Origin of the sequence: Thermoactinomyces intermedius (genome assembly GCF_013912365.1) — a bacterium.
In the GTDB taxonomy this organism is placed as follows: Bacteria; Bacillota; Bacilli; order Thermoactinomycetales; family Thermoactinomycetaceae; genus Thermoactinomyces; species Thermoactinomyces intermedius.
The window spans coordinates 1-56,327 of record NZ_JACETT010000059.1; the positions used below are offsets into that span (position 1 = coordinate 1).

Annotated in this window: 59 protein-coding genes and 2 riboswitches (1 of these 61 running past the window's edge); of the genes, 36 read left to right on the plus strand and 23 right to left on the minus strand. The window is 49.9% G+C overall.

Translation table 11 applies throughout. From position 1 onward, the window contains the following. The 5 genes from H1R82_RS12635 to H1R82_RS12655 all read right to left on the minus strand — a co-directional run. Window positions 1-464 (minus strand): hypothetical protein (locus H1R82_RS12635; RefSeq protein WP_181821679.1); only part of this gene is annotated, 464 nt, incomplete at its 3' end. 340 nt (window positions 465-804) lie between these two features. Continuing rightward, window positions 805-1,485, minus strand: a complete 681-nt coding sequence (locus H1R82_RS12640; protein WP_181731521.1) for an NTP transferase domain-containing protein — start codon at window positions 1,483-1,485, stop codon at window positions 805-807. Beyond that, complete coding sequence (locus tag H1R82_RS12645) at window positions 1,482-2,471, minus strand: DMT family transporter (protein WP_181731522.1); 990 nt, start codon at window positions 2,469-2,471, stop codon at window positions 1,482-1,484. The genes H1R82_RS12640 and H1R82_RS12645 overlap by 4 nt, the downstream gene beginning before the upstream one ends. Then, a complete protein-coding gene (locus H1R82_RS12650) occupies window positions 2,468-4,333 on the minus strand; it encodes a phosphotransferase (RefSeq protein WP_181731523.1) in 1,866 nt (621 codons plus the stop codon). Before H1R82_RS12650 ends, H1R82_RS12645 begins: the two co-directional genes overlap by 4 nt. Before the next feature lie 292 nt (window positions 4,334-4,625). Then, the gene (locus tag H1R82_RS12655) at window positions 4,626-5,465 is read right to left on the minus strand and encodes a LicD family protein (protein ID WP_181731524.1); all 840 of its coding nucleotides are present in this window, start codon (window positions 5,463-5,465) and stop codon (window positions 4,626-4,628) included. Between the two features lie 189 nt (window positions 5,466-5,654). On the opposite strand from H1R82_RS12655, the gene H1R82_RS12660 reads away from it, so the two are divergent. From H1R82_RS12660 to H1R82_RS12670, 3 genes are all read left to right on the plus strand, one after another. Further along, the gene (locus H1R82_RS12660) at window positions 5,655-5,882 is read left to right on the plus strand and encodes an AbrB/MazE/SpoVT family DNA-binding domain-containing protein (protein ID WP_181731525.1); all 228 of its coding nucleotides are present in this window, start codon (window positions 5,655-5,657) and stop codon (window positions 5,880-5,882) included. Between the two features lie 171 nt (window positions 5,883-6,053). Beyond that, on the plus strand, window positions 6,054-7,304 hold the full coding sequence (locus H1R82_RS12665; RefSeq protein WP_181731526.1) for an alkaline phosphatase: 1,251 nt from the start codon (window positions 6,054-6,056) through the stop codon (window positions 7,302-7,304). A 145-nt stretch (window positions 7,305-7,449) separates the two neighbouring features. Further along, window positions 7,450-8,301, plus strand: a complete 852-nt coding sequence (locus H1R82_RS12670) for a DegV family protein (protein WP_181731527.1) — start codon at window positions 7,450-7,452, stop codon at window positions 8,299-8,301. A 53-nt stretch (window positions 8,302-8,354) separates the two neighbouring features. On the opposite strand, the gene H1R82_RS12675 is transcribed toward H1R82_RS12670, so the two are convergent. Then, the gene (locus H1R82_RS12675; RefSeq protein ID WP_181731528.1) at window positions 8,355-9,368 is read right to left on the minus strand and encodes a S66 family peptidase; all 1,014 of its coding nucleotides are present in this window, start codon (window positions 9,366-9,368) and stop codon (window positions 8,355-8,357) included. A 203-nt stretch (window positions 9,369-9,571) separates the two neighbouring features. Here H1R82_RS12675 and H1R82_RS12680 point away from each other — a divergent pair, with 203 nt between their 5' ends. The 4 genes from H1R82_RS12680 to H1R82_RS12695 all read left to right on the plus strand — a co-directional run bounded on the left by H1R82_RS12680 (window position 9,572) and on the right by H1R82_RS12695 (window position 13,349). Then, window positions 9,572-10,414: an ABC transporter ATP-binding protein gene (locus H1R82_RS12680; protein WP_181731529.1), complete on the plus strand. Its 843-nt coding sequence runs from the start codon at window positions 9,572-9,574 to the stop codon at window positions 10,412-10,414. Continuing rightward, window positions 10,368-11,273, plus strand: coding sequence for an iron-hydroxamate ABC transporter substrate-binding protein (locus H1R82_RS12685; RefSeq protein WP_181731530.1), 906 nt, complete (start codon window positions 10,368-10,370; stop codon window positions 11,271-11,273). Before H1R82_RS12680 ends, H1R82_RS12685 begins: the two co-directional genes overlap by 47 nt. Before the next feature lie 64 nt (window positions 11,274-11,337). Further along, on the plus strand, window positions 11,338-12,345 hold the full coding sequence (locus H1R82_RS12690) for a FecCD family ABC transporter permease (protein ID WP_181731531.1): 1,008 nt from the start codon (window positions 11,338-11,340) through the stop codon (window positions 12,343-12,345). Further along, window positions 12,345-13,349, plus strand: a complete 1,005-nt coding sequence (locus tag H1R82_RS12695) for a FecCD family ABC transporter permease (protein WP_181731626.1) — start codon at window positions 12,345-12,347, stop codon at window positions 13,347-13,349. The genes H1R82_RS12690 and H1R82_RS12695 overlap by 1 nt, the downstream gene beginning before the upstream one ends. Window positions 13,350-13,575: 226 nt before the next feature. On the opposite strand, the gene H1R82_RS12700 is transcribed toward H1R82_RS12695, so the two are convergent. After that, window positions 13,576-14,706 carry an NAD(P)/FAD-dependent oxidoreductase gene (locus H1R82_RS12700; RefSeq protein ID WP_181731532.1) on the minus strand — a complete coding sequence of 377 codons (1,131 nt, stop codon included), beginning with the start codon at window positions 14,704-14,706 and terminating at the stop codon, window positions 13,576-13,578. A 287-nt stretch (window positions 14,707-14,993) separates the two neighbouring features. On the opposite strand from H1R82_RS12700, the gene H1R82_RS12705 reads away from it, so the two are divergent. Both H1R82_RS12705 and H1R82_RS12710 read left to right on the plus strand, forming a co-directional pair. Next, the gene (locus H1R82_RS12705) at window positions 14,994-15,602 is read left to right on the plus strand and encodes a nitroreductase family protein (protein ID WP_181731533.1); all 609 of its coding nucleotides are present in this window, start codon (window positions 14,994-14,996) and stop codon (window positions 15,600-15,602) included. A gap of 205 nt (window positions 15,603-15,807) precedes the next feature. After that, the gene (locus H1R82_RS12710; RefSeq protein ID WP_181731534.1) at window positions 15,808-16,392 is read left to right on the plus strand and encodes an N-acetylmuramoyl-L-alanine amidase family protein; all 585 of its coding nucleotides are present in this window, start codon (window positions 15,808-15,810) and stop codon (window positions 16,390-16,392) included. Window positions 16,393-16,451: 59 nt separating this feature from the next. On the opposite strand, the gene H1R82_RS12715 is transcribed toward H1R82_RS12710, so the two are convergent. Both H1R82_RS12715 and H1R82_RS12720 read right to left on the minus strand, forming a co-directional pair. After that, window positions 16,452-16,889, minus strand: a complete 438-nt coding sequence (locus tag H1R82_RS12715; RefSeq protein ID WP_181731535.1) for a peptidylprolyl isomerase — start codon at window positions 16,887-16,889, stop codon at window positions 16,452-16,454. Window positions 16,890-16,952: 63 nt separating this feature from the next. Continuing rightward, a complete protein-coding gene (locus H1R82_RS12720; RefSeq protein ID WP_181731536.1) occupies window positions 16,953-17,222 on the minus strand; it encodes a hypothetical protein in 270 nt (89 codons plus the stop codon). Between the two features lie 212 nt (window positions 17,223-17,434). Here H1R82_RS12720 and H1R82_RS12725 point away from each other — a divergent pair, with 212 nt between their 5' ends. Both H1R82_RS12725 and H1R82_RS12730 read left to right on the plus strand, forming a co-directional pair. Continuing rightward, window positions 17,435-17,878 (plus strand): CidA/LrgA family holin-like protein, encoded by a 444-nt coding sequence (locus H1R82_RS12725; RefSeq protein ID WP_181731537.1) that lies wholly within the window; start codon window positions 17,435-17,437, stop codon window positions 17,876-17,878. Then, window positions 17,802-18,491, plus strand: coding sequence for an LrgB family protein (locus H1R82_RS12730; RefSeq protein ID WP_181731538.1), 690 nt, complete (start codon window positions 17,802-17,804; stop codon window positions 18,489-18,491). The genes H1R82_RS12725 and H1R82_RS12730 overlap by 77 nt, the downstream gene beginning before the upstream one ends. Before the next feature lie 36 nt (window positions 18,492-18,527). Here the strand turns inward: H1R82_RS12730 and H1R82_RS12735 are convergent, their stop codons facing one another. Further along, entirely contained in the window at window positions 18,528-19,751 is a 1,224-nt protein-coding gene (locus H1R82_RS12735) for an MFS transporter (RefSeq protein WP_232333927.1), read from the minus strand. Window positions 19,752-19,885: 134 nt separating this feature from the next. Here H1R82_RS12735 and H1R82_RS12740 point away from each other — a divergent pair, with 134 nt between their 5' ends. From H1R82_RS12740 to H1R82_RS12770, 7 genes are all read left to right on the plus strand, one after another. Then, a complete protein-coding gene (locus H1R82_RS12740; protein ID WP_181731539.1) occupies window positions 19,886-20,764 on the plus strand; it encodes a LysR family transcriptional regulator in 879 nt (292 codons plus the stop codon). Window positions 20,765-20,938: 174 nt separating this feature from the next. After that, entirely contained in the window at window positions 20,939-21,916 is a 978-nt protein-coding gene (locus H1R82_RS12745) for a DUF3048 domain-containing protein (protein ID WP_181731540.1), read from the plus strand. 82 nt (window positions 21,917-21,998) lie between these two features. Continuing rightward, window positions 21,999-22,319 (plus strand): YerC/YecD family TrpR-related protein, encoded by a 321-nt coding sequence (locus tag H1R82_RS12750; RefSeq protein ID WP_181731541.1) that lies wholly within the window; start codon window positions 21,999-22,001, stop codon window positions 22,317-22,319. A gap of 118 nt (window positions 22,320-22,437) precedes the next feature. Beyond that, window positions 22,438-23,148, plus strand: a complete 711-nt coding sequence (pcrB, locus tag H1R82_RS12755) for a heptaprenylglyceryl phosphate synthase (protein WP_181731542.1) — start codon at window positions 22,438-22,440, stop codon at window positions 23,146-23,148. Window positions 23,149-23,152: 4 nt separating this feature from the next. Then, window positions 23,153-25,336, plus strand: coding sequence for a DNA helicase PcrA (pcrA, locus tag H1R82_RS12760; protein WP_181731543.1), 2,184 nt, complete (start codon window positions 23,153-23,155; stop codon window positions 25,334-25,336). A 22-nt stretch (window positions 25,337-25,358) separates the two neighbouring features. Further along, on the plus strand, window positions 25,359-27,383 hold the full coding sequence (gene ligA, locus H1R82_RS12765) for an NAD-dependent DNA ligase LigA (RefSeq protein ID WP_181731544.1): 2,025 nt from the start codon (window positions 25,359-25,361) through the stop codon (window positions 27,381-27,383). Window positions 27,384-27,516: 133 nt separating this feature from the next. Then, window positions 27,517-29,208, plus strand: coding sequence for a transglutaminase domain-containing protein (locus H1R82_RS12770; protein ID WP_181731545.1), 1,692 nt, complete (start codon window positions 27,517-27,519; stop codon window positions 29,206-29,208). A gap of 43 nt (window positions 29,209-29,251) precedes the next feature. On the opposite strand, the gene H1R82_RS12775 is transcribed toward H1R82_RS12770, so the two are convergent. From H1R82_RS12775 to H1R82_RS12790, 4 genes are read right to left on the minus strand one after another with little or no spacing between them, the layout of a single operon-like run. Further along, the gene (locus H1R82_RS12775; RefSeq protein ID WP_181731546.1) at window positions 29,252-30,001 is read right to left on the minus strand and encodes an ABC transporter ATP-binding protein; all 750 of its coding nucleotides are present in this window, start codon (window positions 29,999-30,001) and stop codon (window positions 29,252-29,254) included. Further along, a complete protein-coding gene (locus H1R82_RS12780; protein ID WP_232333928.1) occupies window positions 29,998-30,762 on the minus strand; it encodes an ABC transporter permease in 765 nt (254 codons plus the stop codon). Before H1R82_RS12780 ends, H1R82_RS12775 begins: the two co-directional genes overlap by 4 nt. After that, on the minus strand, window positions 30,749-31,048 hold the full coding sequence (locus H1R82_RS12785) for a thiamine-binding protein (protein WP_181731548.1): 300 nt from the start codon (window positions 31,046-31,048) through the stop codon (window positions 30,749-30,751). The genes H1R82_RS12780 and H1R82_RS12785 overlap by 14 nt, the downstream gene beginning before the upstream one ends. A 1-nt stretch (window position 31,049) precedes the next feature. Further along, window positions 31,050-32,039, minus strand: coding sequence for an ABC transporter substrate-binding protein (locus H1R82_RS12790; RefSeq protein WP_181731549.1), 990 nt, complete (start codon window positions 32,037-32,039; stop codon window positions 31,050-31,052). Window positions 32,040-32,117: 78 nt separating this feature from the next. Beyond that, window positions 32,118-32,228, minus strand: a riboswitch (TPP riboswitch). A 152-nt stretch (window positions 32,229-32,380) separates the two neighbouring features. On the opposite strand from H1R82_RS12790, the gene H1R82_RS12795 reads away from it, so the two are divergent. The 3 genes from H1R82_RS12795 (at window position 32,381) to H1R82_RS12805 (ending at window position 36,177) form a co-directional block, all read left to right on the plus strand. After that, the gene (locus H1R82_RS12795; RefSeq protein ID WP_181731550.1) at window positions 32,381-33,295 is read left to right on the plus strand and encodes an RluA family pseudouridine synthase; all 915 of its coding nucleotides are present in this window, start codon (window positions 32,381-32,383) and stop codon (window positions 33,293-33,295) included. A gap of 205 nt (window positions 33,296-33,500) precedes the next feature. Then, a complete protein-coding gene (locus tag H1R82_RS12800) occupies window positions 33,501-35,105 on the plus strand; it encodes an esterase/lipase family protein (RefSeq protein WP_181731551.1) in 1,605 nt (534 codons plus the stop codon). Window positions 35,106-35,415: 310 nt separating this feature from the next. Further along, a complete protein-coding gene (locus H1R82_RS12805; RefSeq protein WP_181731552.1) occupies window positions 35,416-36,177 on the plus strand; it encodes an SDR family oxidoreductase in 762 nt (253 codons plus the stop codon). Window positions 36,178-36,293: 116 nt separating this feature from the next. Here the strand turns inward: H1R82_RS12805 and H1R82_RS12810 are convergent, their stop codons facing one another. Next, window positions 36,294-36,455: a hypothetical protein gene (locus tag H1R82_RS12810; protein WP_181731553.1), complete on the minus strand. Its 162-nt coding sequence runs from the start codon at window positions 36,453-36,455 to the stop codon at window positions 36,294-36,296. 148 nt (window positions 36,456-36,603) lie between these two features. Here H1R82_RS12810 and H1R82_RS12815 point away from each other — a divergent pair, with 148 nt between their 5' ends. From H1R82_RS12815 to H1R82_RS12825, 3 genes are all read left to right on the plus strand, one after another. Continuing rightward, a complete protein-coding gene (locus tag H1R82_RS12815; RefSeq protein WP_181731554.1) occupies window positions 36,604-39,162 on the plus strand; it encodes a transglycosylase domain-containing protein in 2,559 nt (852 codons plus the stop codon). A gap of 90 nt (window positions 39,163-39,252) precedes the next feature. Beyond that, a complete protein-coding gene (locus tag H1R82_RS12820) occupies window positions 39,253-40,296 on the plus strand; it encodes a YkvI family membrane protein (RefSeq protein ID WP_181731555.1) in 1,044 nt (347 codons plus the stop codon). Between the two features lie 31 nt (window positions 40,297-40,327). Beyond that, window positions 40,328-40,885, plus strand: a complete 558-nt coding sequence (locus H1R82_RS12825) for a glycerol-3-phosphate acyltransferase (protein WP_181731556.1) — start codon at window positions 40,328-40,330, stop codon at window positions 40,883-40,885. A 6-nt stretch (window positions 40,886-40,891) separates the two neighbouring features. On the opposite strand, the gene H1R82_RS12830 is transcribed toward H1R82_RS12825, so the two are convergent. After that, entirely contained in the window at window positions 40,892-41,686 is a 795-nt protein-coding gene (locus H1R82_RS12830; protein WP_309544835.1) for a DUF2797 domain-containing protein, read from the minus strand. Between the two features lie 143 nt (window positions 41,687-41,829). Here H1R82_RS12830 and H1R82_RS12835 point away from each other — a divergent pair, with 143 nt between their 5' ends. After that, window positions 41,830-42,021 carry a hypothetical protein gene (locus H1R82_RS12835; RefSeq protein ID WP_181731557.1) on the plus strand — a complete coding sequence of 64 codons (192 nt, stop codon included), beginning with the start codon at window positions 41,830-41,832 and terminating at the stop codon, window positions 42,019-42,021. A gap of 20 nt (window positions 42,022-42,041) precedes the next feature. Next, window positions 42,042-42,917: an SDH family Clp fold serine proteinase gene (locus H1R82_RS12840; RefSeq protein WP_181731558.1), complete on the plus strand. Its 876-nt coding sequence runs from the start codon at window positions 42,042-42,044 to the stop codon at window positions 42,915-42,917. A gap of 249 nt (window positions 42,918-43,166) precedes the next feature. Here H1R82_RS12840 and H1R82_RS12845 read toward each other — a convergent pair whose 3' ends face one another. Both H1R82_RS12845 and H1R82_RS12850 read right to left on the minus strand, forming a co-directional pair. Further along, a complete protein-coding gene (locus H1R82_RS12845) occupies window positions 43,167-43,487 on the minus strand; it encodes a metal-sensitive transcriptional regulator (protein WP_181731559.1) in 321 nt (106 codons plus the stop codon). A 39-nt stretch (window positions 43,488-43,526) separates the two neighbouring features. After that, a complete protein-coding gene (locus H1R82_RS12850; RefSeq protein WP_181731560.1) occupies window positions 43,527-44,381 on the minus strand; it encodes an alpha/beta hydrolase family protein in 855 nt (284 codons plus the stop codon). Window positions 44,382-44,455: 74 nt separating this feature from the next. After that, window positions 44,456-44,647: riboswitch (cobalamin riboswitch) on the plus strand. Between the two features lie 137 nt (window positions 44,648-44,784). Here H1R82_RS12850 and H1R82_RS12855 point away from each other — a divergent pair. The 8 genes from H1R82_RS12855 to H1R82_RS12890 all read left to right on the plus strand — a co-directional run bounded on the left by H1R82_RS12855 (window position 44,785) and on the right by H1R82_RS12890 (window position 50,220). Then, the gene (locus H1R82_RS12855) at window positions 44,785-45,741 is read left to right on the plus strand and encodes an ABC transporter substrate-binding protein (RefSeq protein ID WP_181731561.1); all 957 of its coding nucleotides are present in this window, start codon (window positions 44,785-44,787) and stop codon (window positions 45,739-45,741) included. Next, window positions 45,738-46,763: a FecCD family ABC transporter permease gene (locus H1R82_RS12860; RefSeq protein WP_181731562.1), complete on the plus strand. Its 1,026-nt coding sequence runs from the start codon at window positions 45,738-45,740 to the stop codon at window positions 46,761-46,763. Before H1R82_RS12855 ends, H1R82_RS12860 begins: the two co-directional genes overlap by 4 nt. Window positions 46,764-46,776: 13 nt before the next feature. Further along, on the plus strand, window positions 46,777-47,577 hold the full coding sequence (locus tag H1R82_RS12865; RefSeq protein ID WP_181731563.1) for a heme ABC transporter ATP-binding protein: 801 nt from the start codon (window positions 46,777-46,779) through the stop codon (window positions 47,575-47,577). After that, entirely contained in the window at window positions 47,574-48,131 is a 558-nt protein-coding gene (locus tag H1R82_RS12870; RefSeq protein WP_181731564.1) for a cob(I)yrinic acid a,c-diamide adenosyltransferase, read from the plus strand. Before H1R82_RS12865 ends, H1R82_RS12870 begins: the two co-directional genes overlap by 4 nt. A 51-nt stretch (window positions 48,132-48,182) precedes the next feature. Further along, a complete protein-coding gene (locus tag H1R82_RS12875) occupies window positions 48,183-48,539 on the plus strand; it encodes an arsenate reductase family protein (RefSeq protein ID WP_181731565.1) in 357 nt (118 codons plus the stop codon). A gap of 96 nt (window positions 48,540-48,635) precedes the next feature. Next, entirely contained in the window at window positions 48,636-49,082 is a 447-nt protein-coding gene (locus H1R82_RS12880) for a TlpA family protein disulfide reductase (protein ID WP_232333929.1), read from the plus strand. 16 nt (window positions 49,083-49,098) lie between these two features. Then, window positions 49,099-49,488 (plus strand): glycine cleavage system protein GcvH, encoded by a 390-nt coding sequence (gcvH, locus tag H1R82_RS12885; protein WP_049720543.1) that lies wholly within the window; start codon window positions 49,099-49,101, stop codon window positions 49,486-49,488. 306 nt (window positions 49,489-49,794) lie between these two features. Beyond that, a complete protein-coding gene (locus tag H1R82_RS12890; RefSeq protein ID WP_037992978.1) occupies window positions 49,795-50,220 on the plus strand; it encodes a hypothetical protein in 426 nt (141 codons plus the stop codon). 28 nt (window positions 50,221-50,248) lie between these two features. Here the strand turns inward: H1R82_RS12890 and udk are convergent, their stop codons facing one another. The 3 genes from udk to H1R82_RS12905 all read right to left on the minus strand — a co-directional run bounded on the left by udk (window position 50,249) and on the right by H1R82_RS12905 (window position 52,953). Further along, window positions 50,249-50,929, minus strand: coding sequence for a uridine kinase (udk, locus tag H1R82_RS12895; RefSeq protein ID WP_181731566.1), 681 nt, complete (start codon window positions 50,927-50,929; stop codon window positions 50,249-50,251). A 128-nt stretch (window positions 50,930-51,057) separates the two neighbouring features. Beyond that, window positions 51,058-52,635, minus strand: coding sequence for a phosphoenolpyruvate carboxykinase (ATP) (gene pckA / locus H1R82_RS12900; protein WP_181731567.1), 1,578 nt, complete (start codon window positions 52,633-52,635; stop codon window positions 51,058-51,060). A 180-nt stretch (window positions 52,636-52,815) separates the two neighbouring features. Then, a complete protein-coding gene (locus H1R82_RS12905; RefSeq protein ID WP_181731568.1) occupies window positions 52,816-52,953 on the minus strand; it encodes a hypothetical protein in 138 nt (45 codons plus the stop codon). Window positions 52,954-53,305: 352 nt separating this feature from the next. Between H1R82_RS12905 and H1R82_RS12910 the strand changes: the two genes are divergently transcribed. Then, the gene (locus H1R82_RS12910) at window positions 53,306-53,680 is read left to right on the plus strand and encodes a S1 RNA-binding domain-containing protein (protein WP_181731569.1); all 375 of its coding nucleotides are present in this window, start codon (window positions 53,306-53,308) and stop codon (window positions 53,678-53,680) included. A gap of 89 nt (window positions 53,681-53,769) precedes the next feature. Here the strand turns inward: H1R82_RS12910 and mnmM are convergent, their stop codons facing one another. Both mnmM and mnmL read right to left on the minus strand, forming a co-directional pair. Next, window positions 53,770-54,342 (minus strand): tRNA 5-(aminomethyl)-2-thiouridylate-methyltransferase MnmM, encoded by a 573-nt coding sequence (gene mnmM / locus H1R82_RS12915; protein WP_181731570.1) that lies wholly within the window; start codon window positions 54,340-54,342, stop codon window positions 53,770-53,772. After that, complete coding sequence (gene mnmL / locus H1R82_RS12920) at window positions 54,339-55,334, minus strand: tRNA modification radical SAM protein MnmL/YtqA (RefSeq protein WP_181731571.1); 996 nt, start codon at window positions 55,332-55,334, stop codon at window positions 54,339-54,341. Before mnmL ends, mnmM begins: the two co-directional genes overlap by 4 nt. 128 nt (window positions 55,335-55,462) lie before the next feature. Here mnmL and H1R82_RS12925 point away from each other — a divergent pair, with 128 nt between their 5' ends. Next, window positions 55,463-56,327, plus strand: partial view of a Cof-type HAD-IIB family hydrolase gene (locus H1R82_RS12925; protein ID WP_181731572.1) — the 5' portion only. It continues 5 nt past the right edge of the window; only the first 865 of its 870 coding nucleotides appear in the window; the start codon lies at window positions 55,463-55,465; the stop codon falls past the right edge of the window.

Consider the following 56,327-nt stretch of genomic DNA (forward strand, 5'->3'; position numbering starts at 1 on the left):
ATCCCTAACGGGGTGGCAAAGATGCACAAGACAATGCCCAAAATCAAGACGCCGGCAAACGCTATGTATTCCTTAAATTTGACGATCCAGTCCCAAACTGCAGACAGTGTATCAATTACGACTTCTGCTATTTTGGAGCAAATTTCAGTAAACCAATCCCAAAAGGCAGCCGCTTTCTCTTTGGTCCATTCCCATGCTCCTGAAATTTTGTCCCCGAACCAATCCGCAGCTTCTGACAATGGTTCGGTTATGGAATCAAGTAGTCCTTTCTTTTCTTCAACCGGAGGGGACGATACCGGCTGTTCTTTTTGTACGGGAGTTTTTTGTTCAAATTGATTGAAATCATCATTGATTTCAGGAACTTGGATCCCTCCGTCGGCATGGACAATGTCATTTCCCCAGATGCTAAATCCTGCAAAGATAAAAAGCAGGATAAGTATAAGTTGAAAAAATTGTTTTCCCATACGTTCAGTTACGGGTTCCCGTAACTCGGTTTCCTCCTTTCTTATTCATAATAAGCTATAAAACAATTATAATTATAAAAATATTATAAATCTGCTGCATGTAAAATTTTAAAAAAAATTTAACGATTGGAGGCTTTGTGTTTTTTAGCCAGGAAAAATTGCATGACATGGTTATATTGGAAAGGGTTAAGAGGAAGAAACGGAGGCGGGGGATCCTCCGGGAGGGGATTAAATACAACAAATGAAAATGGTGTTTTGGGGGTGGGGGATGAGCCGGTGAAAAGATGGGGAAGGGATTTCTGCAGGGGGAATGTCGGGTTCTTGGGTTGAACCCGGCTTTTTAAAATCCTTCCCGGTGCAGACGCTTTAAGTCTTCCAGGCTGTCGATTTCATGGGTGTCCCAAGCATCGATTTCTTGCAAACGGACATTCAAATCCCGGATGTTTTCTTTGACGATGTGATCCCAGTATTTGTTTTGGAAATCTCCGTTTGCGACGGTTTCTTCCAGTTTTTTGACCAGTTTCCGGCCGTCTGTTTCGCTCCAATAGGAGACGCCGCACAGGATGTAATCATTTCCTTGTTCCTCGATGGTGATGTTTTGGATCCGGTTTTGCGAATCCGTGTGAAGGACCCATTCGTTGACAAACGGTTTTTTGGCGCTGAAGTATAACGAGGTGGACGGCTTGTCCAAAAGAAAATTGCGGCGCAGATAGTTGTCGGCGTCAATGACATAAGCGCCGGGCAAGTATTCCCGGGCCAGGTACATGGAATAGAGGTTGTTGTACCGGTCATAGTGCGGGTTGTGGATCAGCGTGACGGCAAATTTCTTCTTTAAATAAGTAAATTTTTCGTGCAGGTATCCCGTCACCACCGCGATATCCCGGACACCGGTTTCCCTTAAAAAACGGATTTGCCTTTCCAACAGCGGTTCATCGTTTACGGTGATGAGGGATTTCGGGGTGGTCAAGGTGAGCGGGCGAAGCCGGGTCCCCATTCCTGCTGCCAGCAAAATGGCTTTCATCGTTTCACCTCCTTCATGGTCCGGTTCCGGAATTTTTTCAAAAAGTGCGTGAGATTCAGTTCATCTTTTTCAGCCACCGTCAGCACGGAACCCAGGATGATCATGAGGCTGTAACCAATCATTTTCAAAGAGAGGGGTTCGCTGAAAAACAGAAAGCCGAAGAAGATGGCCCAGCCGGAATAAGAGATGTTCAGTCCCATGGCCTTGGCGGGACCGATGGCCCGGATGGCTTTGTAATAAAACAGGTAGGAGACCGATCCGGCCAAAGCAACGAGAGCGAGAAAGAACAGTTCCTTTTTGGCCATGACATCGGCGGCAAAGTGCCAACCGCCAAAGAACGGAAGAATGACGGTGCAGTAGGTGACCGTTGAAACCAGTTGGCGCAGCAGGATGGATTGCTCCGGGGAAATTTGGACTTTTTTCATTCCATAAGCAACCAGGACGCATTCCAATCCCCAGCAGATAATGCACAGAAGGACATACAAAAATCCGAGCCGGGACGGAACGGAAGCATCCTCTGTTCCCGAGGAGCCGAGCAGGATGATGAACAAAATGCTGATGAAAAGCCCAAACCAGTTTTTGGGGCGCAGACGGTCTTTCAAAAGCAGAAAAGAGAAGAAGGCCCCGACGGCCGGATAAACCGCGGAGAACGAAGCGGCATAGGAGGAACCGAGGCGGTGGATGGAAAGCACATAAAAGGTCATTCCAAGCGGGCCGCCAAGGATCGAGCCCAGAATGACATACCATCCGCCGGTTGTTTTGATGTTTGCGAGTGCTTTCTTCAGTTCCCCCTTCAGGGACAAATATCCGGCGATCCACAAGCCCGATGCAGCGTCATGCAAAAAAGTCCCCACCAGCGGGGCGAGGAACAATGCCTGCCCGGAGGAGGCGAACAGATCGCGGGAGAGGATCGCTCCGATGAATACCGTGTCCAACGCCCACATGATCCCCGATAAGAGTCCGAAAGCTGCACCGGCCCGTTTCATGCAGACACCTTCTTTGACAAGAAGAACTCGATGTTGGCAATGGCCCGGTTGTAGCGCATGATGCCGTAATCCCCGAAGTTGTCCCCTTTGGCTTCTTTGTAGATGGTCCACAAACTCCAGATGTAATCTTGAAAAATCTTGTGCATCAGCATGCGCATCCGGATTTTTTCGGTGATCTCTCCGGAGAAGTAATAGGACAAGAAGAGATCTTCCTCCCGTCGGGTCAGCGAAGATTCCAACGAGTAGGCCGCCAAATCCCAGACCGGATCATTCAACCCGGCATATTCCCAGTCGATCAGGTAAAGCCGGTTGTCCCCGCTTTTGATGAAGTTGTCCGGCAAGGTGTCATTATGGCACGGGACGAGCGGAACCCGCATGGCGTCAAACATCAATTTGATCTTCAACACTTCTTCTTTCAATTTGCGGAAGTTCGGATAAAAATAGCCTCCGTTCACCTCGTCGACCAGCCGCTCATACTTGGTTTTGACCTGCCCGATGTCAAATTTGTTTTTCATCGGTGCTTTTGAGGTGTGGAGCTTTTTCAAAAGGTTGGCCACCAGCCGCATGTTTTCTTCGCGCCGGGCCATCTTGGGAGTGAGCGTTTCCGCATCCGGAATCATCTCGGAAATTTTTACGCCGTTTTTTTCATCAAAGTAAAGGGTTTTGGCGTTGATTCCGAGCTCGCCGGCCAGCATGGCGTTTTCCTTTTCGAGGTGGCGGTCGATCATTTGGTCCGTTCCGGCGCCCGGAATGCGAAGAACATATTCTTTTCCGCCGGCCACGCTGATTTTGTAGTTTTTGTTCGTCATGCCGCCCAACGGGACAGCCCCGGTGATGTCATCTTCCGGAATCCCGATGGCAGATGAAACCGTATCTTTTAATTGATGGATGAAATAGGTTTCTTCTTTCCGTTTCAATCGCGGGTGCACCAGATTCAAAATGCGGATGTAATGCTCCTTCGTGTCGATGTCGGACCAGATCAAATCATTGATTTTCAAATAACCGATTTTGTACTGGCGGGAAACATCCAACAGCAGGTATTCATAATCGAGATAGGGATTCTGGTTGTTTTTGTATTCTTCCAGCATCAGTTGATAGACATCATACGAGATTTTGTTGATGCCCACCATTTCGCCGTCAATCCGGTTCAATTGGTGAAGATCTTTGGAAATTTTGAAGATACTCTGGTTGCGGAGTTCCACATAGGCCTCGTTGCCTTGCCCGCTTTCGGTTGCAATCAGCATGCAGTCGCGTTGTTCATTGTGAATCAGCTGTTTGAAGGCTTGTTCCTCCGCCAGAATATCGTGATCGAGAACGATGAAATCCCCGGAAACGGCATATTTGGCACAAGCCAGAGAGGACATCGACCCGGTCCATTGGTAGCGCGGGTTATCCACGAACACGATTCCCTCTTGATCAGTTAACGATTGGAAGGCTTCCTTTTGGTATCCGGTGACGATGATGATTTTTTCGATCCCGTGCTTTCTCAAAATGTCAATGTTGCGTTGTAACAGCGTGGTGCCGTTCAGCGGCAAGAGACTTACCGGAAGATTGAATTCATCGTTTTCGCCGGCGGCCAAAATGACGGCTTCTTTCACTTTGGTTGTTTTCCCGCCGTGAAGATCCACTTTTTTGTTTTGGTAAGAAGCATACCGGTTTTTCAAAAGGCGGATGCCTTCTTTGGTGAGGTAGTATTGGGTGCTGCGTCCATGTTTCCGTGTGTCGATCAGGCCTTTTTCCATCAAATCGCGGATCAGATAATTGACTTTGCCGGCGGAAAAATGGCAGAGTTGCCCGATCGATTTTTGATTCACCTGCACATGTTTGTTGATGGTTTCAAGCACTTTGAGTTGATCTTCCATGGACATCCCTCCTGCTTGAATGGTGTGATAAATCGGTTGTGGCGGAGTGTGGCAGACCGGGATGAAAACGTATGGACAAGATGAACCGAGAAACATATTCAATTTTTGAATGTATTTATTTTAACATAACTCTCTTTTTTTGAGAAATTAATGTGGCGTGAAATGGGAGATTTCCAGGGAGCGGCTGTTAAAAGGATTTTATTCAGAGTTCATAAAGCGTGAAAAAAAGAGGGAAGCTTTCGTCGGTGAAAGCCATCCCTCTTTTTTGGTCAAAAAATGAATGAATCAACCCTCATAATTGTAATTCGGTGAAGGTGTGTTTGGGCTTTTGCTTTTCTTCGGGAGGCAATTCCATGTAATGATCCCCGTAAAGCGTCCGCAAATAGCGGTCCCGGTCTTTGATGGCCAGGAAAGAGTGCCCCTCGAACCGGATTTCTTCGAGGTCTTGAAAAATCCTGAAGGGCAAAATCATGGAATCTTTAATCTCGGTGGGAACCAGGATGGAATTGTCTCCGTAAGTATATTCAAATTTTGAATGGTGATTGTATTTGGTTTTGATGCGGGTTTCCCATCGGTTGAGCCGTTGGACGCCCAGCGCCTTGCCAAGCGGCCGGAGCAGACGGCTCACGATTTTTCTCGTGAGGTTGTGGCTTTTCTTTTGGAATTTCAGTGTGACCGAATATCGGGTAAAGTAGATGAAAGTGAGACAGATCCGGTCGATGGTGCGGAGAATCCGGCTGTCGGGGATGCGGTCGATGGGGAAGATATCAATGAAAACGCCCCGTTTGATATCCGATTGGGAGGTAGTGTGCTCGACAAGGCGGGTGCGCGTGTCCACAATTTTGATAAAGTTGTGCGGATAATCGCGGTCTGTTTCATAGTGTTGGATGAACAGATAATCCGGCAAGTGTCTTTGGCCTTCCTTCAAGAAGCGTTCGTAATCTTCCCGGAGCATCGCCACATCCGCGTCATCATCCCATGGGATAAACCCGCCGTGACGAACGGCCCCCAACAGGGTTCCGGATGAAAGAGTATAGGAGAGGCCCATTTTTCTTGCCGCCTTGTCAAATTCCAACAAAATCTCAAGTTGTTTTTTCTGCAGTTGTCGGATTGTTTCTGGTGAGAGTTTCACTTGCAACCACCTCAACCCTTAATTGTAGCACAGAACTCCGTTTTTGGAATTCATCAGGCGGAAGGGGAAGGATTCCGGTTTTGAAAAACGGGAAGAGTTTATTAAGATAATATTGGGGTTCAATGAATGGAAACAAAGTGAATGGTTGATCGTTTGGGATCGGTTTACGATAAAGACAAGGAGGAATCTATGAATCAGAAGAAGAAAGGACCGGTTGGGAAATACGCCGGAACCGCCAAGGTCGGAACCAAAGGCCAAATCGTGATTCCCAAGGAGATCCGGGACATGTTTGACATCCAACCGGGCGAAACCCTGCTTTTGTTTGCGGACGTTGAAAGAGGGATTGCCGTCATGAAATCCGATGCATTCAAAGATGTGTTTGAGACGGTACCGCAATGGCCGAAAAAAGATGAGTGAAAGTCTGATGCAGGCACCTCGAGAACGAGGTGCTTTTTTGTTTTGAATAGTAAATTTACCGGCTGTTAAAAAGGGATTCATCCTATTTATATATAAATATTTTAGAATATAAATGAATTTTTTGGATAGTGTGTAAACATAAAACGACTTCTTTGGAAAGGATGGTTTACCATGAACAAACGCGGTTGGTTAGGGGCGGCTTTGGCAGTGGTTGTCACGGTTTCTGCCGTCTCCTTTTCCCAAGTCTGGGCCGGGCAGGAGGAAGTGGCCAGAAAGCAGAAGCCGCAGCCGAAGAACGTCATTTTGATGGTCGGTGACGGGATGGGCAGGGCCCAGCGGGATGCCATCCGGCTGTCCAGTGTCGGTCTGCACGGAAAAACGGCCATGGATGACATGCCGTATACAGGCTTTGTTCACACCAATTCCGCAGACCCCGAAGAGTTTGTGACCGACTCGGCAGCGGCGGCGACGGCGATGGCCACCGGCGTAAAAACCTACAATGGCGCCATCGGTGTTGACCTGGATCAGAAGCCGGTGGAAACGGTATTGGAAACGGCCAAAAAACGGGGAAAAGCGACGGGGCTGGTGACCACCGCCCAAGTCACGGATGCAACCCCGGCGGCTTTCGGTTCCCATGTGAAAGACCGGGATGAACAGAGTCAAATCGCCCGGCAGTTTTTGGAGAAAAGCCGTCCTGACGTGATCTTGGGCGGAGGAGAAGATTACTGGTATCCGGAAGGCAACCCCGGCCGGCATCCGGACCATCCGGCGGAAGACCCTTCTGAAGAGAGCAAAGGAAGCGAAGGAAATCTGGTGGAACGGGCCAAAAATCTGGGATACCAGTATGTCGCGAACCGGGAAGAGTTGCAAAAAGCAAACGGTTCCAAAATTCTCGGCTTGTTTGCCAACGAAGAGATGTTCCAATATGATACCGAGGCCGGGGACCGCTATAATCCGGCGGTTTCTTTGACCGAGATGACGGATAAAGCCCTTCAAACGCTGTCCAAAAACAAAAACGGATTTTTCCTGCTGGTGGAAGAAGAAGGAATTGATGCCATGTGCCATGTGAACAATGCCGAACTGGCCATCGAAGCCGGCAAGGAGTTTGACAAAGCGGTGGCGCATGTCAAAGAATTTGCCAAAAAACGCGGGGATACCCTGGTCATTGTCGTCGGTGACCATGAAACCGGCGGATTTACGATTGAAGGATTGGATGACTCCGACGAGTCGGGGGGCGTTTCCGGTGAAGACGGACCTTTTGCGGTAGCCGGTTCCGATCAGCGGTTTATGGTGGATTGGACAACCGGAGAGCATTCGGCGGTAAGCATTCCTTTAACCGCCATGGGGCCGGGAGCCGGGTTGTTGCAGGGGGCTTATGAGAACACCCGCATCCATGATGTGATCGTGAAGTTGATGAAATAGAAAGCTTTACTAAGGAAGCGCCTTCCGTCCAGGAGGCGCTTTGGTTTTTGACAAGAAAAAAAAGGGTATTATAAAATCGTTTTGACTGAATGGTCAGGTGAGAAACCGGTTTGAACGGTTCAGACAGCAAAGAGTGGTGATGAAAATGATTAAGATCACGGCAGACAGTACTTGTGACCTGTCTCCTGAAATCTTAAACGCGATGGATATCACGCTGGTGCCCTTGAATGTTTTGATTGATGACAAGTCTTACCGGGACGGGGTGGACATTACGCCGGCCGAGATTTTCCGGTATGTGGGCGAGGAAGGGAAAACCTGCAAAACGGCAGCGGTGAACACCTATGAGTATGAGAAGGTTTTTGCCGAGCTTTCCCCCAAATATGAAGCCGTCATCCATTTTTCCCTCAGTGCTGAATTTTCCTCGACTTATCAAAATGCGGTGTTGGCGGCAGAGAACTTTTCCAATGTCCATGTGATCGACACACGCAATCTTTCCACGGGAAGCGGCCATCTCGTTTATGATGCGGCGCTCATGGCCAAGGGAGGGTTAAAAGCGGAGGAGATCTGCGAAAAAATAAAGGAGACCATTCCCAAAGTGGATGCCAGCTTTGTGATTGACCGCCTCGATTATCTGAGAAAAGGCGGACGCTGTTCGGGAGTGGAAGCGTTGGGGGCGGCCTTGCTCCGGATCAAGCCGAGCATTGAAGTGATCAACGGGCGGATGGAAGTCGGGAAGAAATACCGGGGCAACTTTGACCGCTGCTTGGAGCGCTATGTCAAAGACAAATTATCAGGTAAACAAGAGGACATCGATCGGAGCCGGATCTTTATCACGCATTCCAGGTGTTCGGAAGAAACCGTGGCCAAAGTCAAGGAAGCCGTCCGCCGTTATGCCGATTTTGATGAGATCATCGTCACCGAGGCCGGTTGCACCATCTCAAGCCATTGCGGTCCCAATACACTGGGGATTTTATTCAAACGGAAAAGCAAAAAATAATCGGTTGATCAAAGGAAAACCTGCCCTCACACGGGCAGGTTTGTTAGAACCGGTCATATGAAATGTTGCCGGATGCATCCTTTTCCGTTTTCGGTTTCCACTTCGGCAAAGGCTCCGTTGATGAAGGTCATCTGCGGCGGAACATGGCCGCAATCGATATCGTAAATGACCGGGATTTGAAGTTCCCCGGCAAGCTCTTGGTAAACATCTTCCACAGTGTAGTCTTGGACCGGGTGATTGGCTTGGCTGCGCCCGAACAGGATCCCCGAGCATGCGTCAAACCAACCGGCCAATTTCATCTGCATGAGGGACCTTCTCAAATCCACTGTTGTCAATTCGCAATTTTCCAGATACCACACCACCGGTTCTCCATCCAGATAGGTTTTTCTGAATTTTTCCACGTCTCCGTAAGGCGTGCCGGCCAAATGCCGGATGGTGTCAATGCATCCGCCAAGCAACCGGCCTTTGATGATTTCTTTTTGGTTGGAGAGGGTTTTCCAGCAAGTCGGTTCCGTCAGATGAAAAACGCAGGGTGTCGGGCGGTCGTGCTGCCATTTCTTTTGATAATATGCGGAAGAACGCTGCAGGACGGAATTTCCCTTTCCCGTGGCCAACACGTTTTTCCACATGGCGGTGGTGTCATCCCAATATTCCCCCCGCAAATCCACAAAATTGGGGCCGTGAGCCGTGGCGATCCCGGTATTTAAGGTGATGGCCAACAACAACGTGCTGGTATCGGAATAGCCCATTACCCATTTGTTCTTGATTTTTTGAAAGTCGACATGTTCGAGCATCTCAATCAAAAGTTCCCCGCCCCATGGCGGGATAATGATGTGGATCGCATCGTTTTGCATCATTTGATGGAATTCCCCGGCCCTGATCCGGGCAGGGGCCGATTTTGCTTTATGCTGGGTCCGGACGGTTTCCCCGCAACGGACCTGAAATCCTTTTTCTTCCATCCGCCGGCATGAAAGTTCAAACATGGCATGCAATTCCCGCGGCACACCGGATGAAGGCGCAGTGACCCCGATGGTTGCCCCTTCGGTCCACGAAGGATATTGAATCACCGGATTTCCCCCTTTTTTTGGTTTTTGGAAAGCCTATGTATGTTTTAAGGGAGCGGTGCGCTGAATCCTGCTTACAGGAAAGAACTGTTCTAGGAAAAGGCAGCTTTTTTATTGACGCTAATAAGAAAACGATTTATAGTATTATTGGACTTTAAATTGATAATCATTATCAATGATAAATTACAGATGTTGGGGGCATCAGGATGGGGCGCCTTTATACCGAACATTTGCAGGTTGGATATGGGGAGAAAGCGATTGTCCGGGATTTGACGATTCAAATTCCCGACCATCAAATCACGGTGATCATCGGGCCGAACGGATGCGGAAAATCGACCTTTTTAAAAGCAATGTCACGCATCATCGCATATCAGTCGGGGTCGGTGATCCTGGACGGGAAAAGCATTGCGCAGGAAGACACCAAAAGTTTAGCCAGAAAAATGGCAATTCTTCCCCAAAATCCGGAAAGCGCGGCCGGGCTCACGGCCGGGGAACTGGTTTCTTACGGGAGATATCCTTACCAAAAAGGGTTTGGACGCCTGAGCAAAAAGGACATCGAGGTAATTGACTGGGCACTCAAAGTCACCGGTACAGAACAATTTAAATATCACCCGGTGGATGCTTTATCCGGCGGACAGAGACAACGGGTTTGGATTGCTTTGGCCATTGCGCAGGAAACCGATATCATCTTCCTCGACGAACCCACCACTTATTTGGATCTGGCCCATCAGCTCGAGGTTTTGGAGCTTTTGCAAAAGCTCAATAAAGAGGAAGGGCGCACGATTGTCATGGTCCTGCATGATTTGAATCAGGCGGCCCGTTTTGCGGATTATCTCGTGGCGATGAAAGACGGGAAAATCATAAAAAGCGGGACCGGCGAAGAGGTCATCACCCGGGATGTGCTGAGGGAAGTTTTCCATATTGATGCGGAAATCGGAAAAGATCCGCGCACCGGTAAACCGATGTGCTTGACATATAATCTGATTAAAGGAGAAGACGCTTATGAAGAAAATATGGCCGTTGCTGCTCGGACTGGCACTGTTTCTTAGCGGGTGCGGAGGTTCGGCGGACGAGAGTGCAACAAACGGTTCATCCAAAACCGTGACTTACCAATCTGAAAACGGGCCCGTCGAGGTTCCGGAACATCCCAAACGCATCGTGGTGCTTTCGCAATTTGCCGGGAACGTGATGGCGCTTGGCGGCAATATTGTCGGGGTGGATTCCTGGGCGAAAGACAATCCCCGTTTCAAAGACAAGCTGAAAAATGCGGAAGTGGTCAGCGATGAAGATTTGGAGAAAATCATCGAGTTGAATCCGGACCTGATTATTGGTGTTTCCACAACGAAAAACGTGGATAAACTGAAACAAATCGCTCCCACCGTGACCTATACCTATGGAAAATTGGACTACCTGACACAGCATCTTGAAATTGGGAAGCTTCTCAACAAAGAAGAGGAAGCCCGCAAATGGATTGACCAATTCAAAGCGGAAGCCAAGAAAACCGGAGAGGAAATCAAAGCCAAAATCGGCGAAGATGCAACGGTTTCCGTGATCGAGAACTTTGATAAACAACTGTATGTTTTCGGGGATAACTGGGGACGGGGAACGGAGATCCTTTATCAGGAAATGGGCCTGAAAATGCCCCCAAAAGTAAAAGAGAAAGCGTTGGGACCGGGTTATTATGCCATCTCGCCCGAAGTTTTGCGTGATTTTGCCGGGGATTATGTGATTTTCAGCAAATACAAAGATGCGGACACATCGTTTGAGAAAACCGAAACTTACCAAAACATCCCGGCGGTGAAAAATCACCGCGTGTTTGAAGTCGATGCGAGAGGTTTCTTCTTCAATGATCCCCTGACTTTGGAATATCAGCTTGATTTCTTTAAAAAATCCTTTTTAAACCAGTAACATGCGGGGAAGAGGGGCCCTTGGACAGGGTGCCTCTTCCTGATGATAGAAAGATGAGATCAACATGTTGAAAAACAAGAGTTCTTTTCCGTTTGTTTTGAAATTGACGGCCGGGTTGGCCATTCTTTTTCTCTCTTTTGTCATCGCCATGGTGATGGGTGCGGCTGATACCAGTCTCAGGGAAGTGTGGCTGGCGATCACCGGCGGTGAAAAATCGGAGACGATCACGATGATCCGGGAGATCCGTTTGCCTCGTGAAGTGGCGGCCGTTTTTGTCGGAGCGGCACTATCGGTGGCCGGCGCCGTCATGCAGGGGTTGACCCGAAATCCGCTGGCCGATCCCGGGTTGCTGGGCCTGACGGCCGGAGCCAATGCGTCATTGGCTTTCCTGCTGGCTTTTCACTCCTCTGCCGGATACTTTGTCCTCACGATGGCTTGTTTTGTCGGAGCTTTTGCGGGGGTGTGTCTGGTGTTCGGCATCAGTGCGGTGAAAAAAGGCGGTTTTTCGCCTTTTAAAATCGTGTTGGCGGGAGCGGCGGTGACGGCCTTTTTGCAAGGGATTGCGGAAGCCATCGGATTGTATTTCAAAATTTCCAAAGATGTGTCGATGTGGACGGCCGGCGGATTGATCGGAACTTCCTGGGAACAGCTGAAAGTGATCATTCCGTTTATTGCCGCCGGCATTTTGATTGCTCTTTATCTCTCCCGGCAGTTGACCATCCTCAGTTTGAATGAGGAGGTGGCCGTCGGATTGGGGCAAAAGACCCGGCAGATCAAAGCGGTATTGTTCATGGTGGTCACCATCCTTGCCGGAGCCGCGGTGGCGATTGCCGGCAACATGGCTTTTATCGGCTTGATGGTTCCTCACATCGTCAGGGCGGTGGTGGGCACGGATTACCGCTTTGTTCTTCCCATGTCCGCCGTGTTCGGGGCTGCTTTCATGCTTCTGGCCGATACGCTGGGCCGGACGATCCATGCCCCGTTTGAGACACCGGTGTCGGCCATTGTTTACATACTGGGACTGCCCTTCTTTCTGTTGATCGTGCGCAAAGGAGGGAGAACTGTTTTATGATCCATCCTTCCGTGTTAAAGAAACAAAAAATCATCATCGGGATCTTGCTTGTCCTGACGGGGATCACCATGGTCCTCAGCTTGGGGCTTGGCCGTTCCTCGGTCTCTTACGACCGGATTTTGCCGATTCTCTTGGGGGATGGGACATTTAAAGAAGAATTTGTCTTCTATTCGATTCGCCTGCCGCGGATCGTGGTGACCCTCCTTTCCGGAATGGCTTTGGCTGTGTCCGGAGCCATTTTACAGGGAATTACGCGCAATGATCTGGCCGACCCCGGCATCATCGGCATCAATTCCGGAGCCGGGATCGGGGTGGCCGTCTTTTTTCTGTTTTTCCCGGTGGAGGCCGGATCGTTTATCTATCTGCTGCCGGTCGTGGCTTTTTTATCCGGCATGTTGACCGCCATCCTTCTTTATGTGTTTTCTTATCAAAAAGGGACGGGGCTCCAGCTGGCCCGTTTGATTTTGACGGGTGTGGGATTTTACATGGCTTTTTCCGGGGCGATGCTGGTCATTATTTCCTCGGCTGAGCGCGAAAAAGTGGATTTTATTGCGCGATGGCTCAACGGCAATATTTGGGGGGACGATTGGCCGTTTATCTGGGCGCTCCTCCCCTGGCTGTTGGTGTTTATCCCGTTTACCTTTTACAAAGCCAATCAATTAAATCTGTTGAGTTTTAATGATTCGGTTGCCATCGGAGTCGGTTTGCCCCTGCAAAAAGAAAGGATGTTCCTGCTTTTTGCGGCTGTGGCGCTTGCGGCTTCCGCCGTATCCGTCACCGGCGGGATTGCTTTTATCGGCTTGATGGCTCCCCATTTGGCAAAAGCCTTGATCGGACCGAGAAATCAGCTGTTTTTGCCGATCGCCCTGTTGATCGGTGGTTGGCTGCTTTTGTCGGCCGATACCATCGGACGCAATCTTTTGGAACCGGACGGCATTCCGGCCGGAATCGTGGCATCGCTGATCGGAGCGCCTTATTTTGTTTACTTGTTGCTCCGGAAATAGAAAAGCGTTTTTTCCGTTGGCCTTATCCTGCGGGCCCGTGAGAGAAACCGTGCTTTTGTTCCAACAGGGATGAAAGCGCGGTTTTTTTGAAGGGAAATTTCAGCTTCAGGCCGGATAATGGAAATGATTTGGAGAGAAAGGCGGTGACCCGACTGATGAAACAATTGGCGGGGATCAAAATATTGGTTGTGGATGAAGGGGCGGATGCCGTTCAGGAGCACCGGAATCAAGGTTCCAGTGCTCCTTTGACATCATACAGGGACAGATCGATGTCCAATTCCAATCCCAACGCCAGTTTGGCCAGTTGGTTTCCGATAAAAGGCCCCATCGTCAGTCCTGAGGCTCCCAGTCCATTGGCCAGCAGGATGCCGTCCCATCCGGGAAGCGGGCCGATGACCGGAAGGAACCCGGGGGTATAGGGCCGGAAGCCGACTCTGGTTTCCAGCAAGGTGCTGTGTTCCAGTCCGGGGGCGACGTCCAACGCTTTTTGAATCACTTCGAACAAGCCGCCGGCAGTGACCCGGGTGTCAAAGTGATCCAAATCATTTTCGTGGGTTGCCCCGACGATGATCCGATGATCCTCCAATGTCAGCATGTACTGATCATTGGGCGGCATGATGACCGGCCAATGGTTGGTGGGCGTGTCAGGCAATTGCAAATGGACGATTTGCCCTTTTTGGAAAGTGCCCAAAAAATTTACCCCCAGCGGGGCAAGCAATGATTTTGCCCATGCTCCCGCGCAGACAATCACGATATCTGCCGGAATCACCTCTTTGTCATCCACCCTGACGCCCGTCACCTTTTTTCCCTGATGCAAGAGCGAGGCGCTTCCCTGGATGAACGATGCGCCGTTTTTTTGTGACGCACGGAGCAGGGTGTCGCGGAGGGCACGGCCATCCACGCGGGCCGCCCCTTCCACATGCAGGGAAAAAAAATGGCTGGCAAGCGGGGGAAACAGTTCCCGTGTCTTTTGGGGCGGCAACGGGGTGAGCTTGCCGATTTCCGGTGCCTCCTGCCGGCGTTTTTCGGCCCGCTCTTCCACTTTGGCGAGCCTGTTGGTATCCGTATGAATGCGAAGCGCACCGACTTTTTTATAACCGGTTTGTTTTTCCCCGTCTTTTTCCAACCGGGCGATCAGTTGCGAATAAAAGCGGGCTCCTTTTTTCGCCAGTTGATACCAGGCTTTGTTCCGCCTCTGTGACAACCAGGGACAAATGATTCCGGCGGCGGCGTCGGTGGCTTGTCCCGGATCTTTGCGGTCGATGATCGTAACCTTCACATCGGCACTCAGTTTGGTCAATTGGTACGCAGTGGAGGCGCCTGAAATTCCGCCTCCGATGACAATCACTTTTTTCATGGTCAACCCTTCTTTTTCAGGATTCGTTTTTCATTATACCGGTTTGGGGAAACAAACTTGAGCCTGGGAGAGGAACCGGGTCATCCAAAACGGCCCGATTCCTGTTTTTCTGCCGCATCCATCAGGGAGCGGATGGACATGATATGATTGGTTGGGGGTGACCGGGATTTGGATGCAAACAGTCGGTTGTCAAGTTGTTTATCTTGACATATACTTTTTTGATATATGAAGTAATATGAAAGTATATTTTTCTGTCTGATTTCTATTTAATTAATCGGGGTGATTGGATGTCAACAAAAACCATGGATGCGATTGAAGTGATGAAAGCGCGTTCCACGGTTCGCAAATATGATCCGGATGCAAACATTCCGGAAGCGGAATTGAGTGAACTTCTGGAGATTGCCACCCAGGCTCCTTCTGCCTGGAACTTGCAACATTGGCGCTTTCTCGTCATCACATCTAAAGAGATGAAGGAAAAACTGTTGCCCATTGCATACAATCAAGAGCAAGTGGTGGAAGCGGCAGCCACCGTGGCCGTGTTGGGAGACCTGCAAGCGAATGAAACGGCCAGAATCGTCTATAAGGATGCTAGAAAAGACATTTACGATTTAATGATCCGCCAGGTGGACGGAGCTTATCAAAATGAACGGTTCGCCCGGGATGAAGCTTTTTTGAATGCCGGTTTTGCCGCCATGCAGCTGATGTTGGCAGCCAAAGCCAAAGGGTATGACACTTGTCCGATCGGAGGATTTGACCGGGAAAAATTTGTGGAGGAATTCCGGGTTCCCGATCGTTATGCGCCTGTTATGCTGATCACGATCGGCAAAGCGGCGGCTCCGGCCCGGCCGACGACCCGTTTGCCTTTGGATCAGGTCGTGGTGAAGGAAAGCTTTTAAACCGTATTTCATGCATAACTGAAAACCGGAACGCGGGAGGGGTTCGGAAGCAGGCCGGCCCCTCCCGTTTTTTGTTGCAAAAGAGGCACGAACCGCATCCGGTGTTTTGTTTTTGTTCATATCCTTTTTGGAATCCGTGTTTTTAAAGAAGCGATGTGGGGAAAAAGTATGAACATGGAGCATTGACTTACGTGAGGTGAGAATCATGCTGGTGTGCCTTGACCCGGGACACGGGGGAGAGGATTTGGGGTCGGTGGGTTATTCTCTGGCCGAAAAAGATGTCTGCTTGGAAATTGCTTTTCGCGTTCGCCGCAAGTTGTTAAATTATGAAGGTGTGTCCGTGACCATGACCCGGTCTGTGGATACCGACGTGAGTGCCCGGGAAAGGATTGAGTGGGCGAATCGTCAGAATGCGGACTTATTTTTAAGCATCCATACCAATGCTTCCCCCGATCCCACCATGTCCGGGTTTGCCTCCTATGTGAGCGTGATTGCAGGATTGGAAGAGAGAAAAATCCAGTGCTGGCTTCATAATCAGCTGACGGGCTTTTTAAGAAAATACGGCGTGATGGACTTGGGAAAGAAAAATGACACAGAGACGGCGGAAGGAAGAATCCAGGAATTGCGCGGGGTGAACATGCCTGCGATCACGGTGGCTTCGTTGTTTATCACCCACATGCGGGAAAATCATCTTCTTTCAGACGCCCGGTTTTTGGATCAATACGCGGAAACCATTACGGAAGGAATCGCCCGGATCCACCGGTGCCAAAAGAAAGAAAAAATCTGGTGAACGTGAGCGGGGCATAAAAAAACTGCCGGCCTTGATTAAAAGGCCGACAGTTTTTTTATTTATTCTTCCCAGACTTTGACTTCTTTCATGACCGTTCCGGGCTGCATGTTCAGCACATGCTCCATTCCTTTGGTCACCATGCCGAAAACGGTGTGCACCCCGTCCAAATGCGGCTGGGGTTCATGGACAATGAAAAATTGGCAAGATCCGGTGTCTTTCCCGCGATGCGCCATCGATACGGCTCCGGTCACATGACGGTGCGGATTGTTTTCCGTTTCGCAAGGAATGGTGTATCCGGCATCACCGTTTCCCAGCCCGTTGGGGCAACCTCCCTGGCTGACAAATCCCGGAATCACCCGGTGAAAGTTGAGCCCGTTGTAAAAGCCCTCATTGGCCAGTTTGCGAAAGTTATTGACCGTGATGGGAGCTTCATCCGGGAAAAATTCGATCTCGATGATTCCTCCGTTTTCCAGCAAAATTTCGCCTTTGACTGTCATTGGATTCACTCCTCATTGATGGACGTATTTATTTTACCTCGTTTTCGCAAGGAAAAGAAGCGGTCATTTTTTGTTTTTTGCTTCTTCGGCCAAACGGGCTCCTTCGTTTTTGATGACTCTTTCCACTTCCGACATTTGCTTGACGGGATCGGGCATGCGCCGGATTTTTCTCAAGTCGGGTTCCAGAAACTGCACTTTTCCCCCTTGCCCGGTATGGACATAACGCGCAACGCTGACGAGCAGTTCTTCATCTCCGTTTTTAATGACATAACGAATCACGTAAAACGGGTGTTGTTGTTCTTCCACCCCGCGTATTTCCACTGGATAAGCCATCGAATTCCCCCTGATTTTGAGGTTTCCTTTATTGTACCAATGATGAAAAAAATGTACAGTGAAATAAGTCACCGTCCGAAAGGTCCCTTGGGCAATGAGAACGGGAAGCGTATTGCGGGTCCGGGTTATTTGTGTGATAGTAAAGATAGAAGATTGTCTCCTTGTTATATAACAATCTCGCCAAAAGAATACACGGAAAGAAGGGTTCATCCATGTTTGCGCAGATGTTAAAAACCGTCTTGCAAATCGGCGGGATTTATCTTTTTTATGAGACGGGCGTGTGGATCCAGCAAAAGTTCCATGTCCCGATTCCGGGCAGTATGATCGGATTGTTTCTTTTGTTCATCTGTTTGTCCACCGGCATGGTCCGGATCTATTGGCTGCAATCAGGGGCGGATGCATTGCTTTCCTGGTTGCCGCTTTTGTTTCTGCCCTCTGTCATCGGGGTGATCGAATATGCCGGTTTTTTGAAACAACACGGGTTGCAAGCCATGGCCGTGGTTTTCATCAGTACGGTGCTGGTCATGTGTTTATCCGGATGGCTGGCACAATGGCTTGCCATGCGAAAGGAGGGTGTGGATGAACGAATGGATCAGCGGGGGAATATCCGTCGGTGTCACACTCGCGGTGTTCATCGCGATGAAACGTCTGTATAAACGCTTCCCGTCGCCGTTTTTGCTGCCGCTTTTGACTTCGGCAGCGGTTCTGATCAGCTTTTTGCTTTTATTCCATATTCCTTATGATGCCTATATGACCGGCGGACGGTGGCTGGACGGGTTTCTGGGGCCGGCGGTGGTGGCGATGGCGGTTCCGCTGTATCGCCACCGACAGATTGTGAAACGTTATCTTGCTCCGATACTGATCAGTGTGATTTCCGGTTGTTTCACCGCAGTGTTGAGCGGATACTTTTTGGCGGAGGCATTCGGGGTGAACCGCCGCCTTCTTTACACGTTGTTGCCAAAATCCGTGACCACGCCGGTGGCCATGGACCTGGCCGAACTTTTGGGAGGCATCCCCTCTCTGGCCGCCTTGTTTGTGATTGTGGCCGGACTGGTCGGGGCGGTGTCGGGCCCGTATTTGATGAAATGGTGCAAGATCACCCATTACCTGGGCAAAGGCATCGGATTGGGCAGTGCTTCCCATGCGATTGGAACATCCAAAGCGCTGGAGATCGGGGATAAGGAAGGAACCGCCAGTTTGGTGGCCATGACCCTGTGTGCCATTTTGACTTCTGTCTTGATTCCCCTCCTGCTTTGGTTTTTGCATTAAAAACAGGAACCCACGCAGGTTCCTGTTTTTCCGTTTTCAACCGGATGTGAGGCGGATGGAATTTTCCTTGTGCGAAAGACGAATCGCCCGGGTTAACGCAAGGGTCAGCAATATGGTTGCGATCAAGAGGACGGAGACCATGAGAATCACCCCGTACCAACCAAAGTGGGTCAAAAAGAACCCTCCGATCCATCCCAAAAGGCTGGAGCCGGTGTAATAAAACAACAGGTACAAAGAAGAAGCGTACACTTTGATCGGGGGTTCTGCGATCACCCCGACCCATCCGCTGGCCAGGCTGTGTCCGGCGAAAAAACCGGCTGCAAACAAGATCAAGCCGGCCATCAACAAAAAGAGATTTCCGGTGCAGGTTAACAAGGCGCCGGCCAATGCCATGACCACCCCGCTGATCAAGAGGGAGGAGCGCGAGTGGTTTTCCGTCAGTTTCCCAAAGAAATACGAACTCCACGACCCGGAAAGTTGAAAAATAAATAAAAAGCCAATCGCCGTTTGGCTCAATTGGAACGGAGGATTGGACAAAGGAAAAGCGATGTAGTTAAACAATGTGATGTAGGCGCCGAGCAGCAAAAAGGCCATAGCGTAAATGCACAACAGATTTTTGTTTTTCATTCCGCCGATCATGCCCGAAATCCAGTTGGGAAAAGAAAGTTGTTCTTTTTTGAAATGTTTGGATTCGGGAAGCAATACGAAAAACAGCGCGCTGCACAAAAAACTGAAAATCCCCAGCGCAAGGGCGCCTGCGTGCCAGGAATAAAAGTCGGCAAAAACACTGACCCATATTCTCCCGAAGAAACCGCCAATGGCATTGCCGCTCACATAAATCCCCATGATGCGCCCGATGTGTTTCGGCGAGATTTCTTCATTCAGATAAGTGATGGCAACGGATGGAAACCCGCTCATCGCCAGTCCCTGGAAAACCCGCAAAAAAACCAGGGCTTTGAAATCAGAAGTGAATGACGTGGCGATTCCCGCCAAGGATGCCAACAACAAAGACACTCCCATGATTTTTTTCCGGCCCCAGGCATTGGAAAAAACCGTGAGAATCAACATTCCGACGGCCAGCGAAAAGGTGGCCAGAGAAATTGACAAACTGGCAAGAGACGGGGAGATGCCCATTTGGGATGCAAACGTATTGATCAATGTTTGCGGATAATACAGCTGGGCAAAAGTCACCATGCTCCCCAACAGCATGCAAACAAATATCCGGTAATATTCACTGCTGCCGGATTCAACATGTTTCATGAAGCACCTCTCCTCAATGTGTAGCTGTTGCTTTGTTTTTTAGTGTACTTCCGGCAGGGTGATGTGTCTATTGCATTATATTTATTTAAATGATAATTTTTTGCTATCAACAAAGAGAAAGAGGTTGTTGCAGAATGGAATGGCAGCAGCTGGAATACTTTTGTCAAGTAGCCAAAACCGAGCACTTCCGGAAAGCGGCAAACCGGCTGGGCATTTCCCAACCGGCTCTCAGCCGTTCCATGGCCAAACTGGAAGAAGAGTTGGGGGTACCGCTGTTTGACCGGGTCGGCCGTTCTGTCAAGTTGAATGCCTTCGGCCGGGTTTTTTTGAAACGGGTGGAAAATGCGCTCAATGAAATCTCCGTCGGGGTTCAGGAGATGGAACAATTGAAAAACCCGGATACCGGGAAGGTTTCGGTGGCCTTTCTCCGCACATTGGGCGTCACGGTTTTGCCGGAGTTGATCCACAGCTTTAACCGGAAATATCCCCGGGTGGAAATTCAACTGATCCAAAGCACCATTTTAAGAAGTGTGGAGCTGTTGAAGGCCAGGGAGGTTGATTTGTGCCTGATCAGTTCGTACGCGTTTCCGCCTTGCATTCAGTGGCACCCGCTGATGGAACAGGAATTGTTTTTGTATGTTCCGGCGAACCACCGGCTGGCTGCAAGAGATTTCGTGGATTTGAAGGAGATTGGCGGCGAAAGCTTCGTCGGTTTTCGGGAAGGATTGGAGATGAGGGAACGGATCAACCATTTTTGCCGGAAAGCCGGGTTCACCCCGGTCATGAAATTTGAAGGCGAAGATGTATCAACATTGGCGGGGCTGGTTTCAGCCGGATTGGGCGTGACGTTGATCCCGGAATATCGGGGCATCAGCGAGTCCAAGATTAAAAAGATTTCTGTCCGGAATCCAAGATGTTACCGGAAGATCGGATTGACTTGGTTGAAAGGCAATCCGTTATCCCCTTCCGCTGAGCGGTTTCGTTCCCATGTGATTGAATGGTTCGCAACCTGAGGCGCGGCCGGATTTTAAACAGCCGGTTCTCATTTTTACGTACGGAAGCCTGGCTGTTTACCCATCGCCGTGCTTTGTCTTGTTGCATACCCTGTCAGCAGGTTTTCTGAACAGGAAGGGATGAAGCCGTTTGAAAACGAAGAATTCAATATCGATTTCAAGTGGAGGGATTTGGTGAAAAGAAATTTCGGAATTGTGAGTCTTTTGCTTGCTGTCTTGCTGGTTGCCTGTCAGCCTGATTCCGCCCCCGTTACCCGGCCGGAAAAGCCGGAAAGTTTGATGAGCCCCATCACCGGCACTCCCGTTGAGAAAGAGGAACCCAAACCCGTGATCATGGCCATGATCAATAACCATCCCGCGGCCCGTCCGCAATCCGGGCTGCAATTGGCGGATGTGGTGGTGGAGATTTTGGCGGAAGGAGAGATCACCCGGTTCGCAGCTTTTTATTACAACCGGTTGAACGGTGTGATCGGTCCGGTCCGGAGTGTCCGGGATTATTATCTGGAGCTGGCGGACGGAGCCGGTGCGGTGGTGGCGCATGCCGGCGGTTCCCCGTCCGCGTTGAACCGGATCCGTGAGGAGAAAAAGCCGGCGATCGACGGGGTCCATCAAGACGAAAAACATTTTTTCCGCGTCGATTTTCGCAAACCGCCGCATAACCTGTATGCCCGGTTGGAAGAATTGAGCCGGGTTGCAAAGCAACGGGATTATCCCGATTACAGCGGAAAACCGGCTTACCAGTTTTCCGGTGAAGCGGTCACCCGCGGGGGAAAGGCCGCCGGGAAGGTCCGCCTCATTTACCATAAATTGTACGAAGCCGGGTATCAATATGATCCGGCCAAGCAACAATATGTCCGCTACACCGAAGGCGAGATGCAAACCGACCGGGAAACCGGGGAACCGATTACCATGCAAAATGTGCTCGTGATTTTTGCCAAACACAAGGTGTTGGATTATGTGGGGCACCGGTCGGTGGATATCACGGGACAGGGAAAAGGTTATTTGCTGCAGCAGGGGAAGGCGGTCCCGATTGAATGGAAATACCGGGACGGATGGATCGTTCCTTACCGGGACGGAAAAGAATGCACGTTGCTGCCCGGGAAAACATGGGTCAATGTTTTGCCGGAGACCGGAGAGGTTCTTCTCCAATAACCTCTCATTTTCTGCTATACTTATCAGAGGCAGAACTTTAAAGGGCGAAAGGACTTCCTTCTACCTCAGGGAGGAATGATGAATGCAACTCAATAAACTGAACAAAAAAGAAGTGGATCAACTTTTTCAGGCGATCTTGCAACTCGAAACCATTGATGAGTGTTACCGCTTTTTTGAAGATTTATGTACTGTCGGGGAGATCAAGTCACTGGCGCAACGGTTGGAAGTGGCCCGGATGCTCGAAGATGGTTGCACTTATAACCAGATTGAAACCGAAACGGGCGCCAGCACGGCAACGATATCCCGTGTCAAACGCTGTCTCCACTATGGTACCGACGGTTATTTGCTCGCCTTGGAACGTTTAAAAGAAGCGAAGGAAGAAAAATCCCCTGAAAAACGATAATACGGATGATTTTTCGCTGAAAGGCTGTGTTTTCCTGTACGGATCACAGCCTTTGTTTTCTTTTCATTTTCTTTGCAGTGTATAATAGGGATTGTAGGTTTCGGGCGGGGGGAAAAGTATGATAAAAAAAGCGAAGAAATGGAGACATGTCTTTAAATTGGACCCCAACCGGCGGCTTTCTGATCTGGCACTGGAAAAGATTTGCCAATCCGGAACCGATGCGATTATTGTTGGGGGAACGGATGGAATCACGTTTCAAAACACATGGCAATTGCTTGAACGGATACAGAAATATCAAGTGCCTTGTGTGCAGGAAATTTCGACGATGAAGGCGATTGTACCCGGATTTGACGGTTATCTCATTCCATCGGTGTTAAACACCGATCAAGCCAAGTGGATTCATGGGGCGCACTTGGAGGCCATCCGGCGTTACGGGAGCAGCATTCCCTGGGAGCAGGTTCTTTTGCTCGGATATGTCATTTTAAATCCCGAGGCCAAGGTGAGCCGCTTGACACAGGCCAAAGCCGACCTGACCGAAGAAGAAGCGGCCGGCTATGCCGATTTGGTGGAAAATCTGTTCCGGTGGCCGGTGCTTTATGTCGAATACAGCGGGACCTTTGGCGAAGAGAAAAAGGTGCGGGCCATCCGCCGGAAATTAAAGCGAACCCGGTTGTTTTACGGGGGAGGCATCACCAATGAAGAGCAGGCGAAAACCATGGCCCGGTGGGCCGATACCGTTGTCGTGGGCAATGTGGTTTACACCAATGTGGAAAAAGCGGTTCAAACCGTGACATGGGTCAAAGAAACAAAGTTGCAGGAGAAAGGGTGAGCTGATGCTTAACCAGTTGTCGACGGAGACGTTGCTTGAGGGCTTGAACCCGATGCAACAAAAGGCAGTGGAAACCACCGAAGGCCCCGTTCTGATCGTGGCCGGGGCCGGAAGCGGGAAAACCCGGGTCTTGACACACCGCGTGGCTTATCTTCTCAGTGAAAAACAGGTTCACCCCTGGAATATTTTGGCGATCACCTTTACCAACAAAGCGGCACGCGAAATGAAAGAACGCATCGTCTCTTTGGTGGGACCCCGGGCGGAAGAGATCTGGATCTCCACCTTCCATGCGATGTGCGTGCGCATTTTGCGGCGGGATATTGACCAGCTGGGAATGTCACGCAACTTCACGATTTTGGACACCTCGGACCAATTGAGCGTGATTAAACAAGTTTTAAAGGAAGAAAATCTGGATCCCAAGAAGTTTGAGCCGCGTTCCCTTTTGAATCAAATCAGCCATGCGAAGAATCAATTGGCCGGGCCGGCAGAAATGAAACAGGGGGCGCGCAACTTTTTCGAACAGGTGGCGGCGGATGTTTACGAAAAATACCAGGAGAAATTGCGGGCCAATCAATCCCTGGATTTTGACGATTTGTTGATGGAAACCGTCCGGCTTTTTCAGTCGCGACCCGAGGTGAAAGAGTATTACCAGCGCAAATTCAAGTACATTCATGTGGATGAGTATCAGGATACCAACCATGCCCAATATGTGCTGGTTCAAATGCTGGCCGAACATCACCGAAATATTTGCGTGGTCGGCGATTCGGACCAATCGATTTACCGCTTCCGGGGAGCGGATATCCGAAACATTCTCCATTTTGAACAGGATTATCCGGATGCGGTGCAAATCAAGCTGGAGCAAAATTACCGTTCCACCAAAAACATCCTCCAAGCCGCCAATCATCTCATTGCCCACAATACCGAACGGAAACCCAAAGAATTGTGGACGGCCAATGAGGAAGGAAGCAAGATTCAATTGTTTGAAGCCAGTACCGAGCAGGAAGAAGCCTTCTATATTGCCGAAACCATTTCAAACGGCATCAAAGAAGGAAAACGGTATTCCGATTACGCCGTGTTGTACCGGACCAATGCGCAATCACGGGTGATCGAGGAAGTGATGATGAAATCCAACATTCCTTACACCGTGGTTGGCGGCATCAAGTTCTACGAACGAAAAGAGATTAAAGATTTGTTGGCGTATTTGCGGCTGATTGTCAATCCCCACGATGATCTGAGCCTTTCCCGCATCATCAATGTGCCCCGTCGCGGTGTCGGAGCGGCTTCGCTGGAGAAAATCCAAAATTACGCGGCACAAAACGGCATCTCCATGTTTGAAGCGCTGTTGGAGATGGAGCACATCGGACTGTCCAAACGGACCCTGAAGCCGTTGGAAACCTTTGTCGGATTTGTGCGCGAGCTTCATGCCATGATCGAATATCTGTCTGCCGTGGAAATGACGGAAGAAGTGTTGCAACGAAGCGGCTACAGGGAAGAATTGAAAAAAGAGAAGACCATCGAAGCGGCGAGCCGGCTGGAAAACATTGATGAATTTTTATCGGTCGCCCAAGAGTTCGAGAAAAGAAATGAAGACAAAACATTGATCAGCTTTTTGACGGATTTGGCTTTGATTTCGGATGTGGACCAGTTGGATGAAGAGGAGGAAAAAAACGCGGAATCCGTGGCGTTGATGACATTGCACAGCGCCAAAGGGCTCGAGTTTCCGCATGTCTTTTTGGTCGGCCTGGAAGAAGGGATTTTCCCGCACATGCGTTCACTGGATGACGAGTCGGAAATGGAAGAAGAAAGGCGGCTGGCCTATGTGGGGTTGACCCGTGCGGAGAAAGTGCTTCACCTGACACGGGCCCGGACGCGGACGATTTTTGGACAAACCAGTTCCAATCTGCCTTCCCGGTTTTTGAGGGAAATTCCGGCAGAGTTGTTTGAAGAAGCCGGACAGAAAAAGGAAACGCCAACGCCAAGCCGGGGCATCAGGAAAGTTTCGCGGCCGGTTCCCAATCCGGAACGCAACTGGCAGGTCGGAGACAAAGCCGTCCACAAAAAATGGGGGGTCGGCACGGTCGTCAAAGTGCAGGGGGAAGGCGAAGACATGGAGTTGAACATTGCATTTCCCGCTCCGGTCGGGGTGAAAAAATTATTGGCCAAATATGCTCCCATCACGAAAGAATGATGAACAGGAGGATGAAGTTGGATTGAAGCTGGAAGAGGCAAAGAAACGCGTGCTGGAATTGCATGATGAAATCAATGAACATAACCACCGGTATTATGTTTTGGATGATCCGGCCATTTCCGATGCCGAGTATGACCGGTTGATGCGCGAGCTCATGGCATTGGAAGAGAAATTTCCCGAACTGAAAACCCCGGATTCCCCCACCCAGCGGGTTGGCGGAGAACCGCTTCCTTTTTTTGAAAAAGTCGAGCACACCACCCCGATGCTCAGTCTGGGGAATGCTTTTGACGAGCAGGATTTGCGCGATTTTGACGAACGTGTGAGAAAAGCGGCCGGCCGCGAAAACGTCCGTTATGTTTGCGAGTTGAAAATCGACGGGTTGGCGGTTTCCGTCCAATATGAAGACGGCCGTTTTGTACTGGGATCCACCCGGGGAGACGGCATCACCGGGGAAGATATCACTCAAAACTTAAAAACGATCCGGTCCCTGCCTTTGCGCATCAACGAACCGCTTTCCATCGAAGTGCGCGGGGAAGCGTACATGCCGCGGCGGGCTTTTGAACGCTTGAACCGGGAACGGGCCGAAAACGGGGAACCTTTGTTTGCCAACCCGCGCAATGCGGCGGCCGGTTCGCTTCGCCAGCTGGATCCCAAATTGGCGGCCCGGCGGACGCTGGATTTGTTTGTTTATGAGATCGGACAGTTGGAAGGCCATACCGTCCAAACACACACCGAAGGGCTTCAATTTTTGGAGGCGTTGGGATTTAAGGTGAATCCGGCCCGGCAGACGGTGGAATCCGTGGAGGAAATGCTGGCTTTCATTGATAAATGGGGAAAGAACCGCCCGGATCTTCCTTACGAGATTGACGGCATTGTGATCAAAGTCGATGACCTGGCGTTAAGAAAACAGATGGGGACCACCGCCAAAAGCCCCCGTTGGGCCATTGCCTATAAATTCCCGGCGGAAGAAGCCGTCACCCGTCTTTTGGACATCACCCTGAATGTCGGACGGACCGGCGTGGTGACCCCGACGGCCGTTTTGGAACCGGTCAGCCTGGCCGGAACCACCGTCCAACGGGCTTCTTTGCATAACGAAGATTTGATCCGGGAAAAAGATATCCGGATCCATGATTATGTGGTGGTGAAAAAAGCAGGAGACATTATTCCGGAAGTGGTGGGCGTTCTCACCGAAAAACGCACCGGTGAAGAAAAGGCGTTTTCCATGCCGGAACGCTGTCCGGAGTGTGACAGCGGGTTGGTCCGCCTTGAAGGCGAAGTGGCGCTTCGCTGCATCAATCCCAAATGCCCGGCGCAGACGCGGGAAGGCATCATTCATTTCGTTTCGCGGGGTGCGATGAATATCGAAGGGCTGGGTGAAAAAGTGGTGACCCAGCTGTTTAATCACGGCTTGGTGCGAAGCGTGGCGGATCTTTATTACCTGAAAAAAGAAGATTTGTTACAGCTGGAGAGAATGGGGGAAAAATCGGTCCAAAACTTGTTGGACGCGATTGAAGAAAGCAAAAAGAATTCGCTGGAACGGTTGTTGTTCGGACTGGGGATCCGCTTTGTCGGAGCCAAAGGGGCCAAAATTCTGGCGCAACACTTCAAGCACATGGATGCCCTGATGGAGGCGGGTGTGGAAGATTTGCTCGCCTTGGATGAGATCGGACCGAAAATGGCCGACAGTGTGGTCACCTACATGGAAAAACCCGAAGTCCGGGAAACGATCAGCCGTTTGAAAGAAGCCGGCGTGAATATGGAGTACAAAGGGCCGGGGGCGGATGGAGAAAAAGCCGTTTCCGCATCACCGCTGGCCGGAAAGACGGTCGTCATCACGGGAACATTGCAGAGGATGTCCCGCAAAGAGGCCACGGAACTGCTCGAATCGTTGGGGGCCAATGTCACGGGAAGCGTCAGCAAGAAGACCGATTTGTTGGTCGCCGGCGAAAAAGCGGGCTCCAAACTGGACAAAGCGAAAAAATTGGATGTGACGATTTGGGATGAAGAAACGTTGTTGAGCCATTTGCCGGAAGAAGTGCGGGTATAAAAAAGGCCGGGGTCTTTGAGACCCCGGCTTTTTTGCTTTTTTGGTTTAAACCGGCGGCGAAAAAGAAGGGTTTTTCACAATGCAAAAGAAAATGGAATAGCAAAGGAAAAAATTGTGAAAGGCCGGAGAAGGTATGAGTTGGAAGTGGTTTTCGGCAGGTTGTGCGTTGTTGACGGCTTGTCTGCTCGGAGTGGCCGCATATCAGGAAAAAGAGGCATGGGACCGGACATGGAGCCGGGGATCGGAAAAACTGGTGTTCAGCAAACAGGCCAATCCGGGTTTGGAAGTTCAAGGCGGAGAAAAAATCCGGTTGGAGGATTATGCCCAAAAACTGAATGCCAAACTGGATCAGCCTCAATGGGAACCGGTGCAGGCCGAATCCGTTTTTACGGTTTCCGGAAGCATCGGGAAGACAGAAAACCTGGCAGTTCCGTACCTGTGGGTGCACATCGAGTATCAGGGAAAGCCCAAACCGGGATTGCCCAAAACACACGATGAATACATTCCCGTGGAAAACGGGCGGTTCAGGAAAAATCTCCGGCTGTTTCAGGGGAAAGGGGATTATCGCGTTTATCTCCGGCTTCCGGACCGGGAAGAAAAAGAATACTTTTATTTGATGGCGGCTTTTACCGTCCGCAATGCTTCCGACACATTGGCACGGGATGTGGCATACAGCATGCAAGCCCGGGAAGCGGGACTGAAGCTCTCTTCCCCGCTGTCAGGGTATGTCCGGTCGGATGAGGACGTCCGGATCCGCGGAGAGGTCAAAAAATCCGTGAAAAAACTGCTGGTGCAATTGAAAAAAGGAAATCATTCCTGGGAACGGGTCATCCGGGTGACCGACGGGAAGTTTGAGGAGCGAATCCCTTTGCTGTTCGGGCAGGGGGTGCATCAGCTGAAGGTGTTGGTTCCCGACCGGGAAAAATGGGGGTTGTTTCGGGAAGGAGCCACGCTGTATGTTGATCACACGAAAAACATCGAGCGTGAACCGGTTGCCTATACCGAACTTTATGCCCAAAGGGGCATCCAATTGGAAACGCCGGTGGCCAGCGGCGATACGGCCGGTTTGTCCTACCGCATTGCCGGACGGATTGATGCGACGGCACCTTATGCAAAAGAGACCACCCATCTGATTGTCAAAACCAAAAAAGAGGGAGAAGAGGCAACCTATTTTCTGCCGGTGAATGATTTCCGCTTTGATGACCGGATATGGCTCCGGTTTGGCCCCGGAAAATATGAGGTGAACCTGTATGTTCCGGAAATCACAACGGAGAAACGGGATTATTTCCGTTTTTTTAAAGTGGCCCGGTTTGAGGTGAACAGTTCGGCAAAGCAGGATCTCCGGTATTTGCTTCCGTCCAGGGGCATCGAATCCGACAGTGCGGAGATTCAAAACCGGTCCAGGCAACTGGTGAACGGAGCTTCCACACCGAGGGAAAAGGCAAAGGCCATCTATGATTATGTTGCCAAAAACATGATGTACGACATGGAAAAGTATCGGAAAAATGAATTCCAATGGTCGGACAGCGCGATCAAGTCGTTGCGCACAAAAAAAGGCATTTGCCAGGATTATGTGTTTTTGACGATTGCGCTTTTAAGAGCTGCCGGTTTGCCGGCCCGTTTTGTGGAAGGAAAAGCGGGGGGCCAACGCCATGCCTGGGTGGAAGTCCGGGTAAACGGGCGCTGGCTGGTGATGGATCCGACATGGGGTTCCGGGTACATAACGAAAGAGGGAACGTTTCAAAAAAGATACGATTCGCGTTATTTTGATCCTCCTTCTTCCTTGTTGGACAAAACGCACCGCCGCACGGGCATTGTTTATTGACAAAAAAAGGGAACGGACGCGCATGCCGTTCCCCGTCGTTTATTTAATCCGTTCCCGACGCATCCGGCAACAACCAGTCTTCCAGCTGTTTCCGGAGGGATTCCCATGTTTTATCTCCCCGGAGGGAAAAACGGTTTTCCCTGGGGAATGGGACCTTCAACTCTTGATACACCTGCATCGGGCGTTTCGTCAAAACATAGATACGATCAGAAAGGAGCAACGCCTCTTCAATGCTGTGTGTGATGAAAAGGACGGTGCGCCGTTCTTTTTTCAACAAAGCATCAAGCCATTTTTGCATGTGGGTTCGCGTCAGGGCATCCAATGCGCCGAAAGGTTCGTCCAAAAGCAGCCAGTCCTTTCCGCTGGCCAAGGTGCGCAAAAATGCCACCCGTTGTTGCATTCCCCCGCTCAGTTCATGGGGATACAGCGATTCCGCCCCGCTCAAGCCCGCGTTTTCCAAATACCGGCGGATTTGCTCCGGTTTCATTTTTTGATGGTTCAATTCACCGGGAAGAGCGATGTTTTCCGACACGGTCCGCCACGGGAAGAGGGACGGCTGTTGCGGCATGTAAGCGAAGTTGCCGCGTTTGCCGACGATGGACTGCCCGTTCCAAGTGATTTTACCTTCCGCCGGTTTTTCCAAGCCTCCGATCAGATGGAACAAGGTGCTTTTTCCGCTCCCGGACGGCCCGATCAAGGAAACGAATTCCTGTTCTTCGACCCGTAAGGAAAGGCCGGCGATGACCGGTCCGTTGCCATAAGAAAACGTGATGTTTTTCACTTCCAAAGTCATCGGGAAGCCCTCCTTTGATTCCCTTTGCACACCGTTACCGCCCGCTCAAAGAGCGTGATCAAAGCGAAAAAGAAAAGGCTTAATCCGGCGACCAACAAAATGGTCACAAAGACACGGTCGGTGCGGAAAGTGGACGAAGCCAGCTGCATCATCACCCCGATCCCGTTTTCCGCTCCCAGCCATTCGGCGATGACCGCTCCCATCACGCTGTAGGTGGCCGATAATTTCAAACCGGAAAAAAAGGCCGGCAAAGCCGACGGGCATTCACATTTGAAAAAAATTTGCATCCGGGAAGCGCCGGCCATTTTCAAATAGGTCAGAAGGGTGCGATCCGTTTCAGCCAATCCGCCCAACAGCGAGACGGTGACAGGGAAGAAACAGATCAAGGCAACCACCAGAATTTTTGGAAAGACGCCAAACCCGAACCACATCACAAGCAATGGCGCCAACGCAATCATCGGGATATTTTGCGACAAGATGATCAGCGGATAAACCATCCGGCGCAGGGTTGAAAATAAATGAAGCACGCCGGCGGTCAAAATGCCGATGACTGTCCCTGCGAAAAGGCCGCTGATGGCAATGCTCGCAGTTGCCCAAACGGGAGCGGGCAATTGCCGGGCCGATGTGAGAAATTCTTTGCCGATTGCCGAAGGGGACGGAAGCACCCAAGGTTCAATGTGAAACAGGGAAACCGACATTTCCCATAAGAACAACAGAAAAAGAACGAAACAGACAGGCATGCACCGTTTAACGATGTTCATCATATTTTTTCGTCAACTCGCTTATCGAAATACCGTCCGGCTGGTACAAAATTTTCACTTGGGCCAGGACGCTGCCGCAACCCATTTTCACCATTTCTTCATGGACTTTCTCAACGATTTTCAGTAGTTCGGGTAATTCCCCTTCCATGGTGGTTTCCAGAGGGCCGACGCGGTAACGGATTCCGGATTGATCGATCAGTTCAATCGCCCGGTCCACATAAGGAATCACATTTTCCCCGCGGGGGGTTCGCGGCAGGATTTGAAGGCTGACCAGTGCTTGGGCCAATTCAGTTTCCTCCTTCCGGCAAAAATTCATTGGTAAAGGCTTCTTTTGGTACGAATTTACCTTCCAAAAGGTGATGATCGCTCAGCCATTTGGCATAGCCTGCCCAGACTTCTTCTTTTTGCCATCCCCAAACTTTGGCATCATCCTTATAACGGGGGCTGATCCACGCCTGGCTTTTTTTCACCAGTTCGGGATTTAATTCCGGCACTTCCCGGATCAGAATGTCAGCCGCTTGATCAGGATGGTCCATGGCAAACTGGTAACCTTTGCTGACGGCTTTCATAAAGGATTGAACGGTTTCTTTGTTTTGGCTGATTTGTTTTTCGCTGGTGATGAGAACCGGGGTGTAGTAGTCCAGAGCATGGTCATAATCTTTCAGGTAGACCATGTTCAGCTTTTCGCCGCGCAATTCGGCTTCAATGCCGGTCCATCCGTAATAAATCCACATAAAGTCGATGTTTTGTTTGGACGCTTGGAAAAAGTCGACGTTTCCGGTGTTGATGATTTTGACTTTGTTTGCATCGGCCTGATCTTTTTCCATCAAAGAAGTCAGCATCTGTTTTTCAACCGGCGAACCGAAGCCGCCGTAGACTTTGCCTTCAAAATCTTTCGGTCGTTGAATCTGTTTGTCACGGAGAGAGGCAAAGCCGGAAGTGTTATGTTGCAACACGGCCGCGATGGAAACGATCGGAATCCCTTGGGTCCGGGCATGGGTGACGTTTTCTTGAAAACTGACGCCAAAATCGGCCTGCCCGGAAGCGACCATTTGCTCTGCGCCGCTGTTGCCGGGTTGGATGATTTGAACATCAAGCCCTTGTTCTTTGAAATAGCCCTTTACTTTTGCCACGTACAGTCCGGTGTGATTGGTGTTCGGGGTCCAGTCGAGCACGATTTTGACCGTTTGTTTGGAAGGGGCCCCGGTTCCGGAACATGCCGAAAGTAACAAGGCGAACAAGGTGAAAAGTGCCGTGAGCACCAGACGTTGTTTCATGTTTTTTTACTCCTTCCTGGTTGCATGCAAAGGGGAAGACACAAAAAAGCACCCCTGATGAAGGGATGCTTGTTCTTGTCTGAAACCATGCGCAATCCCTACGCCGGCATAATCCGGATCAGGTTGTGAGGGTCAGTGTATCGGTACACTTTCTCAGCCGGCCAATCTCCGGCTCCCCTTTGCAGGTATTTTTTGTGGTTTTGGCATCATTATAACGAATGGATGAAATCATTGTCTATTATATATGATTACAATTATTTACAAAAGGGATTCTTTCTCGTGGGTTTTACCCGTGCTATACTAGAAACGTTTGGAATCATCATGTCTTTTTGAGGTGTTTCATGAAGAACCAGATTCAATTCACCCATGTCGTTTCCGGAGAAGAAGACGGGAAAATGCTGAAACAAATTCTCCGCAACAAGTACCGTTTTTCCAAAAGAATGATGACCCGCCTGAAAAGGAACCGGTTGGTCACGGTCAACGGCAAAGAGCGGTATTTTACGAGCCGGGTCACGGAAGGGGACCGGATTGAAATCCGCTATATGGAAGAGGAATCGGAAACCGTGCTCCCCCAACCCGTTCCTTTTGACATTGTCGAAGAAGATGAAGATTTGATCGTGATTGACAAGCCGCCCGGTCTGGTGGTCCACCCCACGCGCGGCTATAAGGAAGGCACTTTGGCCAACGGGTTGATTTACCATTGGGAACAAAGAGGGGAACGAAGAAAGTTCCGGCCGGTGACCCGGCTGGACCGCGACACATCCGGACTGATGGTGGTGGCCAAACATGCATACACGCATGCTTTTTTGGCGGCCCAAATGGAAAAAAAACATTATGAACGAAGCTATCATGCCGTTGTCCACGGGCAGGTGGAAACTGACAGCGGCACCATCGACAAGCCCATTCAAATGTTGCCGGAGGAAAAAGGGGGACGCGTCGTTTCTGAGGAAGGCGTCCGGGCCGTCACCCACTTTCAGGTCGTCAAGCGCTTCCGGGAAGCCACCTTGTTGCGTTTGTGGTTGGAAACCGGCCGCACGCATCAGATCCGGATTCATTTGGCATCCATCGGGCATCCCATCATTGGCGATCCCTTGTACGGGACCGGGGATGACCAACATCTGATCGGGCGGCAAGCCTTGCACGCTTCTTACCTCCGTTTGCTTCATCCCCGGTGGCATGAATGGAAAGAATGGGAGTCCCCGCTTCCGGAGGATATCCGGCAACTGCTCGAAACATTGAAAGCCGGAGCGTGTTGAAGCATGCAGACTTGGCAGGGACCAAGCCGGGTCTGCATCTTGTTAAATTTTCAAATATTCAAAATTTTATTTGTGGAATTTTATAGAATACGATATAATCAATATTGAAAAATGGTTTGCAAGATCTCATGTTCTCTTGGAAAGGCAACGGTTTCAGAAAATAAATGTCGCAATCTTCTGTATAATAAAAAAGGAGGAGATTGTGTTGCGCCGGCCTTGGTGTTTTCTGCTTTGTCTGTTGTTGGCCTTCAGCATGTTTTTGCCCGCCGGATGGGTCGGGGCCGAAAGTGAGGAAATTCCCCCTCCCCAACCGATGGGAAATGTGATCAGCAATCAGTTGCCCCCTCCTTCTGAAGACACCACCCCCGGAACCTGGTTTTTGGGAGCCACCCCGCCAAATGCCGACCCGAACAAGCTTCCCGTCGTCTTTGTCCAAGGAATGAACGGAAAAGCTCAAAACTGGTGGAGTGAGACCAATTACCACGGGTTGAATGACATGTATGAAACCGCATACAACCACGGTTACCGGACCGCTTTTGTCCAATTGTATGATGCCGGCGGAAAGCCGTCCAGCCAGTGGGATAACGGGGAATTGCTGGCCCGGATGTTGAAGGAAATTTATGATCATTTCGGACAAAAGGTGAATATTGTCGCTCACAGCAAAGGCGGTCCCGACACGCAGGCGGCCTTGATTCATTATGGCGCGTATCCGTATGTTTCCAAAGTGGTCACCTTGGGCTCCCCGCATCACGGTTCGCATCTGGCGGATTTGGCACACAGTTCCTGGGCCGGGTGGCTGGCAGAGTTGCTGGGACAGCGGTCGGATGCGACTTATTCCTTGCAAACGGGCGAAATGGCAAAGTATCGCGAACAAACCGACAGTCATCCCGATGCAGATAAAAACGTTTATTACACCGCCGCGGGCACCAATTGGGGACCCGGTTTGTCGGCCTTGTGGTTTGGCGGGTTCTACTTGTCTTCCCATGGAGACAATGACGGGTTGGTGAATGTCTGGAGTACCGAACTTCCTTACGGAAACCATCTGTTTACCAAGGATGTGGATCATGATGCCATCCGGACCGGAACCGTCGCCTTTGCGGAAATCGATTCCGTGCTTTGCTCCGGTCAGGTGGTGCAAACCCGGGCGGATGTTCCCCGGATGACGGAAGAAAGCGCCGACCATTTTGTCAGAGGGGGGCCGTTGACGGCAGGAACGCAAGCGGAAGAAACGATTCCGGTGGATGCCGGTTCGCAAGAAATCCTTTTTACCGTGCTTACCAAATCCCCTGAAGTGGAAGTCCGGTTGACCTCGCCATCGGGTAAAGTTTACACCGAAACCAGCAGCGTATTTTCCCAAGCAACGGATGAAACCTTCTTTCAAGGGGCGGCCGTGCAGATGTTTCATTTGAAAGGAAACCAGGTGGAAAGCGGAAACTGGACGATACAAATGAACAGTCCGCAAACCGATGCTTATCTCTTGATCACCACCTATTCCGGAACGGATACCCTTTCGTTCGCCCTTCCGGCCAAAGCCGCTTCCGGCCGTATCCCTTTACAGATGAATTGGAAAAACCCGGATTTGAAACAACTGCAAGCATCCATCCAAGTGATTTCCCCGCGGGGGGAGAAAATGCATACCGAAAACATCACCGTCGGACAAATCCGGAAAAATGTACCGGATCTGACTGACCGTATCGGGTTGAAAGAGCCGGGCACCTACAATGTCACCATCGATCTTCAGGGAACCAAAGCCGACGGAACGCCTTTTGCACGCACCATCATCCGGTCGGTTTACATCGGGCATCCGTGAGCGGACGGGTGGTGGCCGCGTCTGTAAGCCGGCATCCGGAGAATTTTGGCGGCGTCAGCAGGGAATGTTTTAAAACAAACCGCGCAAGACAGCGGGCAATGTATCCAATTGTTGCCTGCTGTCTTTTTTGTATGAACCGGTTTTCCGGCCGGGAGAAACGGGCAATTTTCGGAGGGGACTCAAAACGCCATGTATTACAGCCATGTATTATAATAAGAGACAAAATTTGCGACCGGGGTGACCGGGGATGCTATCATAATTTCCAAATGGCCGGACATAAAAATGTTTTGAATAAGGAGATGAATGATTCATGGCGCAAAAAGAAAAGCCGGTAGCCTGGGTTGTCGGCGGCCCCAAAGGCCTGGGCGTGATGGTGGCCAAAGGGTTGGCTGAGGATGGTTACCGGATTGTGATCAATTATCGACAAAGTCGGAGTGCGGCGCAAAAATTGAAAACAGAGATCGAAAAAAATGGAGGAGAAGCGATCATTCTCCAAGGCGATATCAGCAACAAAGAGGATATCCGGCGCATGGTCGGTAAGGTCCGTGAAGATTTGGGAAGAATCGATGCCCTTGTCTGCACAGCCGGACCGTTTATTTTCAAGAAAACGCCCGTGATCGATTTTACGGATGAACATTGGCGTGACATGATCGACGGCAATTTATCCGGCGTTTTTTATCTGGTGCGGGAAGTGATTCCGATGATGCGCAGGCAGGGAGGAGGGCGGATCATTACCTTCGGGTATCCGGAAGCGGATAAAGTGTTCGGCTGGACCGGTTACGGGCCCTATGCCGCCGCAAAAACGGGATTGGCGGTGTTGACGCAAACGCTGGCCCGTGAGGAAGCGGCCCATCAAATTACCGTCAATATGATTCTGCCCGGGGATATTCGCGATCCTTATAAAGAAGCACCTATTTGCGAAGCGAGGGGGAAGGAAGATCAACGCACCCCGGTCGGAAGGCCGGGCACCGGGGAGGATGTGGCACGTGTGGTCCGTTTTTTGGTCCATCCCGATTCCGATTTTATCACCGGTGCCATGATTCCAGTGACTGGGGGTTTCATCAACACGTGATATTATGTAGAATGAGCATAAGATTCGTGTAATATTGCTGTAATATTTTTTAAAAATGACAAACCATTTTGCAGGCTCTTACGTTATAATGGGTAAGTATTCGAGAGAACAAAGATTTACTTCTTTTGGAGAAACCAACTCCAAGCAAACCAACAGCCGGCACTGACCAGTCCGCCGATCAGACCGGTGATTCCTGCAACTTTCCATAAATAGAAAGTAAGGAAAAGGCTGATGATCCCGGTCAACCGACTGGAAAAAACCGCAGCTTTTTTGTGCATGACGCTCACCACCTTTTCGTTTATCATAGCACAAAAGCGGATGTGCAGGAATTGGTCAGTCTTATTGTCAAATTATCTATTGGTTTTCGTGCTTTTTTAAAGGTGGAAGCATGGATTGGATAGAACAATGGTTTCGGGAGGGTAATCGATGGATGATTTTCGCAGGGTGAGCATGAAAAGTGGTTATAGCCCGATGCCCCCGCGCTCACGCAGTGAACGAGTGGGTCCCCGTTCGCGTTCCCGTTCAGGTGGCGGCGGCGGACGCAAACCGCCCAAAACCGGGTGGAAGAGATTTCTTTCTTGGAAATGGCTTGTATTGGTATTGGTGACATCTTTGCTCCTGATGGTGGGCGGATGTTCAGCCATTATGTTAAGCGAAGGCACTTATGATTTGAAAAAAATCCAAAAAGAAAATATGCCATTTAGTTCCAAGCTGTATGATGCCAATGATGAAGTGATTGCCACCATTGGTACAAAACAGCGTGAGTGGGCGGATATTGAACAGTTAAAAGCAAAAAACCCGATGCTGGTCGACGCTTTTGTCAAAACGGAAGACCGTCGTTTCTATAAACATATCGGGGTTGACTTTGAAGGTTTGTCCCGGGCTGTGGTCAAAAACATCATCGCCATGGGTGCGGCCGAAGGGGCAAGTACCATCACCCAACAGGTTTGTAAAAACATTATCTTGGAAAATGCCGAAAAGACCATGACCCGGAAGATCAAGGAACTGGGTTGTGCGCTGAATCTGGAAAAGAGATACAGCAAAGATGATATTTTGGAAGCTTATTTGAACTTTATCGGGTTCGGTGGTCGGGTAGCCGGTGTGCGTCTGGCTTCCAAGGTGTATTTCGGCAAGGATCCGGTTAAAGAAAAACTGGAGCCGCAAGAAGTGGCCATGCTGGCCGGAATGCCCAAAGCGCCCAACAAGTATAATCCGCTGAAACATCCGGAAAAAGCCATCGAGCGCCGGAACGTCGTCTTGACGATGGTCATGCCGTTGGATGACGTGATGGAGCCGATGATTTCGGAAGAAGAGGCCAAAAGGCTGGCACAAAAGCCACTGGATACTTGTAAAGAGTGTGAACAAGAATATCTGAAACAAAACGAGTTTGATGCTTATAAAGATTTGGTCATTGATGAATTGGAAGAAATATACGGCTTGAATGAAGAAGATTTGGAACAACTGGGACTCAATATTTATACCGGTTTGAATTTGAAAGCCCAAAAAGCGGTGGAAGAGGCCCTGAAAGATGATTCGCTGTTTACCAATAATGAAGGAGAATCCTTGAAGGGGGCCGACGCCGGGATTACCATTATTGATCCCAAAACGGGGCTGATCCGGGCCGTGGGAGGAGGCCGTGAATACAAACCGGGATACCGGAACCGGGCGGTGGCCGATCCAGTGCAACCGGGATCGACGATCAAACCGTTGACCGTTTATTCCCCGGCGATTCAGGATCTTGGTTATAATGAATATTTCACGGTTGAAGACAAAAAGGTGGACTTTGCCGGCGACTGGAATCCGAGCAACTACTCGGGAGGTCCCAAGGGCGAGGTCAGCATGAAATACATGGTGGCCAACTCGCTGAACTTGTCGACGATTCACTTGCTGAGAGAAGTCGGACTGGAACGGGCCTATAATTACGGGCAAAAACTGGGCCTGGATTTGCAACCGGCGGATAAAGGATATGCACCGCTTGCTCTGGGAGGTTTGAACAAAGGGGTTACTTCCAAGCAAATGGCGCAAGCGTACTCCGTCTTCCCGAATAAAGGTTCTTACAAGCAGGCGTACACCATCCGGAAAGTGGTGCAAGGTGACAAAGAGTTGGAGCCCAAAAAAGAAAAAGATGAAAAAGAAACCAAAGTCTTTGATGAAAAGACCGCTTATTGGATGACCCGCATGTTGAAGAATGTCATTACCGAAGGTTCCGGTAAAAAAGCCGCCTTGCATAACGACTGGGATGTTGCCGGAAAAACCGGTACGATCCAAGGCGGGCAAGCCGGATGGTTTGTCGGGTACACCCCCAATATGGTGATGGCCGTCAACGTGTTCTATCCCCAAGGCGGACAGGACAACCCATACCTGACCGGGGGAAGCGCACCGGCGAAAATCTTCGGTTATGTGATGAACAAAGCACTGGAAGGGGAGAAACCTCAGAAATTCCAGTTTAACGCACCTGAACCGCAACCGCCGTTTGAGTTGAAACAACCTCAATTAAGTGCGTCACAACAAAGTGACGGTATTCTCTTGAAGTGGGGTGCCCAGGGAGACCGCGTCAAATTCCAAGTATGGCGTGCAGAAGAAGGGCAAGACTTCCAGATGATTAAAGAATTGCCCGGAACCGTGGGAGAATATAAAGATCCCGTGCAACCGCCGCAAGGAGGAAACTTCCTGGATAATATCTTCGGCGGAGGAGGGCAACCTGCCTCCAAAACCTACCGCTATAAAGTGGTGGCCATTGACACGGAGAAAAACGAACAAAAAGAATCCGGTGTCGTTTCCGTTACGCTGGCCCCGAAAGGGGGAGAAAAACCGGATGATGGGGAGAAACCGGAAGATCCGAATAATCCGGGCAATGGAGACGACAATAATAACTTCCCGTTCCCCGGACCCGGCAACGGCGATGACCAGGGAGATAACGGAAATAACGGAAATAACGGTGACAATGGCAACAAAGATGACAACAAAGGGGGATGGCCCTGGTAATCCAAAGACCAGCCAAGTTTTTGGCTGGTCTTTTCTTATGCCTGTGATCATAAACTAGTCCTGACAGTCGGACAAAGGAGTTAGGGTTGTATGTGGTCACTGAGGCGATGGAGTTTGGTTCTCCGGATCAGTTTTGTCTATGCGGGAACCGCGGTGGGGGCCGGATTTGCTTCCGGACAGGAAATCATGCAGTTTTTTACTTCTCATGGGAAAGACAGCATTTGGGCAGTCCTGTTTGCCGTCGGGATGTTTTCGTGGCTGGGGGTTCGCATGCTTCTTTTGGGAAGCCGGTTGGGCACCCCTTCTTATGAAGATTTCAACTGTTATTTGTTTGGCGAATATTGGGGGAAATGGATGAGCCGGTTGATCAGTCTCATGTTATTCGGCATCACAACCGCCATGTTGTCCGGCTCGGGAGCTTTGTTTGAAGAACAACTTGGCTTGTCTTTTCATCTGGGGGTCCTGGCGACGATCTTCATTGCATATGTCGTGATTTTAAGGGGAATGGACGGCATCTTGTCGGTCAATTCCCTGGTCGTTCCCATGATGCTTCTGTTTATCGGAATGGTTGCGCTTCATACCTGGAAGACAGCGGATTGGTCTTCTTATATGCCCTTTCCATTGGGGCCGTCCCGCTATCATTGGCTGGTGCCGTCCCTCATTTACGTGGCTTATAATTTGTCGTTGATGCAGGCGGTCTTGATTCCGTTGGGGGCCAAAGTGGCCGATGAGCCTGTGGTGATGGCGGGAGGGCTGTTGGGCGGCTTGGGATTGGGGTTGATGCTTTTTGCCAGCAACCTCGCCATGCAGATATATTGGACGGATGTGTCTCATCTGAAGATTCCCATGGCTTTTGTCATCAGCCGTTTGGGTGCCGGGCTCAAATACTTTTTTTTGTTGGTGATGTGGGCGGAGATTTTGACAACTCTCATCGGTAATGTATACGGGTTGACGGTCAGTTTGAAACCATGGATTCCGTACCGTCCGGCGACCGTGATGGCCGTGATCTTTGGATTGGGCTATTTGTTTTCCTTGTTCGGTTTTCCGGTGTTGATCGGGTTTTTGTACCCTTTTTTCGGTTATGCCGGGCTGATGACCCTGATCCGGTTGGCACTTTGCCGTTTGCCGGCATAAATTGTTAAAAAACGGGGAAGGAGGGGACGGCATGCATTTTGTGTATATCGTGGCCGGCGCTTATCTGATGGGGGCTTTGCCGCTTCATCTCTGGGCTTTGGGAAAGCATCCGTTCCGGTCCCGATTGCAGCCGCGCGAATATTTTTTAATGATTGTGATCGACTTGGTAAAAGGAATGGCGGCCACCCTTTTCGGCATGGCTTTGGGAGGTTGGCCGGGAGCGTGTCTGGCGGCGGTCTTGGTTGTCGCCGGCAGCATGTATTCTGTGTTTTTGGGTTTTCAAGGGAATTACGGATTGACCGTCGCCGCGGGAGCATTGCTGATTTTGAGCCCTGTGCTGGTTTTGGTGGGAATCATTATTTATTTTTTCAGTTTGCTGTTTACCCGTTATCTGTTTTTGTCCACACTGCTTACGACTATGGCGATGATTGTTCTCGGATTGATTCTGGTGACCCATTTTTATGCCTGGCTGGTCATTTTGGTTTTGGGAAGCCTCATTCTCTTTAGGATGAAGCCGAATTGGCGGCACATCCGCCGGAATTTGGAACCGCCGTACCGGTTTAAAAAGTTCTTTCGCCGGATACATTAAAAATGCTCAAAGCGAAATGGAAATTTTGTATCCGGCATGTTTGCGCACCTGAAACACTCCGGTGTCAAAGATTAAGTATTGTGCTTTGATGCCGATCAATGTTCCGCGGAAAGCCGGTTGTTTTTTAAAGTTCAGGGAAGTGATTTTATCGGGAACTTGAAGCTGGGGATAAGTGAATTCATGAATTTCCGTCTCAGGAAGAATGTAAGGCTGGAATCGTTCCGGCAGTTTTTTGATCAGTTCTTTCCGGGTTTCATACAAATCCGCATCGTTGATTTCATTTTTCAGCATTTTGCGCCAGTTGGTTTTGTCCGTGATGAATTGGGAAAGGAAGATTTCCGCTTCGCCGGCGTCTTTGCGTGTGGCCACTTCCAAAATGGGCAATGCCTGTACCGCCCCTTGATCGATCCAGCGGTTGAACCGGTTGCTTTTTCGCGTGATGCCGACTTTGATATCGCTGGATAAAGCGAGGTAAACAATATGGGGGCACATGCAATGTTGCTCACCGAAGGCGTTGTCCCGGCAAGTTCCCTGCTGGAAATGGCACAATTCCGGCTTGACGATGCAAAGGTCATTGATCGGGAGTTTTTTAAAACAAGGAAAGCATGAGCTGTTGTTGCCGTAAAATTTTTTGGTTTTCCGACCGCAATACCGGCATCTTAACTCATCAAGAAATCGGATTTCCATTTCCCTGCCCAAATAATCGTTCAAAGGGATGACTTGGTCATCCACTTTCAGCTCATATTGTACAGGCCGGGAAGGGCGATGCTTCAGCGGCTCTAAAAATCCGGTGCATTTCACTGTAAAACTCCTTATCTTTATGGAATCGACTTAATATATTAGTATAGCAAACGGGAAAGTGCCCAACAATGAAAAGTCGGGAGAATCACCGTGATCTTTCGGAAAGGGAATGCATATAGTATACTAAAAAAAGGAGCTTGCGAATGAGACAAGGAGGGAAGCAAGCGATGTTTGACACACTCCTTCTAGCCAAAGAGAAATTGTTGCGCGAAAACAACCGGAACGATTTTGATTGCTTTGCCAAATCGGTGCAAAAGCTGAAAAGGGATATGGAGGCATTGGGGATCAAGCCGACGAAAGAAAAGTTGTACGGGCGACCCTATCAAAGCCAATAATGAAAAGAGAAGGAGATTCCATGGATCACCAACACTTTCCGAAGCAAAGTCCTCTTTACCACGCTGTCCATCGCGACCGGTACGAACGGCAGGCATTGATGAGGGAATTGGAAAAGAAGACGGGACGCCGCATTTTGGTGTACATGGCGAACCTGACACATCCGGACAGTGCCATTACCCGGGAAGATATTGCTCCGTTTTATGAGATTGTTTCTTCTTTGGAGGACCAGTGTGATGTGGATTTGATCATCGAAAGCCCCGGAGGCGATCCGAATGCGGCGGAAACATTGGTGCACACGCTGTTTTCCAAAACCAGGCATCTTCGGGTGATTGTCCCGCAGGCAGCCAAGAGTGCGGCCACCTTGATCAGCCTGGCTGCGGATGAAATCGTGATGAGCGACACATCGGAACTGGGTCCGATCGATCCTCAGGTATCGATTCCGACCGTGCTCGGTTATCAATACCGGCCCGCTCAAGCGTTCCTGAACGGACTCGAATTGATTAAAAAAGAGCATGCGAATGGACAACCTTTAAATGCAGCCTACCTCCCTTTTTTGCAGGGCGTGGATGCGGCATTGATCGACTTCTGCCATAAATCGATTGAACATTCAAAACGTTTGGCCGTCAAGTGGTTGAGCCGGTCCATGCATAAAAACAATCCGCTGAAGGCCAAGCGGATTGCCGAGACGTTGATCAACATCGACAAATATCCGAATCACGGTTCAGTCATCGGGTATGAGGAGGCCAAAGCGATCGGGTTGAAAGTGGTGTACCTGCCGGCCGGGGATGAATTCTGGCAGGGGATGTGGCGGCTTTACACGCGTTACTTGGTGTATATGCGTGAGAAAACCGCCGTGAAGCTGTTTGAAAGTCATGATGTCTCCATCATGGTTTAAAATTTTATTTTTTTCATTTTTTGTTGAAACTTTTCCGAAGCATGATCCGTTATAATAGACAGAGAAGCAAACAGACGCAGCACAAAGATGCAACAATGGATGGAGCAGGGAAACCAACTTTCCTTTCCGATTGTAAATGGATGATCTCATGTTCTCACGCGTCACTGATGGCAAGTAGAAATCCAAAACGTTTGACCCCCTTAAGCAGACAGGTTGGCGGGATCCGCCAACCTGTCTGCATTTTCACGCTTATTTCATCAACTTATTCATGGTGACAAGCAGTTCGTCAATCACTTCCATTTCCCCTTCTTGGAGACGTTCCACCACACAACTTCTCAAATGGCCTTCCAGAAGAATTTTGCCCACACTGTTTAAAGCCGATTGGATCGCTGCAATCTGATTTAACACATCATCACAGTAAGTATCATTGTCGATCATTTTTTTGACGCCACGAATTTGTCCTTCAATGCGGTTGAGCCGGGAAATCAGATTGTTTTTCACTTTGTCGGGGTGGTGGCTTTTCCGGGGTGCCCCCGCCGGGCAATCCGAAGACGGTTTCTGCGTTTGCATACCATTCACCTGCTTTTTACAATGATGCACTTGCTATCATTATACCTGTTCAGGAGACAAATGCTTCAGAAAAAAAGAGGAGGTGGCTTGAATTGCTTCTTCCAGCTGAGGAGTCATTTTTTCAAAAGGATGGACCGCACCCATGGTGTGATTGGCCCCTTCGATGAGACAGAGAGAGGCCTTGTCTGCCAAATCAGCCATTTCTTGTGCTCCTTCCAAGAAGCCGGGGAGATCTTCGGTTCCTTGCACGATGAGCAGAGGAATATGCAGGTCGGAAAGCCGTTTTTTGATGTCAAACCGTTCCCGGTTCTGCCGGATGTCCTCGATGACTTCCCGGCGGACGGGCAAAAGTTGTCCGGTGCGTGCATTGGATACATAGCCGATACCCTTGCGCTCGATGTCGTCCATCACTTCGGGAGCAAAGAAGTCGGCCCGGTGAATGCTGTTCCAAACGGCAACCGCTTTGATCCGGTCCGGGTGATCCAAGGCATGGATCAGGCTGTTGCCTCCTCCGCGGCTGTGGCCGAAAAGTCCGATTCGTCCCGGATCGATGGCATCCGCATGCGGAAAGTCCCCTTCGCGGACCTTTTGGATCAAAAAGGCCAAATCTTCCTGTTCCCGGCTGAAGGTGTTCAATGAAAATTTCTCCAACTCCGTAAAGTTTTCCAAATCCTCGCCGATTCCATTCATGGAAAAGTTAAACGTGACGGCAACAAAGCCGGTTTCTGCCAGTTTTTCGGCCAATACGGGGAAAAACCCCCAATCCTTGAATCCTTTGAAACCGTGGCAAATGAAAAGGACCGGCGAGGGTGATTGCAGTTTCGGCAAGCGGACATCTCCGCGGATGACACGATTTTCTTTTCCCAAATCGAAAGAAAAAGATTTTTTAAGCAAAGTGTTGTCTCTCCCTTCCGCTGCAGGTCTGAAAATTGAAACCCGTTTTCCTTTCTTTTATAATGATAACGAACGAAGTGAATAGAAGAAAAGGTCTTTCTCCGACAGGAGAAAGGTAATAGGGAAGACCGGTTGGAATCCGGCGCGGCCCCGCCACTGTATTTGGGGAGGACGGCTCTTGATGCCACTGTTTTCGCAAGAAAACGGGAAGGCGAGCCTGACGATGACCCATAAGCCAGGAGACCTGCCTTTTCTGTTTACTTACGTTCTCCTTCGGGGGTGAGGAGAGACGTATGCACTTGGCCCGTTGTGTGTCTCATGCCGGGCTGGTGTTTTGCATGCATGTAACTCCTGTGCCCCGTCAGCACGGGTTTTTTTATTGGCAACAGAGAGGGGTTCAAACATGAAACAATGCAAGTGGAGAGTTTTTTCCCTGGGGATCGCACTTTTGGTCCTGATCGGCGGAATCGCCGGCTGTTCTCCGCAAAACCAGGATGATTCGGCCGTGCAATACGGGCCGATGCAAGACAGAAGCGTCCATTATCCGCTGACCCTGAAAGATCAGACAGGCAATCAGGTTCAGATTGAAAAAGAGCCGAAGCGTATCGTATCCCTGATGCCGAGCAACACGGAACTTTTATTTGCGCTGGGTGCGGGAAAGCAAGTGGTCGCGGTGTCCGATCAGGATGATTATCCGGGAGAAGTCAAAAATTTGCCCAAAGTCAGTGCATTCCAAATCAATGCGGAACAAGTGGTGGCTTTAAAGCCGGATCTGGTTGTGGCAAGTTCCGGAAATGAAAAACAAGTCCTGGATCAATTGAAAAAAATGGGGATTCCCGTGTTGGTGGCCGATCCCAAAAGCACCAAAGAGATTTATGAGTCCATTGTCATCTTGTCGCAAGCAACCAATCATCTGAAAGAGGCGGACCAATTGGTTGCCAAAATGGAAAAACAATTGCGGGCGGTTTATGCCAAGGTGGCTCAAATCCCGGAAGAAAAACGGGTGAAAGTGTGGATTGAATTGGACGGCAACTTGTATACGGTCGGGGGAGACACCTTTATGCATGAATTGCTCCAATTGGCCGGCGGAAAAAACGTGGCGCAAGGGCTGAAAGGATGGCCCAAAGTTTCTCCGGAACAAGTGGTGAAATGGAATCCGGATGTGATTGTTTCGTTGCATGGCGATACCGAAGAAATCAAGAAAAGGGCAGGCTGGCAATCCATCCGTGCCATTCAGGAAGGCCGGGTTTACGCACTGGAGCCGGATTTGTTGAGCCGTCCCGGTCCGCGTGTTTACGATGGGGTCAAACAATTGGCGGAAACATTGTATCCTGACCGGTTTGGTGAGAGTGCCCGATGACGATCGGCAAAATGAAGTGGTTGTGGGGAGGAGGGCTGTTGATCGCCCTGATCCTCTCCGTTTCCCTCGGGGTTTTTCTGGGAAGCACGCATGTCGGGTTTTGGACGGTGTGGAAAGTCATTTTGCAACATACCGGCCTGATGGACGGGGTGAACATGGATGAAGCCGACGCCGCCATTATTTGGGAGTTGCGGCTTCCCCGCGTGTTGTTGGTGGGGTTGGTCGGAGCTTGTCTGGCGACGGCCGGAGTGATTTATCAGGGATTGCTCAAAAACCATTTGGCGGACCCGTATATCTTGGGGGTGTCTTCCGGTGCGGCTGTCGGAGCGGCTTTGGCCATCATCACCGGCTGGGGGAACCGGTCCGGCTGGATGCTTCCTCTTTTCGCTTTTCTGGGAGCTTGTCTGGCGCTTTTGTTGGTGCTTCAGCTGGGGAGAGGACGGGGAGCGTCGCAGGCGACGTCATTAATTCTGGCCGGTGTGGTGATCCAAGCGTTCTTCAGCGCGGTGTTGACCTTGGCCATTTCGACTTCCCCGGAGGAAATGCAGCGGATTCAATTTTGGCTGATGGGCAGTTTTGCTTTTCGTGGGTGGCAACACATCGGTTTGATGCTGCCATTTTTTCTCATCGGCTTTTTCGTTTGCTGGCGGTTTTCACGGGAACTGAATTTGATGGCGTTGGGAGAAAGATCGGCTCACCATCTTGGCGTCCATGTGGAGAAAATGCGGATTTTTTTATTGATCATCGCTTCCCTGATGACCAGTGCGGCTGTCGCCGTTTCGGGAATGATTGGTTTTGTCGGATTGGTGGTCCCTCACATCATGCGCATGTTGACGGGGGCCGATCACCGGTTTTTGCTTCCTTTGTCGGCGTTGTTCGGGGCTTCCTTTCTCATTTGGGCCGACGGGTTGTCCCGGATGGTGCTGGCCCCTCAGGAACTTCCGATTGGTGTGGTGACAGCCTTTGTGGGGGCTCCTTTTTTCGCGGGCATTTTGCGCAGACATCAGAGAAGTCAGGGATGAAAGGAGACAAACGATGTTAAAAGCGGCCGGACTGGCGAAAAAGTTGGGGCAACGCTGGGTGTTGAAAGAGATTTCTTTTCAAGTCAAACCCGGGGAAATGTTGGGCATCATCGGTCCGAATGGAAGCGGAAAAAGCACATTGCTGCGCCTTCTCACCGGGGAGGATGCTCCGGATGCCGGAAAAGTTTGGTTGGATGGTCAGCCGCTCGAATCGTATCCGCTCAGAGAAAGGGCCAAAAAATGGGCGGTATTGACGCAGGAACAGGTTTCGGATCTTTCTTTCACGGCTGAAGAAGTTGTTTTCATGGGACGTTATCCCTATCGCCGCCGCTTTTTCGGACAGACCGGGGAAGACCGGATGGTGGTGGACCGGGTCATGCGGGAAACACAGGTTTATCCGGTCAGACATCGTCTGTATTCCGAATTGAGCGGAGGGGAACGGCAACGGGTATCCATCGCCCGGGTGATGTCGCAGGAGCCCCGGTTGCTGATATTGGATGAACCGACCACTTATTTGGACATTCACTATCAGCTGGCAGTGCTGGACCGGTTGAAAAACTGGCAAAAAAGGGACGGATTGACGGTGATTGTGGTCCTGCATGATTTAAACCTGGCCGCCCAATATTGTGACGCGCTTCTGGTGCTGAAAGACGGAAAGCTGGTAAGAACCGGCACGGCGAGGGAGGTGATCGAGCCCGGCCTTGTTGAAGAAGTATATGGCGTCAGGCCGGTTATCATTGATCACCCGACCCACCATGTTCCGCAAATTCTTTTAACATCCGCCAAGGGTGTTTATCAGGAGGAGATATCGTGAAAATTTACACCCGTACGGGAGATGAAGGAAAAACCAGTGTGATCGGCGGACGTGTGGATAAAGATGACATCCGCGTGGAAGCCTATGGGACCGTCGATGAGCTGAATGCGTTTGTCGGAGATGCCATCACCCGGTTGGATGACGAAAAGTATGCCGATCTGATCGGGCATTTGACCGAAATCCAACATGAATTGTTTGATGCCGGAGCCGACCTGGCACAAGCGGGGGAAAAGCGGCAGTATAAGGTGAATGCAGAGATGGTCCGTCGCCTTGAAAACTGGATTGATCAGTATGAGAAAGAGTGCCCGGAGTTAAAACGGTTTATTTTGCCGGGAGGAACCCGGGGAGCGGCCGCATTGCACATTTGCCGCGTACTGGTGCGCCGGGCGGAACGCATGGTGGTGACGTTGTGCCGTGAACAAAAGACCAATGAGGAAGTCCGCCGCTACTTAAACCGCTTGTCCGACTTTTTCTTCGTCGCGGCAAGGGTGGCCAATGTGAGGGAAAATGTGGCGGATGTGGAATATAAAAGAGGCGGCCAAGTGTTCAAATGATTTTATTCAGGATAGAATAAGAATAATGATGTCCAACAAGGAGGGCTGAAATTGGCACTGAAAATGTACTGGTATCCGAAATGTGGGACGTGCCGTAAGGCCAAAAAATTTTTGGAGGAACACGAAGTGCAGTTCACTGAGCAAAATATTGTCGAAAACCCTCCTTCCCGCGATGAATTGGCTCAGTTTGTTTCCATAAGCGGACAACCCGTCAAAAAGTTTTTCAACACCAGCGGCAAGAAATACCGTGAACTCGGATTGTCCAAAAAGCTGAAAGAGATGAGCGAAGAAGAGCAGTTGGATCTTCTGGCGTCGGACGGGATGCTGATTAAGCGGCCGCTTATTACCGACGGAAACCAGGTCACGGTCGGTTTTAAAGAAGAAGAGTTCAAAGAAAAATGGCTGTAAAGTGACATTGGGTCTGAAAAAAGTTTACGGGCAAGCAAGCCGGAAGGCCTGACAATCTGTCGGGCCTTTGTCCGTACGGGATGGGAGGAATGGCACATGGTCCTGCGGTTGCAGGCGGCATTGCCGGACATCGGCGGCGTCACGGAATGGGTGAATCAAAAGGTTTCAAACGACGACCTCACGGGACAACCTGTGCTTGTTCATTTCTGGTCCGTCAGTTGCGAGTTGTGCAAGATGGGGTTTAAAGAATTGAACAAACTGCGGGAAGAACATCCGCAGGTGGAATTTATAGGTATTCATGTCCCGCGTTCGGAAAAAGATACAGATGTAGACGCGGTGAAAGAAACTATCGTAAAATATGAATTGAAACATCCTCAAGGGATCGATAACAGGCACGCTGTTGTGGATGCCTTTGAGAATGAGTATGTACCGGCATTTTACTTATTCGATGCCAAAGGTCAATTAAGACACCGTTTCGGAGGCGCCAGGGCATTGTCCATGTTAAAGCGCCCGCTGGAACGGATGTCGGGAGAAATTGAATAACGGAGGGAATCGAACAATGAACGTGCCAAAAGAACTGCGGTATTCCAAAGAACATGAATGGGTGGAAACTTTGGAAGACAACAAAGTTCGCATCGGGATTACGGACTTTGCCCAAGACCAGTTAGGAGACATTGTTTTTGTGGAATTGCCTGAGGCAGGACAGGAACTGGCTGCCGAAGAATCGTTTGGCAGTGTCGAATCCGTGAAAACGGTTTCGGAACTTTATGCTCCGGTCAGCGGAAAAGTTCTTGAGGTGAACAGCGGACTGGAAGATTCGCCGGAAAATGTGAATGAATCCCCTTATGGAGACGGTTGGATGATCGTGTTGGAAATGTCCGATCCCTCCGAACTGGAGAAATTGTTGGATGCAAGCCAATATGAAGCGATGGTCAGTGAAGAAGACTGATTCTTAATGTGCCGTCACGGCCTGATTTGTCCTCCTGAAGGAAAATCTCGGTGCAAAAGAGGTTTTTTGACAGGAGGATATTTTTTTGCCTTCCGGCGGCCCGGGCGCTCCCCTTTCCCGGATCGGGAGATTTTTAAAAGTGAAGATTTTCGGTGAACAGAAAAAATTGTCATGTTTTTTCTTTGTATAAATATGTTTGGATAATAGTGATTTGTGATAAAATATATGTAAGACGCCTTATACTCTATGGAACCAAATCGCACCAGGATATGTCGCCGATCATGAGTGGGACAGGGGGGATCGCAGATGAGTTATTGTTGTGGCGCATCAACCATCGGATTTATCGGATCGTATCGTTCAGAGTCCGTCATGGTTCATAAGGTGCCACTGATGTACTGTCCGGTTTGCCATGACGTTCAAGTTCATCCATCGGTGAGAGAAGAGTTCGAGCTAGTGGTGGAGTACGCTCGGGAAGATCGCGTAAGAGAAGTCACCCTCCGAGATACCATTACCCCCGAAATGATCGCTGAATGGAAAGAATATGGCGTAAGTTTTCAAGAGTCTGAAGACTTTGAACCCATCTTGCGCGAACAAATTGATCATTCACTTGACTTGTTGAGAGTATCAAAAGTATTAAATGATAAAGAGTGGGGCGAAGAATTGAAGCATCGTCTCCACGTGTTAAGCGATCAGCTGAAAGAGCTCGAAGAGCAGAAAGAAGAAAGCAAATAAGAAATCCAGCCTAGGTCGTGTAAGCGATCTAGGCTTTTTTATTGGAAAAGGAAGGAGTCTTTTGCAAATAAGTCCGGATTTGATTGACCAAAAGATTGATGGCCACCTGATTGTGCCCTCCTTCAGGAATGATGATGTCGGCATAACGTTTGCTCGGTTCGATGAATTGCATGTGCATCGGACGCACAACGGTCAGATACTGGTTGATCACCGAATCCAGATCTCTTCCTCTTTCTTTGATGTCGCGGTCAATTCTTCTTAAAATCCGGACATCCGCATCCGTGTCAACAAAAATTTTGATATCCATCAGATTGCGCAAACGTTCATCTTCCAAAATCAAAATGCCTTCCAAGATGATGACATCTTTGGGTTCGAGATGTACGGATTCTTTTGCCCGGGTATGCCGTGCATAATCATAAACGGGTTTTTGAACCGGTTGGTAGGTTTTCAGCTGAAGGAGATGTTGATACAACAAATCGTTGTCAAAGGCCAAAGGATGGTCGTAATTGGTTTTGATGCGTTCTTCAAAAGGTAAATGGGATTGATCTTTATAATAAGAATCTTGTTCCAGATAAACCACTGATTCCGAAAACTGTTCCACCAGTTTTTTGGCAATGGTCGTTTTTCCTGAACCGGTTCCTCCTGCAACTCCGATAATGACAGGTTTTGTTGACATGACTGAGCTTCCTTTCTTTCGTCCAAGCTTCATCTTTGCTGATCATACCAATAGATTACATTGATTTCAATAGATAACAGGATATCAAAAAATATAAAATAAGCGTTTTTGTTAATAAAAAACAGCTCTTGAAAAATAAGAGCTGTTTTTAAAAGAAAAGTTCAGAGCCGGGGGCCGGCGTTGCGGATTTCATCCTTGATATGTTTAAATTTAGCGAAATGGGTGTGGAACCGCCGGGCCAGTTCCTGTGCCTTTTCGTCATAAGCTTTGGGATCGTCCCAGGTGTTGCGCGGATTCAATATTTCATCCGGGACGTCCGGGCAGGTTTTGGGCATGGACAAACCAAAAACGGGATCCGTTTCATAATCCGCTTTTTTCAGTTCCCCGGAAATGGCGGCACGGACCATGGCGCGCGTATATTTCAAATCCATGCGTTTGCCGGTCGCGTAAGGCCCGCCGGTCCAGCCGGTGTTGACCAGGTAAACATCGACTTGGTGTTTGTCAATTTTTTCGCCCAACATTTCCGCGTAAACCGATGCGGGGCGGGGCAGGAACGGGGCACCGAAACATGTGGAAAAAGTGGCTTCCGGCTCCGTGACTCCCCGTTCGGTTCCGGCCAGCTTGCTCGTATAGCCGGACAAGAAATGATACATGGCTTGTTCCGGCGTCAACTTGGAAATCGGGGGCAATACGCCGAAAGCATCCGCTGTCAAAAAGAGAATGACTTTCGGGTGTCCGGCGATCCCCGGAATGACCGATCCGGAAATATGATGAATGGGATAAGCGGCGCGCGTGTTTTCGGTTAACGAAGCGTCCGCGTAATCGGGAACGCCGTCTTGATCCACCACGACATTTTCCAATACGGAGCCAAAGCGGATGGCACGGTAGATTTGCGGCTCTTTTTCTTCGGTCAGGCCGATGCATTTGGCGTAGCAACCGCCTTCCATGTTAAACACCCCTTTATCGGACCAGCCGTGCTCGTCATCTCCGATCAACGAGCGTTCAGGGTCTGCGGACAACGTTGTTTTTCCGGTTCCCGACAGTCCGAAAAAGAGGGCCACATCTCCTTCCTTCCCGATGTTTGCCGAACAATGCATCGGCAGCACACCGCGTTCCGGCAACAGGTAATTCATGACACTGAAGATGGATTTTTTCATTTCCCCTGCATAACGGGTTCCCGCAATGAGCACCATTTTGTGCTCAAAGCTGACGGCAATCACCGTTTCGGACCGGGTTCCGTCCGATTTCGGGTCGGCTTTGAAGTCCGGGGCACAAATCACGGTGAATTCCGGATCGTGCGCTTCCAGTTCTTCTTTTGAAGGGCGAATGAAAAGCTGATGTACGAACAGGTTTTGCCAAGCATACTCATTGATGACCCGGATCGGCAGGCGGTAAGCAGGGTCTGCGCCGGCAAAACCGTCAAAAATGTAGAGTTCTTTTTCTGCCAGATAGGATTGTAACCGTTTTAATAAACGTTCAAACTTCTCCGGTTCCATGGGTTGATTAACGCTTCCCCAGTCGATGTGTTCAGCGACGGAAGGTTCCTGAACGATGAATTTGTCTTTGGGTGAACGTCCGGTAAAAGCCCCTGTGGTTGCGCAAATGGCGCCGGATTCCGTCAAAACGGCTTCGTTTCTCAAGATGGCGTGTTCCACCAATTGGCTGACAGGGAGGTTGATGTGCAATTTTCCCCCGAGGTGAAGAGAAGGTTCATTTTTCGTCGGGATAACCATGCTCATGTTTACATCCACCTTTTTATGAGATTCCGAATCGATTGTGATATATTAAATCATCGATTAGTATAACATAATTGCCCGGATAAGGTGAATAGGATCATTCATTTTTTTGGAAAGGAATAAAAAAAGAAGAACCCGGTGCAGGGGTTCCCCTTTTCTGAGATGGATTTGGCTGGGAAAGGTTTATTTTGAATGATGATTGTTTTCGTTTTTTAAATGTTTGGTTGCTTCCCGAACCACCCGGATCGCTTTTCTTTCTTCCGCCTGATCTTTCTTAGCCTTTTCCTCAATGATTTTCACGTCATTCACCGAATGCTGCACAAAAATAGCCTCCCAACGATAAATTCTGCGCGGCACGGGTTGTTCACGGAGGATGTCGCCGCTTCATCCCCGCCTCAGATTTGTCCAACAGAATCAGAAAGGGATTATACAATCACATATCCTTTCAAATTCCCTTATAAGAAAAATATTAAACTAAGAAACAGGTGGGAAATCAAGGGCATATTTTGCCATGTCTTGGTGTATATTCTAAAGGCAAGGGTTTGGAACCGTGGAAACAAGGAGATAAATAAAATAAGCGCATCATCGGGTGCGGAGACATTTTTACCCATTGACTTTTACGAAAATAAATGGTATTTTTGTACAGAATTAATTACACTTCGGGAGTGTTATAATGAGCGTGTTAAAGGAAGGGGCCGTCGTAGAAGGGGAAGTGATTACCACCAAACCGTTCGGCGCATTTGTCAAACTGGAATCCGGCGAAACGGGTTTGGTTCACATTTCTCAAATCTCGACAAAATATGTGGAAAAAGTTGAAGATGAGTTGCAAGTAGGTGCAAAAGTTAAAGCGAAAGTGCTTTCCATTGATCCTTCAGGAAAAATCTCCTTGTCAATAAAAGCGCTCCAGGCGGATCGTCCGCGGGATCGAAGAGGAGGACGTTCTGGTCGGAGAAGTTCGACGGACTTCGAAGACATGATGAAAAAATGGATGAAAAGCAGCGAAGAACGACTGAGTGCCCTTGCAGCCAAGCAAAGAAAAAACCGATAATGTTTCATAAATCAGCCATCAAACATCTTCCAGGAAGCCGGGAAGATGTTTTTATTATAAAAGACGGATCGCCGCGGGGATCCATCTTTTTATGAACGTTTTTCGATCATCAGCAACGAAGGGGACCGGTCCCGGTTGACCATCTGTTGCCACATGACTTGGAAAGAACGGGGGGACAAGCCGGAAGCCCACGCAATGACGCTGCCGGCTTCTTCCTTTCCGCCCGGATGGCCGGTGTACAAAGCCGCGATCAAAAGTCCGCCGGATGTTAAAAATCGGAGGGCCTGTTGCATGGCCCTGACGGTGGTGTCGGGCCGGGTGATGATCGTTTTGTCCCCGTGCGGGAGATAGCCCAGATTAAACATCACGACCTGGACCTTTCCCAAGAGTTCTTCCGGCAACACTTCATACATTTGATCATGGCTTTTTTGGAACAATGTGACTTGACGATGCGCGTTTTCCGCCAAGAGCCGCCGGCGGGTGTTTTGGATGGCTTGCTCTTGAATATCAAAGCCGAAGACATGTCCGTCCGGCCCGACTTGCCTGGCCAAAAACAAGGTGTCATGGCCGTTTCCCGTTGTGGCATCGATGGCCGCCCCGCCGGGGGTTAATACTTCGGACGCCCATTGGTGGGCACTTTGCAAGATGGATGGAACAATCATGCTTTTCCTCCTGACTTGGATGCGGAAGCCGTCATCGGCTTGCGCGGTTTGGCTTTTTTTCCCTGCCATGCGTTGCGCCTTTTCAATTCGGCATCGATGGCATTGAGCACACTCCATTTGTTGGTGCTCCACATCGGTCCGATCAATAAGTCCGGGGGACCGTCGCCCGTCAACCGGTGAATGACGATGTCGGGAGGGAGAAGTTCCAGGGAATCGGCGATCAAACGTACATATTGATCTTTTTCCAAAAACCGGATAAGCCCGGCTTCATGTTGCTTCGCCATCGGCGTATTTTTTAATACATGCAGCAAATGGATTTTGATTCCTTGGATGTCCATGTCAGCACAAGCTTTGACGGTTTCCAGCATCATTTCTTCGGTTTCGCCCGGCAGGCCGTGAATGATATGGGCACAGACACGGATTCCGTGTTGCCTCAGTTTATCCACGGCTTCCAGGAAACAGGAGAAGTCATGCCCGCGGTTGATCCGTTTGGCTGTTTCATCATGGATGGTTTGCAACCCCAACTCCACCCACAAATAAGTCCGTTCGTTGAGTTCTTTCAGATACGCCGTCACGTCATCCGGCAGGCAGTCCGGTCGTGTTGCGATGTTTAAGCCGACAACACCTGGTTGTTTTAATATGATTTCATACATGTTCCTCAATGTTTCCACGGGGGCATAGGTGTTGGTGAAGGCTTGAAAATAGCCGAGGTATTTGGCTTCCGGCCATTTTTGATGCATCCGCGTTTTGACTTCGTGAAATTGCTTTAATAAATCATCCCGCCGGTTTCCGGCAAAGTCCCCGGAGCCGCGTGCACTGCAAAACGTGCATCCGCCGACAGCCACGGTTCCGTCCCGGTTGGGACAAGTAAATCCGCCGTCCAAGGCCACCTTAAACACTTTTTGTCCGAAAACCCGGCGCAGATGGTGGTTCCATGTGTGATATCGTTTCTCGCCCCAAAAGGAAGGGGTGTTAGATTCATGGTTTTTCATGGTATCATCCTTGTGTTTGTCTGCTGTCAAATTCCATTGACCATTATACATGATTTGGTTCAGGATGGTTAAGGGATGGCTGGTTGGGGTAAGAAATGATTTGTCAGCATCGGGAAGGAGTGGGGAACATGGTTCGAATGATTGCAACAGACATGGATGGGACGTTATTGAATCACGAAGGGAAGATCAGTCCGGAAAATCAAAAGGCGTTGCGATTGGCCCGCGAAAAAGGAATTTTGGTGGTCATTGCAACCGGGCGTTCATACCAAGGCGCCGTCAAGGTTCTTGAGGAAGCCGGTCTCCGGTTGCCTTTGATTCATTTGAACGGCGCTTGCATCCGGTCGGAAAAAGGGGAAATTCTCCGGGAGATCTCTCTGGATGCAAATCAGGTCCGGAAGCTGCATGAAGCCTTACGGGAAGTGGGGATTTATCATGAATTATACACCTCCGGCGGAATTTACTGCAATCGCGACGGATTTCAAAATCTGAAAGGGGAGCTGGACCGGCTTCAGATCGATCGTGCAAAGGTTCAGGAATGGATCCGGGATTTGGCCAAGAAACAATTTCGCACGACGGAGATTTGCGACCGGTATTATGAAGATGTGATGGAGGAAGCGAAATCCCCCGTCTATAAAGTCTTGGCTTATTCGTTGATGGAAGAAAAATTGGCCGAAGCCCGCGAAAAGGCAAAATCGGTTGCCGGGGTTTGTGTGACCAGCTCGAACGGGCAAAACATCGAAATCAATCATCCCGAAGCGCAAAAAGGGATCGCGGTGGAGTTTTTTGCCCGGCAGCACGGGATTCCGATGGAACAAGTCATGGTCCTGGGCGATCAATTCAATGATCTTTCCATGATGAAACGGGCCGGTGTCAGCGTGGCGATGGGAAATGCGGAGGAAGAAGTGAAAAAAGCCTGCCGTTATGTCACTCGCACCAATGATGAACACGGGGTGGCCTACGCGATTCAAACCTGGGCCGGCATCGAAGCGGTGG

Coding starts and splice junctions, on each gene's coding strand:
- H1R82_RS12640 (WP_181731521.1), bottom strand. CDS start 1,485: ATGAAAGCCATTTTGCTGGCAGCAGGAATGGGGACCCGGCTTCGCCCG.
- H1R82_RS12645 (WP_181731522.1), bottom strand. CDS start 2,471: ATGAAACGGGCCGGTGCAGCTTTCGGACTCTTATCGGGGATCATGTGG.
- H1R82_RS12650 (WP_181731523.1), bottom strand. CDS start 4,333: ATGGAAGATCAACTCAAAGTGCTTGAAACCATCAACAAACATGTGCAG.
- H1R82_RS12660 (WP_181731525.1), top strand. CDS start 5,655: ATGAATCAGAAGAAGAAAGGACCGGTTGGGAAATACGCCGGAACCGCC.
- H1R82_RS12665 (WP_181731526.1), top strand. CDS start 6,054: ATGAACAAACGCGGTTGGTTAGGGGCGGCTTTGGCAGTGGTTGTCACG.
- H1R82_RS12670 (WP_181731527.1), top strand. CDS start 7,450: ATGATTAAGATCACGGCAGACAGTACTTGTGACCTGTCTCCTGAAATC.
- H1R82_RS12680 (WP_181731529.1), top strand. CDS start 9,572: ATGGGGCGCCTTTATACCGAACATTTGCAGGTTGGATATGGGGAGAAA.
- H1R82_RS12685 (WP_181731530.1), top strand. CDS start 10,368: ATGAAGAAAATATGGCCGTTGCTGCTCGGACTGGCACTGTTTCTTAGC.
- H1R82_RS12690 (WP_181731531.1), top strand. CDS start 11,338: ATGTTGAAAAACAAGAGTTCTTTTCCGTTTGTTTTGAAATTGACGGCC.
- H1R82_RS12700 (WP_181731532.1), bottom strand. CDS start 14,706: ATGAAAAAAGTGATTGTCATCGGAGGCGGAATTTCAGGCGCCTCCACT.
- H1R82_RS12705 (WP_181731533.1), top strand. CDS start 14,994: ATGTCAACAAAAACCATGGATGCGATTGAAGTGATGAAAGCGCGTTCC.
- H1R82_RS12710 (WP_181731534.1), top strand. CDS start 15,808: ATGCTGGTGTGCCTTGACCCGGGACACGGGGGAGAGGATTTGGGGTCG.
- H1R82_RS12715 (WP_181731535.1), bottom strand. CDS start 16,889: ATGACAGTCAAAGGCGAAATTTTGCTGGAAAACGGAGGAATCATCGAG.
- H1R82_RS12720 (WP_181731536.1), bottom strand. CDS start 17,222: ATGGCTTATCCAGTGGAAATACGCGGGGTGGAAGAACAACAACACCCG.
- H1R82_RS12725 (WP_181731537.1), top strand. CDS start 17,435: ATGTTTGCGCAGATGTTAAAAACCGTCTTGCAAATCGGCGGGATTTAT.
- H1R82_RS12730 (WP_181731538.1), top strand. CDS start 17,802: ATGAACGAATGGATCAGCGGGGGAATATCCGTCGGTGTCACACTCGCG.
- H1R82_RS12735 (WP_232333927.1), bottom strand. CDS start 19,751: ATGAAACATGTTGAATCCGGCAGCAGTGAATATTACCGGATATTTGTT.
- H1R82_RS12740 (WP_181731539.1), top strand. CDS start 19,886: ATGGAATGGCAGCAGCTGGAATACTTTTGTCAAGTAGCCAAAACCGAG.
- H1R82_RS12750 (WP_181731541.1), top strand. CDS start 21,999: ATGCAACTCAATAAACTGAACAAAAAAGAAGTGGATCAACTTTTTCAG.
- pcrB (WP_181731542.1), top strand. CDS start 22,438: ATGATAAAAAAAGCGAAGAAATGGAGACATGTCTTTAAATTGGACCCC.
- pcrA (WP_181731543.1), top strand. CDS start 23,153: ATGCTTAACCAGTTGTCGACGGAGACGTTGCTTGAGGGCTTGAACCCG.
- H1R82_RS12770 (WP_181731545.1), top strand. CDS start 27,517: ATGAGTTGGAAGTGGTTTTCGGCAGGTTGTGCGTTGTTGACGGCTTGT.
- H1R82_RS12775 (WP_181731546.1), bottom strand. CDS start 30,001: ATGACTTTGGAAGTGAAAAACATCACGTTTTCTTATGGCAACGGACCG.
- H1R82_RS12780 (WP_232333928.1), bottom strand. CDS start 30,762: ATGAACATCGTTAAACGGTGCATGCCTGTCTGTTTCGTTCTTTTTCTG.
- H1R82_RS12790 (WP_181731549.1), bottom strand. CDS start 32,039: ATGAAACAACGTCTGGTGCTCACGGCACTTTTCACCTTGTTCGCCTTG.
- H1R82_RS12795 (WP_181731550.1), top strand. CDS start 32,381: ATGAAGAACCAGATTCAATTCACCCATGTCGTTTCCGGAGAAGAAGAC.
- H1R82_RS12805 (WP_181731552.1), top strand. CDS start 35,416: ATGGCGCAAAAAGAAAAGCCGGTAGCCTGGGTTGTCGGCGGCCCCAAA.
- H1R82_RS12810 (WP_181731553.1), bottom strand. CDS start 36,455: ATGCACAAAAAAGCTGCGGTTTTTTCCAGTCGGTTGACCGGGATCATC.
- H1R82_RS12815 (WP_181731554.1), top strand. CDS start 36,604: ATGGATGATTTTCGCAGGGTGAGCATGAAAAGTGGTTATAGCCCGATG.
- H1R82_RS12820 (WP_181731555.1), top strand. CDS start 39,253: ATGTGGTCACTGAGGCGATGGAGTTTGGTTCTCCGGATCAGTTTTGTC.
- H1R82_RS12825 (WP_181731556.1), top strand. CDS start 40,328: ATGCATTTTGTGTATATCGTGGCCGGCGCTTATCTGATGGGGGCTTTG.
- H1R82_RS12835 (WP_181731557.1), top strand. CDS start 41,830: ATGAGACAAGGAGGGAAGCAAGCGATGTTTGACACACTCCTTCTAGCC.
- H1R82_RS12840 (WP_181731558.1), top strand. CDS start 42,042: ATGGATCACCAACACTTTCCGAAGCAAAGTCCTCTTTACCACGCTGTC.
- H1R82_RS12845 (WP_181731559.1), bottom strand. CDS start 43,487: ATGCAAACGCAGAAACCGTCTTCGGATTGCCCGGCGGGGGCACCCCGG.
- H1R82_RS12855 (WP_181731561.1), top strand. CDS start 44,785: ATGAAACAATGCAAGTGGAGAGTTTTTTCCCTGGGGATCGCACTTTTG.
- H1R82_RS12860 (WP_181731562.1), top strand. CDS start 45,738: ATGACGATCGGCAAAATGAAGTGGTTGTGGGGAGGAGGGCTGTTGATC.
- H1R82_RS12865 (WP_181731563.1), top strand. CDS start 46,777: ATGTTAAAAGCGGCCGGACTGGCGAAAAAGTTGGGGCAACGCTGGGTG.
- H1R82_RS12880 (WP_232333929.1), top strand. CDS start 48,636: ATGGTCCTGCGGTTGCAGGCGGCATTGCCGGACATCGGCGGCGTCACG.
- gcvH (WP_049720543.1), top strand. CDS start 49,099: ATGAACGTGCCAAAAGAACTGCGGTATTCCAAAGAACATGAATGGGTG.
- H1R82_RS12890 (WP_037992978.1), top strand. CDS start 49,795: ATGAGTTATTGTTGTGGCGCATCAACCATCGGATTTATCGGATCGTAT.
- udk (WP_181731566.1), bottom strand. CDS start 50,929: ATGAAGCTTGGACGAAAGAAAGGAAGCTCAGTCATGTCAACAAAACCT.
- pckA (WP_181731567.1), bottom strand. CDS start 52,635: ATGAGCATGGTTATCCCGACGAAAAATGAACCTTCTCTTCACCTCGGG.
- H1R82_RS12910 (WP_181731569.1), top strand. CDS start 53,306: ATGAGCGTGTTAAAGGAAGGGGCCGTCGTAGAAGGGGAAGTGATTACC.
- mnmM (WP_181731570.1), bottom strand. CDS start 54,342: ATGATTGTTCCATCCATCTTGCAAAGTGCCCACCAATGGGCGTCCGAA.
- mnmL (WP_181731571.1), bottom strand. CDS start 55,334: ATGAAAAACCATGAATCTAACACCCCTTCCTTTTGGGGCGAGAAACGA.